Raw genomic sequence first — 49089 nt, 5'->3', positions numbered from 1 at the left:
TGGTGACGGCGCTGGGGCGCCGTCTCGACGGGCGTGGGTTCCGGCGGGTGTCTTGTGACGGCGCTGGGGCGCCTTCTCGACGGGCGTGGGTTCCGGCGGGTGTCTTGTGACGGTCGTCGAGGAGCGAGCGTCAGCGAGCGTCACGAGACGCCCGCAGCTGCTCCGCCGCCTCGTCCGCGGAGGGTTGTCGGGGTCAGCTGAAGCGCGCCTGGTAGGCCCCGGCGGCGACCTCGCAGAGGTTGCGGCCGGGGCCGTAGCGGTCGTTGAGGACGTAGTAGGAGGAGAGCATGAACCACGTCGCGCGGCCGCCGGTGAGCACCCGGAAGCGCAGCGTGCCGTTGTTGGGCAGGGGGACGGGGTCGAAGCTGGTGGACCCCTCGGCCGGCAGCTCCTGCTCGGAGGTCACGACCTGGTAGCGGGGGTCGCCCGCGCCGGTGACGCGCTCGACGTACAGCGACGCCCCGCCCGGGGTCTGCGGTGCCAGGGTGAGCGTGGGGGTCTGCGTGGGGTCGGCGGCGCAGGTGAGGGTCAGCGTGCCGACGCCGGGCACGGTGGTGGTGCGCACCTCGCGGCCGGGCGCCTGGGCGTCGCCGTGCCAGGTGAGGTCGATGCGCTGGTCGGCGGCCAGCACGGTGGTGAACCGCGCCCGGATCCGGCAGTAGCGGTAGCGGGCCGGCTCCCGCAGGTTCTCCCAGTACCAGGTGAGCTCGAAGACGGTCACCGGCTTGGGGCTGCTCAGCGTGGCGGCGGCGACGTCGGGACGTCGGCCGGAGCGCTGGCTGATGATCCCGTTGAGGTAGCCCTTCGAGAACGTCTCCGGGGGTGAGGACTGGTTGAGCCCCTCGTGCGCCGCGTACCCCGTGCCCCCGGTGCCGTCGTCCTCGGCGTGCGCCCACCGGTAGATGCGGGCGTTCTTGACCTGCACCGAGGTGGCCCCGCGCTCCTCGAAGCGCTGGGTCCACATCTGCGTCTCGTAGCGCCGCTCGTCGGTCACCAGCCGCACCAGCGTGGCGTTGGCCCGGCACACGGTCTCGAGCTGACCGATGCCGGGGACCGTCGCGGTGCGCAGCGTGACCGGCCGGTCGGCCGCCCCGCGGTAGGTCAGGGTGAGGTCCTGGACGTAGGGGTCGGCGGCGCGGGCCGCGGCCGGGGGCCGGTCGGCGGCGGTCGCGGTCGCGACGGGTCCGGTGACCGGGGCCAGCAGGGCGGCGGTCGCACCGACCACCAGCAGGCAGGCCGGCACACGCCGGCGCACCGCCGTCCCGAGTCCCCCCACGCGTGCCACGGATCAGGCCGGGAACCGGCCGAGGGCGACCTCGCAGAGGTTCTGCGCCGGGTTGGAGTCGTTGGTCTTGATGTAGCTCGACACCAGGTACGGCGTCTGCGTGCCGTCGTGCTTGACGAAGATCCGCAGCAGGCCGTTGCGCGGCAGCACGATCGGGCCGAGCCGCAGGTTGTCGGGGTCGGTGCGCTGGTCGCGGATCTCGACGTGGTCCTCGACCCGGCCCTCGCCCTCGATCGTCTCGATGTAGGCGGTGGAGTCCTCGTCGTCGGGCAGGAAGGACAGGCTGCGACGCCCGAGCCGACCGGTCTCGCAGCGCACCTGCAGGCGCCCGGTGCCGGGCAGCTCGAACTCGACGTCGTCGCGGCCCACGGCGTCGGACTCGGTGTGCCACTCCACCCCGACGTGCCGCCCGAGGGTGGTGACGAAGACGGCGTCGAACTTGCAGTAGCGGTAGCGCGCCGGGTAGTCGAAGCCGTTCCAGTACCAGTTGAGGTTGAAGGTGGTGATCGGCGGCAGCGCGGCGTCGCCGACGCGCTCGTTGCGCGCCGGACGCTGGCTGATGACGCCGTGGGCGTAGCCCTTGCCGAAGTTCTCCACCCCGTGCTTGCCGCGGCGCTGGTTGAGGCCCTCCGACCCGCTGCGCCCGGTGCCGGAGCCGCTGCGGTCGTACCAGTGCTGGTAGCGGTAGATCCGTACTGTCTTCACCGCGACCGCCCGGCCGTAGGACTTGTCCTCGTACTTGGCCATCCACAGCTGGGTCTCGGCCGTGGGGTCGGTAGGGGTCAGGGTCACCCGGGTCTCCTTGACCCGGCAGGTCAGGGACAGCGTGCCGATGCCCGGGATCGGCACCTCACGGGTGGTCGCCTTCGGCCCCGGAGCGCCCTTCCACTCCAGCTTCACCCGGCGCACGACCGAGCCCGACTCGGCCGCGGGGGCCCGCAGGGCCGGTGCCGGACCCGCGGTGCGCAGCGCGGCGGCCTGGGCCGCGACGGCGCGCGGCGCCGGCGCGGGACGGTCCGGGCCCGCGGCGACCGCGGGACCCGCGGGCGCGCTCAGCGCGGCGGCCCCGAGCGCGCAGGCCAGGAGCAGCACGGCCGTCCGCCCCGAGGTGCCGCCGACGCGCGACCTCATCGAGCGGGTGCCTGCGGGGTGGCGGTGGCGCCGGGCGTGGGCAGCTGGTCCATCGGCACCTCCTCGGCGTCGGCGTCGGCCTCGGTCACCACGACCTCGCCGTCGACCACGGCCAGCGGCGGGGTGCGGCCGTTGGTGATCCAGTCGACCTGGCGCTGCAGGTCGGCCCGCGGCAGCGCGATCAGGCTGGCCTCGGTGGCCAGCCGCTCGGCGCGCTCGAGGTAGAAGGTCAGGAAGGCCCGCACCTCGGGGCGCTCGAGGCCCAGCGAGGTGGTGGTCACCAGCAGGTTGCGCGAGAGCGGGTACTCACCCGAGAGGATCGTGGGCGCGCTGGGATAGATGCAGTTGCGCTGGCCGTCGCCGTCGTCGCCGATCTCGATCTCGAAGGGCCGCAGCTGGTTCTCGTACACCTGGGAGTAGCTGAACTGGAACAGCCCCACGTTGCCGACGGTGCCGTCGAGCCGCTCCTGGGCCGCCACCGCCTTCTGATAGGCCTCGTTGACCGGCACGTAGCGGGCGCCCGCGGCGTTGCGACGGATGATCCACACCCGACGCTCCTCGAAGGCGCGGTCCACCAGCCGCTGGTCCTCGGCCTGGTCGGCGGCGCTGCGGCCGTCGTCGAAGCCCTTCTGGCGACGCTTCAGCGCGGCGTCGAGCTGCTCCTGCTTGCCGACGACGACCTGCCGCAGCGCGAGCAGGCTGCGGCGCAGGGCGTTGCGGCGCTCGGTGAGCGCCTCGATGTTGCGCACCAGCACCTTGTCGCCCTCACTGCCGACGACGAAGAGCCGGGTGTCGTTCTCGACCCGGCCCACGACGTAGTCGGAGCGGAAGTTGGTGCTGCTGGGCTCGGGGGAGCCGAGCACGAAGCGGTCGAAGTACTGGAACACGCTGTCCTCGACCGGCGGGCCGCCCGCGTCGAGCGGGACGTCGTCGTAGCCGTCGCCGAGCTGTGACCAGGTGGTGACCTCGCTACCCGCCGCGTAGATCTCGCGGGCCTGCTCCGTGGTCAGGCAGTCGCCCCCCACGTCGGTCTCGTTCTTGATCGCGACCACGATGCCGTCCGAGGCCACCTGGTACTGGTAGACCTGCAGGCCGAGCGCCTCGCACTGCGCGTACTCCTCGGCGGTGATCGGCCGGGAGGAGTCGACCAGGTCGACGTCGCCCAGGCAGAGCCGCTCGAAGGCGCGGTTGTCGCCGCTGAGGTCCTTGCTGACCTGGTACTGGCTGGTCGGGGTGAAGGCCCGCACGGCGCGCGTCGTGAGCGGTCCGTCCTCGCCGTCGATCTCGACCAGGCCGGGGGTGGGCACCCGGACCGGCTCGGTGACCAGCGGGTCGACACGCCCCGACGGGGCGGCGGTGGGCGAGGGGGCCGGCGCGGCGGCCGGGGCGGTGGACTCCTCGCCGCAGGCGGCCAGCACCCCGAGACCGAGGACCAGGCCGAGCACGGCGGGCCCGGGACGCCGTCGGCGGACGGCGGGGCGGGGGTGGCGGGTCATGGCGCGGCCTCCACGGGCGTGTCGTCCAGGCTGTTCACGTCGAGGTCGGCGTCGAGTCCGCTCGTGCCGAGGTCGTCGTCCTGGGAGGGGTACTCGTAACGGTCGGAGGCGCTGAAGTCCAGGGCCTCGAAGTCGGTGAGGTCCAGCTGCTGGAGCTCGTAGCCCTGGAGCAGCTTCGGGGTGTCCTGCGGCAGCCGCTGGAAGAACAGGGTCGGCACCGCGGCGCGGTCCACCACGATCGCGCCGTAGGTGCGCAGCGCGGTGAGCAGGCACCCCGCCAGGCGGGACTGCTCGGCGGTGAAGGGCAGCGCCTTGCCGGTGCGGCGGTCGACGGGGTCGACGGGGGTGTAGGCCGCCTTGAGACGGATCCGCGCCCCCATCGGCAGCGACTTGGGCAGTCCGTTGCCGTTGGTGGCCGAGGCCGGCTGCACGAAGTTGCCGGCCGCCGGGCCGGGCACCGCGATCGCCAGGGCGTGGTTGATCTCGCACCGCTCGAGCTCGCCGGGCCGGATCAGGCCCGCGAAGAGCGGCAGGCCGGAGCTGCGGGCCGAGACGAGGTAGGGCTGGCTGAAGCCGGGGCCGTCGAGGTCCCAGTCGCGGCGGTACTGGTAGGAGATCGAGCCGTCCTCCTCGCGACGGGCACGCCACAGGTCGTAGGCGACGTTGCGCTCGGTGTCGAAGACGGTCATCCAGCCGTCGTAGCGCGGGTCGGGGTCGACGTCGGCCGGCACGGCGACCACGAGCTCGCCCGAGCCGTCGCCGCACTGCGCCTGGCGGCACACCAGCGCCGTCGGGACGCCGCCGGAGACGACGGGCACCGTCCAGGCCTCGGTGTTGATGTAGAACTGGTCGGTGATCAGGGTGCGCACCACCCGCCCGTCGCGGTCGACGCCGGACCGCAGCTGCGCGGCGCGCAGCATGTAGTCCGAGCCGATGTGCACCGGGGCGTCGGTGACCGGTTGGTTCCACGGCGAGAGCACGCTGAAGACGTCCTCGCGGGCGGCCACGGCCACCCCGGTGGTCCCGGTGTCGCCCTCGGTGGCGGGCGTCGTGGTGGCCTCGCTCGGGGGGGCGGTGGCCGCGGGGGCGGCGGCGGGCTCGTCCTGGCCGCAGCCGGCCAGCGCGAGGGCGCCGAGCATCAGGCCGGCGCTGGCCAGGGCCAGCCGGCGTCGGTGGGTGGGCGTCGGCATGCTCATGCCTTCCGTCGGGTCGGGGTGATCACGTGCTCGAGGTGATCGGCGAAGCGGGACAGGGTGTGCTCGAGGTCGGCCGCGCCCGCGTCGGCCGCGGCGGTGCTGCCGGGGCCGGTGCCGGGGGTCGCGGCCTCGGGGTGGGCGCGGGTACGGGCCGCGGTGAGGATGGCGTGCGCCTCGCGGCGGGACTGCAGTCGGATCAGCTCGGCGTCGAGCTCGGCCTGGGCGGTGATCATCTCCGCGCGGCGGGCCGCCTCGGCGGCCACGGCGTCGAGGTGGCGGCTGTGGGCCTCCTCGGCGGCGGCGATGCGGGCCATGACGCTGCGCGCCAGCGCCGCCACCTCACCGGGCGGGTCGAGCGGTGGCACCGCCGGGGCGGCGGCGGTGGTGGCAGGAGCGGTGTCGGGGAGGCGGACCGCTGGCGTCCCGGGATCGCCAGCGGTCCCACCCGGGATCGACGCCGGGGAGGGCGTGCTCGTCGCCTCGACCGGCTCCGGGCGGGCCAGGGAGCGCAGGTCGGCGACGTCGTGGATGACCGGGCCCGACGGCGCGGCCGGCTCGGTGGGCGACCCGGTGGGCGAGTCGGTGGTGCCGGGCGCGACGGAGCCGAGTTCGGCGGGGTCCCAGCCCGGGCCCTCGTCGTCGACCGGCGCCGGGTCGGCGTCCTCGTCGACCGGGGCGGCGGGCGTCGCGGCGACGGTCGACGGGTCGGTCGGCTGGTCGGTCGGCTGGTCGGTCGGCGGGTTGGCCGGGTCGGGGGCGAGGTCGGCCACCGAGGCCACCTCGAGGATCGCCGGCACCGGGGTCGACGTCGCGGGTCCGTCCCCGTCCGCCGCCGCGACCTCGGTCGGGCCGTCGGCGGGGACGTCGTCGTCCTCTGGGGCCCCGGGGGTCGTCGTCGCGGTCCCGGCCTCACCGAGGGCGAGGTCGCGCAGGGTGTCGGCGTCGGCGATGTCGGCGATCACCCGGGTGGGGGGTAGCGGTGTCGGCTCGACGACGGCGGGCGTCGCGGGACCGTCGGGGGCCTCGCCGTCGCTCCGCTCCTCGGCGGCGTCCTCGGCGGTGTCCTCGGCGGTGTCCTCAGCGGTGTCGTCGGTGGGGCTCGGGGCGGCGGGCGGCGCGGGCGGCAGGTGCTCCTCCGGCACGAGCGCAGGGGGCAGCACGACCAGGCCGGGCGCGGCGACGGCGGCCGAGGCGGCGTCGCTGAGCACGGTGACCGCCGAGTCGGCGGCCTCGTCCGCGGCCGCCGGGTCCTCCGCGGGTGCGGCCTCCTGCTCGGCCCGCTGCCGGGCGGCCACGAGGTCCGACAGGCTCGGGGCCGTCGGCACCGCGGCGCGCGGCTCGGGGGGAGCCGCGACCGCGTCGGTCCTCGGCTCCTCCCCGGGGGTGGGGGGCAGGGTCACGGCGTGGTCCCCGCCGGGCCCTGGCCGCAGAGGCCGTCGACACCGCCGCAGTCGGTGGGCTCCTGCGGGGTCGGGACGCTGGGCTGCTCCAGGGACGGGTCGTCGGTGGCGTTGTCGGCGATCGCGGCGTCGGGGGTGTAGGTGTAGTCGGCCGGCACGGTCACCAGGCGGTAGCGCTCGTTGGCGTACACGGTGGTGAGCACCGAGTCGGTGCCCGCCGCGGCGTCGGCGTACATCGTGGCGAGCAGGTCGTCGGCCGGGTCGATCGAGAGCAGCAGGTAGGACACCCGCCCGCCGGGGGCGTCGGCCACCTGGCGCCAGGGACCGTCGGAGGCGTCGATCCGGTCCACGAAGAGGTCGGGCGAACCGGTGAGCAGCATGACGGCGTAGGTGGCGGCGTTGTCGGTGAGGATCGTGTTGCGGGCGGTGATGTTCTCGGTGATGTAGTCGGCCATCTGCTGCTCGGCGTCGATGCCGACGGCCGCGCCGGAGCGGGTGAGGTTGTCGTCCTGGGGCTCCCAGGTGCGCACGGCGTCGTGGAAGACCCGCTCCAGGCCCTGGTTCGGCACCGTGGCCATGGCCTGGTAGGTCCACGGGATCGAGATCACCAGCGCGATGCCGAGCGCGGCGGCCACGCCGGTGGCACCGGTGTCGGCCGAGCGCGCCAGCCACAGGCCGCCGATGGTGGCCAGCAGCAGGATGGTGAGGGAGTTGGCCATCGCCATCGGGCTGTCGGTGACCCCGAGCAGGACCGCGGCGCCGGGGGCGAGCACGCTCACCGTCAGCATCAGGCCCAGCCACAGCGCGAACGGGTTGCGGCGGGTGACGCCGACCACGAGCAGCGCCGGGAGCACGAGGATGGCGATCGGGGCGCCGTAGAGCAGCAGCTCGCCGGTGGCACGCGCGATGTCGAGCAGCGACCAGCCGTCCAGGGTGCCCGACCCCGGCGCGTCGCTGCTGCTGGTGATCCAGTTGAACGGGTCGCCCACCAGCACGAGGTTGAGCACGGTCCACAGGCTCACGGCGTAGACGGTGGGGGAGGCGAAGCCCACCGAGGTGCCCTCGGTCTCGGTGCCGTCGGCGCCGAGACGGGTGAGGATCGCAGCGATCATCACGGTGCTGATCAGGAAGTACAGCAGGCTGCCGTAGCCGGTGAGCGAGGCCGTGGCGAAGGAGAGCCCGGCGATCATCACGAACCGGATGTCGGCGGTGACGTACCAGGCGAACAGCGCCCCGAGGGCGGCCACGACCAGCACGAGCCACACGAAGTTGCGCGCCCCGATGGCGGCGTACATGACCACGAGCGGGTTCAGGCCGATCCCGGCGAGCACGAGGAAGCGCACCGGGGTGGCGACCTGGGCGCGGCGCAGCATCGTGTTGAGGAACATCATCGTCAGTCCGGCGCACAGCGCCGAGACCAGCGGGACCACGATCAGCGAGGTGACACCGGCCTTGACGACGGCGAACGGGGCGAGCAGCACGACCGTCAGCGGCGGGTAGTCGAAGCCCACGGCCGAGAGCTTGGCGGGGTCGTTGTGCCAGATCATCAGGGCCCGGTTGAGCCGGTCGAGGGTCTCGAAGCCCACGACGTGCAGGCGCACCACGAGCACGTAGCCGATCACGGCGTAGAAGACGGTGAAGGCCCCGAACACGGCCGCGCTCTCCCAGCGGCGGCGCTCGATGTCGACCGGACGGCGTCCGACCGCCTGCACCACGCCGGCCAACCGCTCGCGGTTGGTGACGATGCGGCGTTCGGCAGCGGCGGCGGCGGTCTCGGGCGCCGGCGCGGCGGCGGTCCCGGTGGTGGGGCCGGCGGTCGGGCCGGTGGTGGTGTCGGTCATCGTCAGTGGTCCTCGTCGAGACCGTGCTCGGTCTTCTCCCAGTAGAAGGGGTTGGTGAACAGCTGGATGAAGCCCTTCCAGGCCGCCCAGCTCATCAGGCCCCAGTACAGGGGCGAGAGCATCGCGGTGCGGGTGAGGCCGAACTCGCCGCGCTGCAGGCTGCCGGCGATGTTGAGGTAGATGAAGACGAAGTTGCCCACGAACAGCAGCAGGCTCGAGGCGTAGAAGACGATGCTCGGGAACATCGACTCGATGAACGACCACTGGGTGAGCACGTAGAGCGTGGTGAGGGCCCAGAAGATCGGGTTGAGCAGCAGGATCGCGGCCGAGCCCATCGTGAGGTTGAAGGCGAAGAAGCCCTTGAACCCGGTCTGGCGGTAGAGCCGCACCGGGTGGCGCATGTGCACCAGCCAGGTCTGGTAGTACCCCTTGTTCCAGCGCGAGCGCTGCCGGATCCAGTTGCCGACGTTGGAGTTGGCCTCCTCCAGCGTGGTGGAGTCGATCATCGCGGTGCGGTAGCCCTCGCGGTGCAGCCGGATGCCGAGGTCGGCGTCCTCGGTGACGTTGAAGGGGTCCCAGGCACCGAGCTCGCGCAGCACGTCGGTCTTGAAGTGGTTGGAGGTGCCGCCCAGCGGGATCGGGGACGACGAGGCGCCCATGGCCGGCAGGACGAGCTCGAAGTGCATCGAGTACTCGTTGGCGAACCAGGCGGTGAGCAGGTTCTGGTCCTGGTTGAAGTGGTTGAGCTTGCCCTGCATGCACACGACGTTCTCGGGCACGTGGTGGAAGGCGATCAGGGCCTTCTTCAGCTGGTCGGGGTCGGGCCGGTCCTCGGCGTCGAAGATGACGCAGAACTGACCGGTCGAGAGCTGCAGGCCGTAGTTGCAGGCCTTGGGCTTGGTCTTGGGCTGGCTGTCGGGCACGACCACGAGGTGGAAGTGCGGGGGCAGCTCGAGGGAGCGGATCTTCTCGATCGTCTCGAGGTCGTCCTCCTCGCACAGCAGCTTCACGTCGAGCCGGGTGCGGGGATAGTCCAGGGCGTTGATGTCGCGCACCAGGCGCGGCACGATGCCGGCCTCCTTGTACAGCGGCACGAGGATCGTGTAGATCGGCAGGAACCGCTCGTCGAGCGCGGCGATCTCCTCGTCGGTGACGTCGGTCTCCAGGTGGGTGCCGAGCGCCCGCAGCGTGAGCCGGAACTTGTACACCGAGACCGCGAGGTAGAACACGCTGCACACCGTCACGAGCGCGATGGCGGTGGGCCGGGGCCAGATCACCGCGCAGCCCACGGTGATGACCGCCAGCATGATGAAGAAGACCCGCTGGGCCGCCGAGACGACGACGTGCGCCGAGGCGTCGGGCAGGTTCTCCATGAGGAACTGGGTGGAGACCTCGGCGTAGTGGTGGCTGTGGACCTTCTGGATCAGCTGGTCCAGGTCGGTGCGGTTGGCCAGCAGCGGGGTGAAGGGCGCCCCGAGCGCGGCCTCGACCGCGGCGGTGTCCTCGGCGTCCAGGGGCCGGGCCACGGCGAGCAGCACGCGGCCGTCGGTCTCGGCCACCGGCAGGATCTGCCGGGTGCGGGCCAGCGGCTCGGGGAGCCGGCGGGCGACGGTCAGCTCGGGCTCGAAGTCGGTGAGGCCCACGCGCTGGAGCTGGTGGATCTCCGACAGCGCGGCCACCAGCACGTCCTCGGTGATGGAGCCGTGGGAGACCAGGATGTCGCCGATGGGGTCGCCGGTGCGGGCGTACTCGAGCATGGCGCGCTGCAGCTGCTCGCCGTCGACCAGCCCGCTGCGGGTGAGCAGCTGGGTCATCTGGGTGCGGGCGCGGCGGGCCTCGGCGGTCTCGATCTCGGTGTCGGCGCTGGGGTAGGCGGCGTCGATCGCGGCCACGATCTCGCTGGCGGTGTGGCGCACCAGCAGCACCGGGGCGCCCAGGCGCTCGGCGACGACGTGCTCGGTGATCTGGTCCTTGTCCTCCACCGCGGCCACCAGCACGGCGCCCTCGTGGCGGCCGTAGGCGATGACGCGGAAGGTGCGGCAGATGCCCTCGGGGATGGCCAGGCGCAGGTCGGCGTCGGGGTGGCCCGGCGCGACGGCGTCGGTGAGGCGCGGCAGCGTGGTGGTGAGCGTGGTGGTCATCGTGCACCCGACCCGAAGCCGTGGGCGCTGCCGGAGGCGGCGGGGGTGCCGGGCGCGGCGGCCGGCGCGCCGCCGCGGTTCGCCCGCGGGCGCATCGCGAGGTAGGCGAGGTAGGCGGCGGCGAGCAGCAGCAGCGGGGCGATGAGGAAGGACAGGAACAGCACCACGAACATCCCGAGCGTGAGCAGGGCGCCGCCGATGGCTGCGCCCGACGACTTGCCGGCTCGTCGGGGGGAGGTCACGTGGACCGTCATGGGTCGCTCCTTGGTGCAGCGCTGGGGCTGCGCAGGGGCCTGCGCAGCGTGGTTCCGAAATCCCGAGGGCTCCAGCATCACGCAGTCACCTGCCCCGTATCCGTGCCGCGGGAGCCCACCTTCACCGAAATGTCGCTCAAGGAACACGCAAGGGGGCCCGATCCGGCCCTGATGCGGTGGGCCGCTGTGGGTCGGGTCACGTCCGGGCCGTCCGGGGGCGTGACCGATGCCCTAGGTTGGGAGCCGTGCGCGAGACCGTGTTCACCTATGCCGCCCCCGCCCTGAAGTTCGGCCCCGGTGCCTCCACCGAGATCGGCCACGACCTCGCGGCGCGCGGCGCGCGGCGCGTCCTGCTGATCACCGACGCCGGCGTGGCCGCCACCGGCATCCCCGAGCGGATCGCCGAGAGCATCCGCGCGCGCGGCGTCGAGGTCGTCGTCTTCGACCGCGCCCGGGTCGAGCCCACCGACGCCTCGATGGAGGAGGCGATCTCCTTCGCCCGCGACCTCGGGGCGCTGGACGCCGTCGTCGCCGTCGGCGGCGGCTCGGCGATCGACACCGCCAAGGCGGTCAACCTGCTCACCACCAACCCCGGCGAGCTCATGGACTACCTCAACGCACCGGTGGGCCGCGCCCAGGCGCCGGTCCACCCGCTGCTGCCCCTGGTCGCGGTGCCCACCACCACCGGCACCGGCAGCGAGAGCACCACCATCTGCGTGCTCGACGTGCTCGCGCTGAAGGTGAAGACGGGCATCAGCCACCCCGCCCTGCGCCCGACCCTGGCGGTCGTCGACCCCACCCTGACCCTCACCCAGCCGGCGTCGGTCACCGCGGCGGCCGGCATGGACATCCTGTGCCACGCCCTGGAGAGCTACACCGCCCGCTGGTACGGCGACTTCGACGCCAAGCAGCCCGAGCAGCGGGTGCCCTACTGCGGGTCCAACCCGATCGCCGACCTGTGGTCCGAGCGCTCGCTGTCGCTGCTGTCCACCGCCTTCCGCCGCGCCGTGCAGCACGGTGACGACGTCGAGGCGCGCGAGCAGATGGCGCTCGCGGCGACCTTCGCCGGCCTCGGGTTCGGCAACGCCGGGGTGCACATCCCCCACGCCAACGCCTACCCGATCGCGGGGCGGGTGCGCGACTACCGTCCCGACGGCTACCCCCAGGACGAGGCGATCGTGCCCCACGGCATGGCGGTCTCGCTCACCGCGCCGGAGGCGTTCCGGTTCACCTTCGACGCCGCCCCGGAGCGCCACCTCACCGCCGCCCGCCTGCTCGATCCGAACGCCACCGGCGACGGCCCCGACGTGCTGCCGCGCGTGCTCACCGCCCTCATGCGCGACATCGGCATCCCCAACGGCCTGGGCGAGGTCGGCTACGGCGAGAGCGACGTCGACGACCTCGTCTCGGGTGCGGTGCAGCAGCAGCGGCTGCTCGCCACGGCCCCCAAGACCGTGACCGAGGAGGACCTCGCCGCGGTGTTCCGCGACTCCCTCGAGCACTGGTGAGCCCGACGGCCTGACCGGGGTGCTCCCGCCCGAGGGCGCCTCACTACGCTGAGGGGATGAACCCGCGTCACCGTCGACTGGTCATCCCGGTCGCGCTCGTCGCGCTGCTGGTCATCGTCGTCCTCTCCGCCCTGCGATGAGCGACGGCGCCGTCGCGGGTGCCTCCGCCGCCCCCGGTGTGCCCGACGGGGCCGCGTGGGCCGAGCTGGCGGCGCTGCTCGGCGACGTCGACGCGCTCGTGCGGGCGGTGGCCTCGGGACGACGCCGCGACGGCGCGCCGCCCTGGCGGCGCGTGGAGCTGCGGCCGGTGGACCTCAAGTCCGGTCCTCACCTGCAGGTCGTCGCCTACGACGCGACCCAGGCGCACACCGCCAACCACGCCGCCGGTCCGCCCGCGGCCGCCCGGGTGGCCGAGCTGCTGGCCCTGCCCTTCGGGCACTGGCACGTCGAGACGACCCGGGCCACCGTGCAGGCGCGGGTGACCAAGCGCGGCGAGCTGCTGGTGCACCGGAAGGCCCGGCCGACGGGTCCGGAGCCGGCGCCCGACCGCGGGCACGACCAGGCCAAGCAGCGGCTGGTCCCGCTCGACGACCCGCTGTGGCGGGCCCTGGGCCTGGCCGACGCCCAGGGGCGCATCAAGCCGTCGCGGCAGGCCAAGGTGCGCCAGGTGGAGGAGTTCTGCCGGCTCCTCGACGCCACGGTGAGCGAGGCGGTCGAGCAGGGTCGGCTGCGGCGCCCATCCGCCGCGGCGCCGTGGCGGATGGTCGACCTCGGCTGCGGCAACGCCTACCTCACCTTCGCCGCCCACCGGCTGCTCGTGCGCCGCGGGCTGGCCGTGAGCACCGTCGGCGTCGACGTCAAGGACCAGGCCGGCGAGCACCACGCCGAGGTCGCCGCCCGGCTGGCCGGCGCGCTGGGGGAGGACCTCGGCGCCTCGGTGGGGTTCGTGCGCGGCGGCATCGCCGACGCCGAGGTCAGCCCCGCTCCGGAGATCGTGCTGGCCCTGCACGCCTGCGACACCGCCACCGACGACGCCCTGGCCCGCGCCGTGGCCTGGGAGGCGCCGGTGGTGCTGGCCGCCCCCTGCTGCCACCACGACGTCGCCGCCCAGCTGCGCACCGCCACCCCGCCGCCCGGGCACGGCCTGCTCACCCGCCACGGCATCCTGCGCGAGCGCGTGGCCGACACCCTCACCGACGCCCTGCGCGCCGGAGCGCTGGCGCAGGTGGGCTACCGCGTGGACGTCGTGGAGTTCGTCGCCAGCGCCCACACCCCGCGCAACACGATGTTGCGCGCCACCCGGCGCGCCGGCGGGACCGGTGAGGCCGGTGCCGCCGCGGCCGCCGAGTACGCCGCACTGGTGACGGCCTGGGGCGTGCGCCCCCGCCTCGGCGACCTGCTCGCGGCGGCGGGCCACCACCTGCCCGGGGCCCCCGCCGGTCCGACCGGCCCGACCGGCCCGTGAGCCCGATGGCGCGGGCGGGTACGGTCCTGGGCGTCCTGGCCCTGGTGACGCCGTTCGCCGTCGGCGGCGTCGGGGCCGTGCAGGGCGTGGCGCGCCCCGCCGCGCGGGAGGTCACGACCTTCACCGATCCCGACATCACCGAGTCCAGCGGCCTGGTGCGCCTCCCCGGCCCGGACGGGCTGCTCGTCACCACCAACGACTCCGGCGACTCCGGTCGGGTCTTCGTGGTGGATCCCCGCACGGGCGACACCGTGGGCACCACCACCTACGACCTCGAGCCGCGCGACGTCGAGGCGCTCGCCCCCGGCGGCCCCGACCACCCGCGCGAGGTGTGGGTGGGCGACGTCGGCGACAACCTCGCGGTGCGCGACGACGTCGCGGTGTGGCGGGTGCCGGTGGGGCGCGGCGACCGCACGGCGAGCCCGACGCGGTACCCGCTGACGCTGCCCGGCGGACCGGCCGACGTCGAGAGCCTGGCCACCGACCCCGCCACCGGACGCCTCGTGCTGGTGACCAAGGGCTTCTTCGGCGGCCGGGTGCTGCTCGCCCCGGCGCGGCTGCGGGCCGATCGCCCCAACCGCGTGCGCGAGATCGGCACCGCCCTGCCGATCGCCACCGACGCCGCGTTCACCGACGACGGCCGGTTCCTGGTGGTGCGCGGCTACGGCCGGGCGGTGGTGTACTCCTGGCCCGACCTCGAGGGGGTGGGCGGACTGCGCCTGCCCGCCCAGGACCAGGGCGAGGCGGTGGCCACCACCCCCGGGGGCACGCTGCTGCTCTCCAGCGAGGGCGTGCGGGCGCCGGTGCTCGAGGTCGTGCTGCCCGCCCGCCTCCGGACGGCGATGCAGCCGCCCGCCGCCCCCGACCCGTCGGCCGCCCCCGGCGACGCGGCGCCGGCCGGCCCCGGGCGCGGCTCCGACGCCGGCCGCGGGACGGGCCTGGTCGCCGGTGGCGCCGCGCTGCTGGTGGCCGGGGCCGCGACGATCGCCCTCGTGCGGCGTCGGCGCGGGCGGTGAGACCGGTTCAGCCCTGGGTTCAGCCCTGGGCCAGCTCGCCGATCACGTGGTCGAGGCAGCGGGTCAGCGCCAGCACGTCCTCGGGGTCCACCGCCGGGTACATGCCGATCCGCAGCTGGTTCTGCCCCAGCTTGCGGTAGGGCTCGGTGTCCACGACGCCGTGGGCGCGCAGGGTCGCGGCCACCACGTCGGCGTCGATGCCGGGGTCGAGGTTGATGGTGCCGATCACCAGGGAGCGGTGGGCGGGGTCGGTGACGTAGGGCGTGGCCAGCGGCGCGGCCTCGGCCCAGTCGTAGAGCGCGGTGGCGGAGGCGGTCGTGCGCGCCACCATGCCCGGGAGGCGGCCGTGGGCGTTCATCCAGGCCAGCTGCTGCTCCATCAGGAAGAAGGTCGCCAGCGCCGGGGTGTTGTAGGTCTGGTCCTTGAGCGAGTTGTCGATCGCGGTGACGAGGTCGAAGAACGCCGGGACGTGCCGCCCGCTCGCCCCGATCCGCCGCGCCCGCTCGATCGCGGCCGGCGACATCAGGGCGAACCAGAGGCCGCCGTCGGAGGCGAAGCCCTTCTGCGGGGCGAAGTAGTACACGTCGCACTCGGCGACGTCCACGGGCAGGCCGGCGGCCGCGGAAGTGGCGTCGATCAGCACCAGGGCGTCGTCGTCGGCACCGTCCGGGCGGCGCACCGGGGCCATGACGCCGGTGGAGGTCTCGTTGTGCGCCCAGGCGTAGGTGTCCAGGCCGGGGCGTCCGACCGGGAGCGCCAGCCCGCCCGGCGCGGTGCGGAGCACCTCGGGGTCGGCCAGCCAGGGGGCGGCGGTGGCGGCGGTGGCGAACTTGGAGGTGAACTCGCCGTAGACCAGGTGCTGGCTGCGGTGCTCGATCAGGCCGTAGGTGGCGACGTCCCAGAACGCCGTCGCGCCGCCGTTGCCGAGCACGACCTCGTAGCCCTCGGGCAGGTCGAAGAACTCGCGCAGACCCGCGCGCACCCGCGCCACCAGCTCGCGCACCGGCGCCTGGCGGTGGGAGGTGCCCATGAGCGCGGTGCCGGTGGCGGCGAGCGCGTCGAGGGCGCCCGGGGCGAGCTTGGAGGGCCCGGCGCCGAACCGCCCGTCGCGCGGCAGCAGGTCGGCGGGGATCTGGATCCGGTTCACGCGGGGAGCACCTCTCGCGGGTGTCGTAGGGTCGGCTGGGCCATTCTCTCAGTGGGGGGCCAGCGGATTTCATCAGGAGGGTGCGATGGTGACGATCCCGGGCGAGCCGCGCCCCGACACGACCGGGCTGCGGATCGAGGCCGTCGGCTACACCCACCCCGACGCCGCCCGGCTGATCGCCGAGGTGCAGCAGGAGTACGTCCGCCGCTACGGCAGCCACGACGCCAGCCCGGTGGACCCCGGGGAGTTCGACCCGCCGCGCGGACTGTTCGTCGTGGCCTACCGCGGCGCCGAGCCGGTCGGCACCGGCGCGTGGCGCGAGCGGCGGCTGGCGGTGCTCGGTGTGGCCGAGGCGCCCGGGGCGTGTGTCGAGGTCAAGCGGATGTACGTCGCGCCGGGCGCCCGCGGCCTCGGCGTTGCCCGCCGGGTCCTGGCGCACCTGGAGGCCACGGCCGCGGCCGCCGGCGCGTCGGTGATCGTGCTCGAGACCGGCACCGCCCAGCCCGAGGCGATCGCGCTCTACACCTCCAGCGGCTACGTGCCCGTGCCCGGGTTCGGCCACTACCGCGACTCCCCGCTGAGCCGCTGCTTCGGCAAGCGGCTGGGCTGACCGGTTCCAGGGGCGGCACCCACCCCTCAGTCGGGCCATGCCGCCCGACGATCGGGCAGGCTCGCGGCGTCCGCCGGACGGCGTCGTCGTGCAGCGCCTAGCGTCGGTGGGGTGTCTCGGAGCGGGTGGTCGTCGCGGGAGGGCCGGGCCGTGCCCCTGGTCCTGGTGCTCCTGGTCGGCGTGCTGATGCTCCCACCCCCGCGAGCGGACGCCGCTCCCGTCCTGGAGGACTTCCCCGCCTACCAACCGGCCACCCGGTGCTCACCCCACCCGCGGCCCGGCACCCTGGTGCTGGCCCGGTTCCTGGTGCGCCGCTACGGCTCGGCGGTGGTGTCCCTGGGACGACGGTGCGACCCCGCCCGCTCCGAGCACGGGGAGCTCGTGACGCCGGTGACCTCCGAGCACCAGGAGGGCCGGGCGATCGACTGGGCGGCCGACGCGCGGACCCGCGCCGGTCGTCGCTCCGCGCAGCGGCTGCTCGACGACCTCTTCGACACCGACGCCCGCGGTGAGCCCGCCGCGACCGCGCGGCGGATGGGGGTCATGTACGTCATCTGGGACGACCGGATCTACTCCGCGTGGCGCGGCTACGCGCCCGAGCCGTACCTCAGCGGCTCCTGCCACCGTCGTCGCACCTGCTCGGCCACGCTGCGCCACCGCGACCACGTGCACCTCTCCCTCACCCGCGCCGGCGCGCGCGGGGACACCTCCTGGTTCCGCGGCCGGCTCTGACCCTGCGCGCGGGAAGGTCCGGGAACGGCTCCGGCCGGCCCCGCGAGCGGGACCGGCCGGAGACCGAGGAACGAGGGGAGAGCGTCAGCTGGCGGCCCAGTCGGGGTTCCAGCCCTCGACGGCGTCGGCCGGACGCGAGGACGGGCCGGTGTAGATGGCCGAGGGGCGGATCAGGCGACCGGTGCGCTTCTGCTCCAGGATGTGCGCCGACCAGCCGCCCGTGCGGGCGCAGGTGAACATCGAGGTGAACATGTTCGCCGGCACCTCGGCGAAGTCGAGCACGATGGCGGCCCAGAACTCCACGTTGGTCTCGAGCACGCGGTCGGGGCGGCGGGCGCGGAGCTCGGCCAGGGCGGCCTTCTCCAGGGCCTCGGCGACCGCGTCGCGGGCGGCGCCGAGCGCGCGCGCGGTGCGACGCCGCACGCGGGCGCGGGGGTCCTCGGCGCGGTACACGCGGTGGCCGAAGCCCATCAGGCGCTCGCCGGAGTCGAGCAGGCCCTTGACGTAGGCCTCGGCGTCGCCGGTGCGCTCGACGTCCTCGATCATGCCGAGCACGCGCGAGGGGGCGCCGCCGTGCAGCGGGCCGCTCATGGCACCGATCGCGCCCGAGAACGCCGCGGCGACGTCGGCGCCGGTGGAGGTGATCACGCGGGCGGTGAAGGTGGAGGCGTTCATGCCGTGCTCGGCGGCGCTGCTCCAGTAGGCGTCGATGGCCTTGACGTGCTTGGGGTCGGCCTCGCCCTTCCAGCGCAGCAGGAACTTCTCGGCCAGGGTGGCGCCGCTGTCGACGATGCGCTGCGGCACGACCGGCTTGTGCAGGCCGCGCGCGGACTGGGCGGCGTAGGAGAGCACCATGACGGCGACGCGGCCGAGGTCCTCGCGGGCCTGCTCGTCGCTGATGTCGTAGGTCTGGCCGAAGCCGAAGGCCGGCGCGAGCATCGCGACCGCGGCCTGGACGTCGACGCGGACGTCGCCGGTGTGCACCGGCAGGTTGTACGGCTCGGCCGGGGCCAGGCCGGGGGTGTAGGACCCGTCGATCAGCAGACCCCAGACGTTCTCGAACGGGACGCGGCCGACGATGTCCTCGATGTCGACACCGCGATAGCGCAGCGCGGAGCCTTCCTTGTCGGGCTCGGCGATCTCGGTCTCGAACGCGACGACGCCTTCCAGGCCGTGGTGTACCTCGGTCATGAGCCGGTGCTCCTTCGCATGCGGTGGTGGGCGGGCATGGGTGGCCCACCGGCTGATTCTGCACCACCCGCTCGGGCACGCTGCGGCGTCCTACCCTGTGGAGGTGAGCGGGCAGTCGGGAGTGGACCTCAGCGGGTGGCGCGAGAACTACACGCGCGGGGGCCTGGAGGAGTCCGACCTCACCGCCGACCCCCTCGCCCTGTTCTCCCGCTGGTTCGACGACGCCGCGGCCGCCGGGCTGTACGAACCGAACGCCATGGTGCTCGCCACCGCCGACGCCGGCGGTGTGCCGTCGGCCCGGATCGTGCTGCTCAAGGGCTTCGGCGAGGACGGGTGGCGGTTCTTCACCAACCACGACTCCCGCAAGGGCGGCGACCTGGCCGCGAACCCGCGCTGCTCGCTGCTGTTCCCCTGGCACCCGCTGGAGCGCCAGGTGCGCATCGAGGGCGTCGCCACCCCGCTGCCGCGCGAGGAGGCGGCGGCCTACTTCGCCGTGCGCCCCCGCGGCTCGCAGCTGGGTGCGTGGGCCTCGCGCCAGTCCTCGGTCGTCCCCGACCGCGCCGCGCTGCAGGCCTCCTACGACGACGCCGCCGCCCGGTTCGAGGGCGCCGACGTGCCGCTGCCCGACTTCTGGGGCGGCTACGTCGTGCGCGCGGAGTCGGTGGAGTTCTGGCAGGGCCGCCCCTCCCGCCTCCACGACCGGCTCCTCTACCGCCGCACCGGCGCCGGCTGGACCACCTCCCGCCTCGCCCCCTGACCCGCGGGGGTCCCCGGGGTTGCAACGCACGACAGCAGCCCCCGGATCAACGGGGGGTGCCGTGGCGGCCGGCGCCGGCGGTGAACGCGGTGGCGCCGGCGAGGGTCTCGCCGGAGGCCAGGACGGCGTAGCCGTGGGCGAGCTCGCCGCGCAGGGCGGCGTCCAGGGGCAGGTCCCACTGCTCGATCGCCGAGAGGCGGTCGTGGCGCAGGCAGTTCTGGGGGAGGGCGGCGAGGGAGGTGGCGAGCTCGAGGGCGGCGTCCAGCGCCGCGCCGGGCTCGACGACCCGGTTGACCAGCCCGATCCGCTCGGCCTCGACGCCGTCGATGCCGCGGCCGGTGAGGATGAGGTCCATCGCGCGGCTGTGGCCGATGAGGCGGGGCAGGCGCACCGTGCCGAGGTCGATGAGCGGCACCCCGAAGCGGCGGCAGTAGACGCCGAACGTCGCGTCCCGGGCGGCGACCCGCAGGTCCGCCCACAGCGCGAGCTCCAGCCCGCCGGCCACCGCCGGGCCCTCGATCGCGGCGATCACCGGCGTCACCGTGGTGCGCCGGGTGGGGCCCATCGGGCCACGCGCGCCCGGGGAGAGGTCGCGGGTGTCGCCGGCGGCGAGGGCCTGCAGGTCCGCGCCGGCGCAGAACACCCCACCCGCCCCGGTGAGCACGATGACGGCGACGTCGGGGTCGGTGTCGGCGGCCGCGACGGCGTCGTCGAGCAGGGCGGCGGTGGCGTCGTCGACGGCGTTGCGCACCTCCGGTCGGTCCAGGGTGATGACCGCCACCGGACCGTGGCGGACGACGTCGACGGCGGGGCGCGGGGCGGTCTGCTCGGACATGGTCGGAGCCTAGGGCGGAGCCCGGGACCGGCGTGGTGGGCACGCGCGAGAAAGGCGTTGTGGGAGCGCGAGGAGCGACCTAATCTTGCTCGTACACGAGGAAGGAGGTGGTCCGAAACAATGATTTCTGGGACACGTGAGGTGGCTGCCCGCTAGCAGCCCAGCACCCTGGCCGGGGTCCTGAACCCCGGTTGCGCTGCTGGCGAATCCTCAGCAGTCACCCGACCCGCAGTCGATCCGGAGCGTCCCTCCGGTGCGGCACCCGATCCCCGGTCACCGGGGTCGGCGCCACGACTGCGGGTCGTCTGCGTTTTCCTCCCTCCCGATCCGGAATATAGTTGATGAAGTCAACTGTTAGGAGGGGTATGTCCACCACGTCCCATCGCCCGCAGCACGTCCGCTCCCGTCACACCCCCGCGCACCGGGCCGGCGGGGAGACGCCACCGCCGCACGAGCACCTCGGGGAGCACGCTGACCACGGGCAGCCGCCCGTGATGACGCACCGCCAGATCCTGGAGGCCCTCAGCGGCCTGCTGCTCGCGATGTTCGTGGCGATGCTGTCGAGCACCGTGGTGAGCAACGCCCTGCCCCGCATCGTCACCGACCTGCAGGGCACCCAGTCCGGCTACACCTGGGTCGTGGTGGCGACGCTGCTCGCGATGACCGCCAGCACCCCGCTGTGGGGCAAGCTCGCCGACCTGTGGGACAAGAAGCTGCTGGTGCAGTCGGCCCTGGTGATCTACACCGTGGGCTCGCTGATCGCCGCCCTCGCGCCCTCGATGGGGGTGCTGATCGGGGGCCGCGTGGTGCAGGGCCTCGGCGTCGGAGGCCTGACGGCGCTCGTCCAGGTCGTGATCGCGGCGATGGTGCCCCCGCGTGAGCGGGGCCGGTACTCCGGCTACATCGGCGCGGTGTTCGCCACCGCGACGGTGAGCGGCCCGCTGCTGGGCGGCGTCGTCGTGGACAGCCCGCTGGGCTGGCGCGGCTGCTTCTTCATCGGCCTGCCCTTCGCGCTCGCCGCGTTCGTGGTGCTGCAGCGCACCCTGCGGATCCCCGTCGTGCGCCGCGAGACCCGCATCGACTACCTCGGTGCCACTCTGCTGGTGGGCGGGGTGAGCCTGCTGCTCATCTGGGTGTCGCTGGCCGGCTCGGAGTTCGCGTGGATCAGCGCCACCAGCGCCTGGCTCATCGGCGCCGGCGTGGTTGTGCTCGCCGCCGCGATCCTGGTGGAGGCCAAGGTCGCCAGCGACCCGATCATCCCGCTGCGGCTGTTCCGCGACCGCACCACGGCGCTCGCGACCGGCGCCGCCGCGCTGGTCGGTGTCGCGATGTTCGGCGCGACGGTCTACCTCAGCCAGTACTTCCAGCTGGCCCGCGGCATGAGCCCCACCCACGCCGGTCTGATGTCGATCGCGATGGTCGGCGGCCTGCTCGTCTCCAGCCTCGTCTCGGGTCGCATCATCACCGCGACCGGCCGCTGGAAGCGGTGGCTCGTGGGCGGTCTGGTGCTGGTGGTCGTGGGCTTCGTCCTGCTCGGCACGATCGACGCCGACACCCCGCTGGTGCGCGTGGCCGCCTCGATGGTCGTGGTGGGCCTGGGGCTGGGCGCGGCCATGCAGAACCTGGTGCTCGCGGTGCAGAACGCCGCCCCCGTGGCCGACCTCGGCGCGGCCAGCTCGGCCGTGGCGTTCTTCCGCTCCCTCGGCGGCTCGATCGGCGTCAGCGTGCTCGGCGCGGTGCTCAGCCACCAGGTGAAGGACGACGTCACCACCGGCGGCGCGCAGCTGGTGGCCCAGGGCGTCACCCCGCCGCCGGCCTCCGACGGCGCCACCGGCTCGATCCCGGACCTCGCGGCCCTGCCGACGCCGTGGCGCGACCTGTACGAGCACGCCTTCGGCTCGGCCACCGGGCACGTGTTCCTCCTCGCGGTGCCCTTTGCCATCCTTGCCCTCGTGGCCGTGCTGTTCATCCGGGAGACCCCGCTGCGCACCACGCTCGGCGACGCCGCCCGGGGCGAGCGGGTCCCGCCGGAGGCCGCCGCGGCCGACGCCGTCGGTGTGCCCGCGTCGGCGGAGCGCTGATGACCCCGGACCGGGCCGACTCGCTGGTCGCGCTGGAGCACCAGATCGGCGTGCTGATCCGCCGGGTGCGCCGCGTGATCGCCGTGCGGGCCGGCGCGGTCCACCCCGACCTGCAGTCGGCGTCCTACCTGATGCTCGTCACCCTCAAGGAGCAGGGCCCCCTGCGCGCGTCCGCGCTCGCCGAGCTCTACGACATCGACAAGGGCGCGATCAGCCGGCAGGTCACCCATCTCCTCGAGCTCGGCCTGATCACCAAGACGCCCGACCCGCAGGACGCCCGGGCCAGCCTGCTCGCCGTCACCGAGGACGCCGTGGTGCGCATGGAGGACGTCGCCGCCCACCGCCGCCGGTGGCTGGACGAGCAGCTCGTGGAGTGGACCGCGGCCGATCTCGCCGGCTTCGTGGCCGACCTGACCCGCTACAACGGCACGCTCAACCGCGGGTCCGGCGCCCCCGACTGATCGGTCGACGGCGCCGGACCCCGGAGCGTCTCAGTCGCGGCGCCACCAGGCGGCGGCGTCGGGGGCGAGCAGACCCTCGCTGACGGCGGCCCCGGAGCTGACGACCACCGCCTCCCCGGCGGGAACCGCCACCGCAGCGTCGCCGCAGTTCACGACGCAGGTCCAGGCGCCGCGACGCAGGGTCAGCACGTCACCGTCCACGGCGACGTCCACCTCGCGCACCTCGCCGACCTCGGCGCCGAGGCGACGCCGGGCCGCCAGCGCCGCGCGGTACAGCGCGAGGGTGGAGGCGGCGTCGTCCTCCTGGGCGGCGGCGGTGAGCGCGGCCCACTCCGCGGGCTGGGGCAGCCACGGCTGGCCGTCCTCGCGGGGGGAGCCCGGTCCGAACCCGAACGGCGGAGCCTGCCCCGACCACGGCATCGGCACCCGGCAGCCGTCGCGGCCCGGCTCGCCGGTGCGGAACCATGACGGGTCCTGCCGGAACTCCGGGGCGACGTCGACCTGCTCCAGGCCCAGCTCCTCGCCCTGGTAGAGGTAGGCCGAGCCGGGCAGGAACAGCATCGCGAGCGTCGCCGCCCGGGCGCGGGCGAGCCCGCTCGCGCCGCCGCCGTAGCGGCTGGGGTGGCGCACGACGTCGTGGTTGCTCAGCACCCAGGTCGGGCTCGCGCCCACCGGGGCGAGGGCGGCCAGGGTGCCGGTGACGACGTCGGCGAACGCCGTGGCCGACCACGGGGCGAGCAGCCAGGCGAAGTTGAAGGCCTGGCTCAGCTCGTCGGGACGCACGTAGCGGGCCATCGACTCCGGGGTGCGGGTCCAGGCCTCGGCCACCGCCATCCGGTCGCCGGGGTAGTCGGCCAGCACGCGGTGCCAGCGCTGGTACACCGCGTGCACCTCCGGCTGGTCCCACATCGGCTCGTCCACCGCGACCCGCTCGACCATCGACGCCGGGGCGTCGGGGTCACCGGCGTCGGGGTCCGGCTTGACCTGGTCGCGCAGCGAGGCCTCCTTGAACAGCCCGTGCGCGACGTCGATGCGGAAGCCGTCCACGCCGCGATCGAGCCAGAACCGCAGCACGCCCTCGAACAGGTCGCCGACCTCGGGGTTGCGCCAGTCCAGGTCGGGCTGGGTGGAGTCGAAGAGGTGGAGGTACCACTGCCCGTCCTCGACCCGCGTCCAGGCCGGGCCGCCGAACACCGAGTCCCAGTTGTTGGGGGGCTCGGAGCCGTCCGCGCCGCGGCCCTCCCGGAAGAGGTAGCGCGCCCGCTCGGGGCTGCCGGGGCCGGCGGCGAGCGCCTCCTGGAACCAGGCGTGGTCGCTGGAGGTGTGGTTGGGCACGACGTCCACGATCAGCTTCAGCCCCAGCTCGTGGGCACGGGCCACCAGCGCGTCGGCGTCGGCGAGGGAGCCGAACAGCGGATCGACGTCGCAGTAGTCGGCCACGTCGTAGCCGTGGTCGTGCTGGGGGGAGCGGTAGAACGGCGTCAGCCACACGGCGTCGACACCCAGCGCCGCCAGGTGCGGCAGCCGCGAGGTGATGCCGGGTAGGTCGCCCACCCCGTCGCCGTCGGCGTCGGCGAAGGAGCGCACGTAGACCTGGTAGACGACGGCGTCGCGCCACCAGGTGGGCGCGGCGGTGGGGGTGGAACTCACGGGGGTCCTCCTGTGATGCGGGTCGGGTGGGGCCGGCCTGCCGGGGGTGTGGGTGGGCCGGAAGCGGTGGGGTCAGGCGAAGGCGGCGGGGTCGATCGCGACCCAGACGTGCTCGGCGTGCCCGACGAGGTCCTCGCCGTCCCACAGCGAGGCGGCGGTCCAGGTGCGGCGGCCCTCGGTGCGCCGGTGCTCGCCGACGACGACGTGGCGCACGCCCGCGCGGGGAGCGCGGAGCACGACGGCGGTCATCTCGCCCAGGACCATCGGCCGGTCCTCGAGGTCGCTGCTCCAGCCACCGGGACAGTCGAGCGCGGCCCAGGTGACGGCCGTCGGCAGGGTGAGGTCGTCCTCGGCCAGGGCCGGGTGGGGCACCCAGGTGGCGGCGACCCGCCCCTCGGCCACCGGGCCCGGGAAGATCCGCAGTCCCTCGCCGTCCTGCCGGGCCGGGCCGCAGGCGAAGCAGCCGGGGAACGGGTGGTGCGCCAGCCCGGCGTAGCGCTGCTCGGCGAGCGCCGCGGCGGCGACGTCGACCGGGGCGGGCGGTGCGGCAGCGAGGGCCCCGGCCCGCGCGGTGGCCACCGGCGCGTCGGCGTCGTCGTCGAGCAGCACGAGCGCGCCAGGGTCGTCGGCGAGGGGGGTGACGGGCAGGGGGCGGTCCAGCGGCGGCGGTCGGTGCAGGCGCACGGTGACCGGCGCGACGTCGGGGCCACCGGGGTCGTCGGGGCCGTCGAGCAGCCGTGCGGCGAGGGCGCCCGCCGTCCATCCGCCGTTGCCCGAGCGCGGCGGCCCGCAGCGGGCGGCGGGCACGGTGAGGTGCGGCATCGGAGCAGCGGCGGTCGGCACCCCCCGAACCTATCGGTCAGGGGTGGGCGCCCGCTCCTCGACGACCGTGCGCCGTGCCCGTCGAGGAGGCGCCCCGGCGCGATCAGCCGGCGCGCTGCTCGCGCAGGCGGTGGTAGCGGTCGAGGGCCTCGGTGCGCTCGGCGGCGTGGTCGACGATCGGCGCGGGATAGCCGCCGGCCCGGCGTTCGGCCGCCGTCGGCTCGTGGGGCTTGCGGGCCGCGGCGAGCTCGGGCACCCACCGGCGCACGTACTCGCCGGCGGGGTCGAAGCGGGTGCCCTGGGCGGTGGGGTTGAAGACCCGGAAGTACGGCGCGGCGTCGGTGCCGCAGCCGGCGGTCCACTGCCAGCCGTGCTGGTTGGAGGCGAGGTCGCCGTCCACGAGCCAGCGCATGAAGTGCCGGGCGCCGTGCTGCCACTCCACGTGGAGGTCCTTGACCAGGAAGCTCGCCGCGATCATCCGCACCCGGTTGTGCATCCAGCCGGTGGCGCGCAGCTGGCGCATGCCGGCGTCGACGACGGGGAAGCCGGTGCGGCCCTCGCACCAGGCCTCGAAGCCGGGCCCCGGGTCGTCGTACTCCATGTGCGCGAACTCGGCCTTGTAGTAGTCCCGCGCGGTGTCGGGACGGCGGTGCAGCACGTCGGCGTAGAACTCTCGCCACGCGATCTCCTGGCGGAACGTCTGCGCTCCCTCGGAGCCACGCTGGATCAGCGGCTCGAGATCGGCCAGCAGCGTGCGGGGGTGCAGCTCGCCGTACTTCAGGTGGTGGCTCAGGCGGCTGGTGCCGTCGACGCCGGGACGGTCGCGCTGCTCGTCGTAGTCGGCCACCCGCTCGAGGAACTCCTCCCAGCGGGCCCGGGCGGCCGCCTCGCCGGCCGGGGGCAGCGCGAGCCCGTCGGGCAGCGGGGCGTCGGGCAGCTCCTCGGCGTCGTCGAGGGCGAGCCAGTCCACGCCGCCGGTCCTGTCCGGGGCCGCCACCGGCCCGCGCCAGCCGTGCTCGCGCCAGGCCCGCGAGAACGGCGTGAACACCTGGTACGGCCCGCCGCTGCCGGTGCGCACCCGCCCCGGGGCGACGGCGTAGGGCGAGCCGGTGCGCACCAGCTCGATGCCGGCGTCGGCCAGCGCCTTCTCGACCTCCTCGTCGCGGCGCGCGCCGTAGGGGCCGTAGTCGGCGGCGACGTGCACGCGGGTGGCGCCCACCGCGCGGGCCGCCGCGACCACCACCTCGCGCGGGTCGCCGTGGCGCACCTGCACCGGCACGTCGTCGCGCAGGGACCGCAGGCTGGCCACGAGGTAGGCGCGCCGGCTCGGCCCGGCGGGGCCCCACAGGGCGGGGTCGACCACGAACAGCGGCAGCACGGCGCCGTCGTCGACGGCGTGGCGCAGCGCGGGGTTGTCGTGCAGGCGCAGGTCGCGGCGGAACCACATCACCGAGGTCATTCCGCCGAGGCTGTCAGGTGGGGGGGCCGCCCGCACCACCCGGGAGGCGGGCGCGACGGTGACGTCCGTGACTTGTGGGGCCTCACGCCCGATGCGCCACAATGGGCGCGTGAGCGACCTCATCGACACCACCGAGATGTATCTGCGGACCATCTACGAGCTGGTCGAGGAGGGCATCGTGCCGCTGCGGGCCCGCATCGCCGAGCGCCTGCACCAGAGCGGCCCGACGGTCTCCCAGACCGTGGCCCGCATGGAGCGCGACGGCCTGCTCACCGTCGAGGGCGACCGGCACCTCGAGCTCACCGAGGAGGGACGCCGCCTCGCCACCCGCGTGATGCGCAAGCACCGGCTCGCCGAGCGACTGCTCACCGACGTCATCGGCCTGGACTGGGAGCTGGTGCACGAGGAGGCCTGCCGCTGGGAGCACGTGATCTCCGAGACCGTCGAGCGCCGGCTCATCGAGCTGCTCGGCCACCCGACCGAGTCGCCCTACGGCAACCCGATCCCCGGCCTGGACGAGCTCGGCCAGCCTGCGGCCTCGCAGGACTTCATGGAGGGCGTGGTGTCCCTCTCCGCGGCCGCCGGCGAGGCCGAGTCGCGGGTGCTCGTGCGCCGCATCTCGGAGGAGATGCAGAAGGACGAGGCGCTGATGAGCGCCATGCGTCGCGCCGGCGCGCTGCCCGACAAGTCGATCACCGTCGTCGCCACCGGTCACGGCGTGCTCGTGGGCTCGGGCGGGGAGACCGCGGAGATCGAGCACGACTCCGCCGAGCACATCTTCGTCACGCGCCTCTGAGGGGCGCCGTTTCCCGTCGTCACCAGCGAAATGCACCGGATCCGCGTCGGAACCGGTGCTTTTCGCTGGTGACGACGGGAGACCTCAGCCCCGCGCGGCGCGGGCGTCGGCGAGGGCGGTGAGGAACTCGCTGGTGCCGGCCTCGAGCCGCACCGTGGCCAGGGGGTCGCCCCGGGTGACGCCGCGGTTGAGGATCACGACCGGGGTGCCGGCCTTGGCGGCGCGCCGCACGAACCGCAGCCCGCTCATCACCGTCAGGCTCGAGCCGGCCACCAGCAGGGCGCCGTCGCGGTCGGGGAGGCGGTCCACCGCCTCGGTGCACCGCGCCACCCGGGGGCGCGGCACGTTCTCGCCGAAGAACACGACGTCGGGCTTGAGCACCCCGCCGCAGACCTCGCAGTCCGGCACGACGAAGCGCGCCACGACGGCGTCGTCGTCGAGGTCGACGTCGCCGTCGGGGCGGGTCTCCAGGGCCTCGCCGCCGGCGAGGAAGTCGGGGTTGAGGGCGGTCATCCGCTCCTGCAGCAGCGCGCGGGAGGAGCGGGTGCGGCAGTCCAGGCACACGACGTCGGCGATCCGGCCGTGCAGCGCCACGACGCGCGGGGCGCCGGCGGCCTCGTGCAGGCCGTCGACGTTCTGGGTGACGAGCAGGTCGGCACCCAGTCGCGCGGCGGCGCGGTGGCCGTCGTTCGGCACCGCGTGGCCCATCCGGCCCCACCCGAGGTGGGAGCGAGCCCAGTAGCGGCGCTGGGCCCCGGGTCCGGACACGAACTCCTGGAAGGTCATCGGCGCGCGCACCGGGGCCTGCGGGCCGCGGTAGTCTGGGATGCCGGAGTCGGTGGACACCCCCGCGCCGGTGAGCAGTACCAGGGGCCGCGCGGCGAGCAGGTCCAGCGCCTCGCGCCAGGCGGCGCCGTCGGGCGGGTCGGGCGGGCGGGGTGCGGTGTCGGGCAGGCGCAGCGACGGCGTCGTGACGGCGGCGTGCGGTGCGGGTCGGCTCGGCATGCGGGCTCAGGTTCCGGGCTCGGGGTCTCGCGGGGTGCCGATCAGCGGCCGTAGCGCACCTGCGCGCGGGCGCGGGCCTTGGCGGCCTCCACCTCGCGGTCGCGGGCCGGGGCGGCGGTGACCAGGGAGTCGACCAGACGTCGGGTGGCCGCGGTGATCTCGGCGACCGCGGCGTCGAAGGCCTCCGCGTTGGCGCGGGAGGGGGCGGTGGTGCCGGCGATCTTGCGCACGTACTGCAGCGCCGCGGCCGCCACCTCGTCGTCGGTGGCCGGCGGCTCGAAGTTGTGCAGGGGGCGGATGTTGCGGCACATGCCGACCAATCTACGCAGCGTCCCCTCCCCGCGGGCAGGCCCGCGGGGAGGGGACGGTCGTGCGACCACCGGCCGTGGACGCCTACTGCTCCACGGGGTCGGGCAGGTCCAGGAACTCCGCGTCGTCGCCGGTCACCAGCACCACCCGCCCGTCAGGCAGCGGCACGGTGCGCACGTCGGCGACGTCGGGCCCGATCTCGGCGGCCACCATCGTGTCGGCCATCTCCCCCTGGCCCAGGGACAGGATCGAGACGTAGCCGGTGCGGCCGCGCTCCACCACGGTGAGCAGCTGGCGCCGCTGCGGCAGCCAGGTCACCTGGCGCGGATCCTGTCCGGCCCGGGTGGTCGAGCCGCGGCCGTAGGACACCACGTCGATGCGCCGCGGGTCGGTGAGGTTGGTGACGTCGAACAGCCCGGCCTGCCCGCCCCAGACCCGCCGGCCGTCGTCGGTGGTCTGGGGTCCCTCGCCCAGGCCCACCACGCGCTGCTCGCCGAGCGGGTGGAGGTAGGAGGAGAAGCCCGGGATCTTGAGCGTGCCCAGCAGGGTGGGCCGCTTGCCGGTGAGGTCGACGGCGTAGAGCGGGTCGATCTGGCGGTAGGTGACGAGCAGCGCGAGCCCGTCGAACCAGCGCACCGACCGGATCTCCTCGCCCGTGCCGAGGCCGCCGAGGCGGCTGGTCTCGACGAGCGCGCGTCCCTGCGGTGCGAGGGTCACGATCGCGTTCTCGTCGCGGGTCTCGACCGAGGGGCCGAGCGCGAGGCGGAGCACGCCGTCGGACTCGTCCATCGACCACCGGTCGCGCAGCGTGCCCTCCACCGAGCCGGCGCCGAGGTAGCGGGCCCCGGTGCCCTCCAGGTCGAAGCCGTAGAGGTAGGTGGTGCCGGGGTCGGAACCGCCGGGGGAGTACACGACGTCGCACGCGAAGCAGGGGTCGGACCAGCCGGTGGGGGAGGCGGCGAGGTAGAGGTGGTCGGGGGAGGCGTAGCTGAGCGGCGTGCGCCCGGCCACGCCGAACGACCCGCCCGAGCGCGGGTCGTCGGCGGCCTCGAAGCCCACCACCGTGGTGGTGCCGAGGGTGAGGTCGGCGCGGGGGAGGGCGACGTCGCGGCAGTCGACCGCCGGCTCCGGCTCACCGCCGTCGATCGTCACGGTGGGCAGCCAGTCCGTGACCGTGGTGTCCCGCACGACCTGCCGGGCGTCCTCGGTGCTCGAGCCGCGGCGGAAGTCGAGATCGGGCAGCCCGGAGTCGAGCACCAGGCGCACGACGCCGTCGTGCAGGCGGGCGGCCTGCAGGCCGGCGTCGTACACGGAGGTGCGCACGATCCGGGGTGCCGAGGGGCGGGCCACGTCGATGGTGAGCACGCGGGTGCGCTGGGCGTCGGAGGCACTCGCGAAGGCCGTGACCGTGCTGCCGCTGAGCAGGATCTCCCCGCCCGGCATCGGCCCGAGGTCGAGCGTCGCGCGCCGCACCACCCGGTCGCCGCTGACGTCGTCGACGGTGAGCACGTCCTCGCGCAGCCGCAGCAGCAGCCTGCCGTCGGTCTTCACCGCATCGGGCTCGTCGACGCCCGCCTCCTGCACGTTGGTGCCGGTGGGCTCGCTCACCGCGGTGCTGGTCTTCGGGGCGTCCATCGCCGCCCGGGTGCCCGTGTCCAGGCTGGCGAGCTCGGAGGTGAAACGGTCCAGGACGAGGCCGTCGCGCAGGTCGTACCCGTACTGGGGGTACTCGCGCGTCCGCCAGCCGCCGGGGCCCACCAGCGGCAGGGCGCGCTCGACGTAGGACTCGCGCAGTGCCTCGCACGACGCCGGGGCGCGCAGGGCGCCGGTGAAGGCCACCGGGGTGAGCGCGCCGGGGCCGGGCGCGGGTGCCGCGGCGCCCGGACCGCCGCCGGAGGCGTCGTCCCCGGGGCGGGCGACCATCAGCCCCGCCACGAACGACGCCGCCACGAGCCCCAGCACGCCGGCGCGGCGCAGCGGGGCCGCGGTGCGGCGGCGGGCGAGCAGGTCGGTGGGGTCGGCGGTCGTGCCGGCCAGCGCGCGGCCGCGGGCCCGGATGGCGTCGGTGGGGGCGGGGCCGACCGGCAGGTCGTCCCAGTGCTGCTCGAGCTCGGTCATCGTCGTCCTCGGTTCCCGTGCGGTGCGGAGTCGTCGGCGTGGGCGGGGTGGGCGGGAGCCGCGGGGTCGGCGGCGGCGGCCGTGCGCCCGGGGGCCAGGTCGCGCAGGTGGTCGGAGGCGGCCAGCTGCGCCAGGCCGCGGGAGAGCCGGCTCTTCACGGTGCCGGGCGCCACGCCGAGGGCGGCGGCGGCCTCGGCCTCGCTGAGGCCGGCGAAGTAGCGCAGCACCACCGCCTCGCGCTGGCTGCGGTTCAGGCCGGCGAGCGCCCGGTGCACGGCGTCGACGCGGGCCCGGTCCTCGGCGCCGTCGGAGGCGGGGGCGGTCTCGGGCAGCCGGTCGGTGGGGTGCTCGCCCCACCAGTGACGACGCCGCGAGTCGCGCAGGCAGTTCACCAGCATCCGGTAGACGTAGGCCTGGCGGTCGCGGGCCGCCGCGACGCGCTCCCACGCGGCGTAGCAGCGGGCCAGGGTCGTCTGGGCCAGGTCCTCGGCCTCGGCCGGGCGGGCGCCGAGGAACACCGCGGAGCGGACCAGGCCGGGCCAGGCCTGCTCGACGAAGAGGCGGAACTCCTCCTCGCCGGTCTCGGGCCGGTCGGGTGGGCTGTCGGGTGGGGGCGGGGGCGGTGCCACGAGCGCTGCCTCTCGTCGGGGGCGGGTTCCCCGGAACGACGGGGTGGGCGGCCCCCAGGTTCCCCCGGACGTCCACGGATGTCAGCCCGAATTGCATCCTGCTTCCTGGATCGAATCTCGGTGGCGTGCCGAGGAAGATCCTCGGACGGGCGATCCGCCGCCCCGCGGCCCGCCATCCGACATCGGGGCGTTCCGCATCGTCGATGCTGCGCACGCCGCGCGCTCGAAGGCCCTAGCCTTGACCGCATGTCCTCGTCCGCAGCGCCGCGTGATCTCGACCTCCTCCTGCTGGGCGCCACCGGGTTCACCGGCGGCCTGGTGGCCGAGTACCTCGCCGAGCACGGCCCCGCCGGCCTGCGCTGGGCGCTGGCGGGCCGCAACGAGGCCAAGCTGGCCGCCGTGCGCGACCGGCTCGCCGCCCGCTTCCCGGCCTGCGCCGACCTCGAGCTGGTGGTCGTCGACGCCGGCGACGTCGCCGCCCTGCGCGACGTCGTCGTCCGCGCGAAGGTCGTGGCCACCACGGTCGGCCCCTACCTCGTGCTCGGCGGCCCGGTGGCCCAGGCGTGCGCGGAGACCGGCACCGACTACGTCGACATCACCGGCGAGCCCGAGTTCGTCGACCGTACCTACCTGGCCCACCACGCCACCGCCGTGGCCAGCGGGGCACGCCTGGTGCACGCCTGCGGCTTCGACTCCGTGCCGCACGACCTCGGCGCCTTCTTCACCGTCACCGAGCTCGCTCCCACCGGCCCCGTGCGGCTGCGCGGCGTCGTGCGCTCCAACGCCACTTTCTCCGGGGGCACCTTCCACTCCGCGATGGGGGCCTTCTCCCGCGCCAAGCAGATGGCTGCCACCGCCAAGCAGCGCCGCGCCGCCGAGGGCCGCCCCGAGGGGCGCCGCGTCAAGCCCGAGAACGGCAGGCCGACCCGCGACCGCACGCTGGGCTACTGGCTGCTCCCGCTGCCCACCATCGACCCCCAGATCGTCGTGCGCAGCGCGGCCGCGCTGCCGGTCTACGGCCCCGACTTCCGCTACGCCCACTTCGCCGGCACCAAGACCCTGCGCTACGCCGCCGGCGGCGCCCTCGGCGTCACCGGTCTCGCGCTGGCCTCCCAGGTCCCACCGCTGCGCGCCCAGCTGCTCAAGCGGGTGCCCCAGGGCGAGGGGCCGAGCGAGAAGCGCCGGGCGGCGTCGTGGTTCACCGTCGACTTCGTCGCCGAGTCCGGCGGCCGCACGCTGCACACCCGCGTGTCCGGCGGCGACCCGGGTTACACCGAGACCGCCAAGATGATCGCGGAGGCCGCGCTGAGCCTGGCCTTCGACGACAACCCGCCCACCGCCGGCTGTGTCACCACCGCCCAGGCGATGGGCCCCGCCCTGCTGGCCCGGCTGCGGGCGGCCGGGATGCGCTTCGAGGTCGTGGGGTGATCCGATGATGACCGAGTCCAGCCCCCTGCACCCGATCGGCGCGGGCCCCGACGCCGCCCCCGCCGGGGTCGGCGGCACGGTGGGGGCCGCCCGCGCCCCCCGGGCCCTCGTGATCGAGGACGCCCCCGAGTTCCGCCGCAGTGCCCGGATCCTGCTCGAGCGCGAGGGGTTCGAGGTGCTCGAGGCCGAGGACGGCGAGAGCGGCCTCGCCGCCGCCCGCCAGCAGCGCCCCGACCTCGTGCTCATCGACGTCCTGCTGCCCGGCATGGACGGCTTCGACGTGTGCCGCGAGCTGCGCACCTTCACCGACGCCTACGCGATCATGGTCACCGGCTGCGACGACGAGGTCGACAAGGTCGTGGGCCTGCGCGTCGGCGCCGACGACTACGTCACCAAGCCCTACTCCGCCCCCGAGCTCGTGGCCCGCATCGCCGCGGTGCGACGCCGCCCGCGGGTCGCCCCGGCCCCCGAGGCCGTGCACGGCGACCTCGTCGTCGACGACGTCGCCCGCGAGGTGCGCGCCCACGGCGTGCCGGTGGCGCTCACCCGCACCGAGTACGACCTCGTGGCCGTGCTGGTGGCCGAGCCGCGCCGGGTGGTCACCCGCGCCCAGCTGCGCGAGATCGTCTGGGGCGACCGCGTGGGCGACCTCCACGTCGTCGACGTGCACGTCGGCAACATGCGCCGCAAGGTGCGCGCCGCCCTCGGCGGCACCGAGCCGTTCGTCACCGTCCGCGGCGTCGGCTACCGGTTCGAGCCCCCCGCCGGCTGAGCCGGGAGCGGGCAGTGTGCTCGGCTGACCGAGCAGACTGCTCGACACGCCGAGGCGCGCGCGGCGTGTCGTGACGTGTGCTCGGCTGACCGAGCAAACTGCCCCGCGACACGCACCTCAGTGGGGGGTGGGGAGGCGTCGCTGCACGACCTCGTCGAGCACCCCGAGCGGCATCGATCCGGAGTCGAGCACGGCGGTGTGGAAGGCCCTCACGTCGAAGGCGTCGCCCTGGCGGGCCTGCGCCTCGGCGCGCATCCGCAGCAGCTCCAACCGGCCCACCATGTAGCTGGTGGCCTGGCCGGGGTTGCCGAGGTAGCGGTCGATCTCCGGCTGCACCATGCCGAGGGTGAGCGGGGTGTTCGCGAGCATGTAGTCCACGGCCTGCTGCCGGCTCCAGCCCAGGGCGTGCATCCCGGTGTCGACGACGAGCCGGCACGCGCGCATCGAGTCGGCGGCGAGCATGCCCATCCGGTCCACGGGCCCGGAGTACAGCCCCATCTCGTCGGCCAGCCGCTCGGTGTAGAGGCCCCAGCCCTCGGCGTAGGCCTGGTGGTGCAGGTGCTTGCGGAACTCCGGCACCCCGTCGAGCTCGCCGGCGATCGCCAGCTGCAGGTGGTGGCCGGGCACCCCCTCGTGGAAGGCCATCGACTCCAGCTCGAAGGTGCCCCACGACGTCGGGTCGTCGACGTTGACGAAGAACGTGCCGCCGCGCGAGCCGTCGGCGGCCGGCGGGAAGTAGTAGGCCTTGGCGCCGGTGGTCGTGGAGCCGACGGCGCACGGGGCCTGCGGCAGGGTCTCGAACCACGCCGGCAGGGCCTCCCAGGCGCGGGCGAGCGCGACCTCGGAGGCGCTGACGAGGTCCTCGGCGCGGGTGAAGTGCAGCGCGGGATCGGTGCGCAGGGCCTCGAAGATCGTGGCGAGGTCGCTGCTGCCGACGACCTCCGGACCCAGGGCCCGGTACTCCTCGGCCAGCTGGTCCACCTGCTGCAGCCCGATGTCGTGGATCTGCTGCGCCGAGAGCGTGGTGGTGGTGGTGGAGTAGCGCAGCAGGGCGGCGTAGGCCCGTTCGCCGTCGGGCACCCAGCACAGCCCGGCGCGGTCGTCGGGACGGGCGCCGTCGGGGTCGGCGGCCGCGCGTGCGATCGCCTCGCGGTAGCGCGCCATCCCCGGCCGCACGGCGTCGGCGACGGCGCCCGCCACCCGCTCCCACCAGTCGGCGGCCACGCCCTCGGGCGGGCTCGGCACGGCGGTGAGCACGGGGTCGGCGTCCAGCGGCGCGGCGAGGGCGGCGTCGAGCTGGGCCAGCGCCGCGTCGACGGCGAAGCGCATCGGGGTGCGGCCGGCGGCGCGCCCCTCGTCGAGCCGGTCGGCGAGCTCGCCGAAGTAGCGGCCGATGCCGTGCAGCTTCTCCACCATCGCCTCCGCGACGGCAGGCGTCGGCAGGCCGCACATCCCGAGCACGACCGGGATGCCCACCTGCGGCCCGAACACCGGGTCGACGTCGATGTCCAGCAGCCGGGTCTGCAGCCGGTCGGCCTCGGCGGTGGCCGTGGCCTCCAGCACCAGACGGGTCAGTCGTTGCTGGTCGTCGAGGTCGCCGGGCTCGATCGCCCAGGCGTCGGAGGCGAAGGTCCTCAGCGCCTCGATGCGCCGGTCCTCGGCCGCCCGGGTGGCGTCCTCGAAGAACCCGGCGTAGGTGTAGTCGCCGAGCAGGTGGCCCTCGGTGGGCTCGGTCTCGAGGTGGTAGCGCCAGAAGGCGGTGGCCAGTTGCTCCAGGTCGGCGGCGTGGTCCTCGCTCATGCCCCCACCCTAGGCAGCCCGCACCCCTCCTCGGAGGGGGCGGGGCCGGCCGCCGTCATGGCGGGTAGAAGTCCGGGGGTGCCAGCACGACGATCCACCAGATCCACGCCGCCTGGCCGACCACGCCCGCGACCACCCAGCCCGCCGTCAGCAGGGTGTGACGACGTCGCCAGGCCGGCAGCCCCCGGGCGGCGCCGAGGAGCAGCACGGCCAGCGGCACGAGCGGGGTCAGGTAGCGCACGGTGCTGGTGGTGCCGTCCACGACGAGCAGGAGGTACCCGGTGTAGGCCGCGCACCACACCCGCAGCCGCACGTCCACGGCCGGCGCCGCGCCCGGCACCAGCAGCACCAGGGAGAGCGTCAGGGCCACCGCCAGCGCGATCGTCGGCACGACGGTGATGCTGCTGGGGTACTCGACCGCCCAGCGCAGGGTGCGCAGCCACGGCTCCAGGGGCTGCACCTCCCCGCCGGTGCGCCAGGCCGCCATGGTGTCGGCGTAGGCCTCGCGTCGTCCCGTGCCCCACCACGCCACCAGGGGCCACAGGACGCCGGCGAGCCCGCTGAGCCCCACCACGCCGAGCAGGGCCAGGCCCTCGCGCCGCCGGATCGGGCGACGGCCGCGCTCGCGCCAGCGCCACCCCACCGCCACCAGGACCACCGCGGTCACGGGCAGGGCCATCGGTCGGGTCAGGCCGAGCAGCACGGCGAGCAGGCCGGCGGCCCACCACCGCTCCCGCACGAGCAGGAGCAGCACGCCGGCGAGCACGAGCATGCCGGGACCCTCGGTGTAGGCCATCTGCAGCGACGGCGAGGCCGGCCACGCCGCCCAGACCGTGATCGCGGCCAGCGCGACGGGCTCGGCGGTGGGGGCGGGCAGGGTGTCGAGCAGGAGTCGCACGAGCACCACGGCCGCCGCCGTGGCCGCGGCCAGGGCCAGCCAGGGTGCCACCGTGGCGAAGGAGGTGCCCGTGAGCGCGGCGACCGCGCGGGCCAGCAGGGGGAACACGGGGGAGAAGGCCCAGGGGTTCTGCGCGACCCGACCCTCGGCGTCCAGCGGCAGCGTGTCCGGATACCCGTCGGTGGCGATGCGCTGGTACCACTGCGCGTCCCACGAGAGCCGCAGGTCGATGTCGTCGGGGGCCGGTGCGGTCACGCCGGGGAACCACGCCTGGTCCTGGGCGGCCCGCGCGAGCAGCAGTGCCGAGACGGCCCGCACGGCGAGGAAGAGCAGCACCGTGCGCCCCCACCACGGCAGCGCCCCCCAGCGGGCCGTCAGGCGCGTGACCACCGCGGGGGGACGGCGTCCGCGCGGGCCGCGATCGCGGCGGACCGGGGGCTCGGCGGTGCGGGGCGCGGCGTCCATCGTCGTCCAGTCTGGCGCACGCCGGGGCGGTGGCGGCGACGCGTCCCGACCCCCACGGAGGGCGCGATCGCTACCACGCACCCGGCATGATCGGGAGCAGGACACGCCGCGACCCAGAAGTTTCACTCTGCAACGTCTTCCCCACCCGTCACAATTGCCCCTATTCTCGCCACGTCGCGCCCGACCTTCACCGGTGGGGAAGCCGGTGGCGGGCGCAGAGAAAGCTGGTGTACCCGTGACGAGCTCCCCCGGAGGACTCTCCGACCCCAAGTTCCTGACCATCGCCGAGGTCGCCGCCGTGATGCGGGTCTCCAAGATGACCGTCTACCGCCTCGTGCACGGGGGCGAGCTGCCCGCGGTTCGCGTCGGCCGCTCGTTCCGGGTCACCGAGGACGCCGTCGACGACTACCTGCGCAAGTCCTTCTACGACGCCGGCTGACCCGCGCGCCGCCGTCCAGCGCCGGAGGTCGATTCCGCGCCGCTCGGGTCGGGCGGATAGGCTCTGCTGGTCGCCGGGACCTCCCGGTGTCCCGTCGTACACAGAAGTTGGATGGACTCGTGGGTTCTGTCATCAAGAAGCGCCGTAAGCGCATGGCGAAGAAGAAGCACCGCAAGCTGCTGAAGAAGACGCGGGTGCAGCGCCGCAAGCTCGGCAAGTAACGCCCGGTCATGGCCGGCGACCGCGTCGTGCTCGTCACCGGGGTCTCTCGTGACCTCGGCCGACGGTGCGCGCGTGCTCTCGCCGACCTCCCGGACGTGCGACGCGTCATCGGCGTCGACGTCGTCCCCCCGCGGGGCGACGTCGGCGACATGTCGTTCGTGCGCGCCGACATCCGCAACCCGGTCATCGCCAAGGTCATCGCCAAGGAGGACGTCGACACCGTCGTCCACATGAGCGTGATCGCGACGCCGGGCAGTGCGGGCGGGCGCAACACGATGAAGGAGCTCAACGTCATCGGGACGATGCAGCTCCTCGCGGCCTGCCAGAAGTCCCCGAAGGTCACGCGCCTGGTGGTCAAGTCCACGACCACCGTCTACGGCGCGAGCAACCGCGACCCCGCGATGTTCACCGAGGACATGGAGCCCCGGCGCGCCCCGCGGGCCGGCTACGCCAAGGACGTCGCGGAGGTCGAGGGCTACGTCCGCGGCTTCGCGCGTCGGCGCCCCGACTGCGACGTCGCGCTGCTGCGCTGCGCCAACGTCATCGGCCCCCACGTCGTCAGCCCGATCACGTCCTACTTCCGGCTCCCGGTCATCCCGACCGTGCTCGGCTTCGACGCGCGGCTGCAGTTCCTGCACGAGGACGACCTCGTGCGGGTGCTCGAGCACGCCGTCACCACCCGCACGGCCGGCACCTTCAACCTCGCCGGCGACGGCGTCCTGATGCTCTCCCAGGCGCTGCGGCGCCTGCAGCGCCCCGCCGTGCCGATGCCCGGCGTCGGGGTCGGCGCGCTGGGGTCGCTGCTGCGCTCGGCGCGGATGGCCGACTTCTCCCCCGAGCAGCAGGCCTTCCTCACCTACGGCCGCGGCGTCGACACCACCCTGATGCGCGAGGTGCTCGGCTTCGAGCCGCGCTTCACCACCGCCGAGGCCTTCGCCGACTTCGCCTCCGGCCTGCCGCCCACCGGCGGCCGGGCCGAGCGCCTGGTCGGCCAGGTCGCCGAGCGGCTGCCCACCACCGCCACCCTCGAGGCGCCGCGGACCCCGGTCGCCGCCGTCGAGGAGCCGCCGCTGCGCTCGGTCACCGCCCTGCCCGTCGGCCACGGCCGGCGCCGTCCCGCACGGGGAGGTGGCTCGCGTGGGTGACGCCGAGATCATCCCCATCGGCACCCGCGGCCGTCCCGGTCGCGGGTCGGGCCGCAAGCCGTCCTCGGCCTCGCGCTCGCTCGCCCCGGGCGCCAAGCGCCCCTCCGCGCGCCCCGACACCGAGGCCGCCCCGGCTCCGGACGCCGCCGCCGAGGCGCCGACGACGGTCCCCCCGACCCCGAGCGAGGACGCCGGCGTCGCGGCGTCGTCGCCCCCGGTCGAGCCGCCCGCCGACTCCCCGGCGGCCGCCCTCGCGGCCCCGGCCGAGCCGCCGCCCGCCCGCACCGAGGAGCGCCACCCGCTGGCGGGCATCCCGGTGCAGGACTGGCTCGCGGCGTTCCAGCAGGGCGCGATGGAGGTCTTCGGCGAGCAGTGGGAGCCGCGGCTGGCCCACTTCCTGGCCTTCCTGCGCCGCCGCCTCACCGGCGAGTACGTCGTCGACGAGTACGGCTTCGACCCCGAGCTCACCCAGAAGCTCCTGCTGGCCACGCTGCGGCCCATCGCCCGGACGTGGTTCCGCATCGAGGTGCGCGGGGTCGAGAACATCCCCACCACCGGCGGGGCGCTCGTGGTCTCCAACCACTCCGGCACCATCCCGGTCGACGGCCTGATGACGATGGTGATGATCCACGACACCACCGGCCGCCACCTGCGCGCGCTGGGGGCCGACCTGGTCTTCAAGATGCCGGTCGTCTCGTCGCTGGCCCGTCGCGGCGGCGCCACCCTGGCCTGCCAGGAGGACGCCGAGAGGATGCTGCGCGACGGCGAGCTCGTGGGCGTGTGGCCCGAGGGGTTCAAGGGCATCGGCAAGCCCTACGCCGAGCGGTACAAGCTGCAGCGCTTCGGTCGCGGCGGCTTCGTGTCGGCGGCCCTGCGCACCGGGGTGCCGATCATCCCGCTCTCGGTCGTCGGCGCGGAGGAGATCTATCCGCTGGTCGGCAACATCCCGGCGCTCGCCCGCCTGCTCGGGGTGCCCTACATCCCCATCACGCCGCTGTTCCCGTGGCTGGGTCCGCTCGGCCTGGTCCCGCTGCCCTCGAAGTGGCTGCTGGAGTTCGGTGAGCCGGTGCGCACCGACGAGTACGAGGACGGGGCGGCCGACGACCCGATGCTGGTCTTCGACGTCACCGACCAGGTGCGCGAGAGCATCCAGCAGACGCTGTACCGGCTGCTCATGCAGCGCGAGTCCGTCTTCCGCTGAGGCCCACCGACGCCGGCGGGCGCCGGACGTCGCGGCGGGGTCAGTCGATCAGGCCGGTGTCGCCGAGTCCGCGGCCGCCGCGGTCGCGCAGGTCCTCGATCGACTCGGTGACCCCCTCGATGATCTCCTCCACCGGGTCGGTGACGGAGTCGACCAGGCCCTTGACGCCGTCGCGGACCGTGGAGGGCGTGTCGTCGTTCGGGGCCTGCGGCGGGTCGGGGAGGTCCAGCGACGGCGTCTGCGGGTCGTTGTCGACCGGCGGCACGACGTCCGCGGGCGGGATCGCGTCGGGGGTGCCCGCGAGGTGCGGCGCGGTCGGACCCACGCTGGGCTCGGGGGCGCTCGCCGGGGGCACGCTGGCGCCGTCGAGGGCGTCGGTGGCGCCCTGGAGGCTGGTGAAGGCCGGGGACGTGATGATCGGCAGGCTGCTGCACGCCGGGCACACCGAGGCCGCGGTGGCATCGATCTCGGAGACGGTCGTGGCCGCGGTGATCAGCGCCGGCCGGGCCTCGGCGGGCACCAGCGACTGCAGCCGCTCGAGCTCGGCGACGCTGTCGGCGGCGAAGTCGCGCAACTGCTGGATCGAGTCCGCGCGGCCGTCGGCCGCGAAGTCGTCGAGCAGCAGGTCCGAGGCCTGGTCGAACTGCGCGGTGAAGTCGTCGAGCGTGCGGGCGATGTCGGCGCCGTCGCCGCCCTCGCGGGCCAGCGCCGAGACCTCGGCGAGCCGGTCGCCGGCGTTCTCGAGCAGCAGCGTGCCGCGGACGTCGTCGGAGCGCAGGCCGGTCTCGATGTTCTCGATCGCCCGCTTGAGCGGGTAGAGCGCGTCGCCGGGCAGCGCGGACTGGGCCGCGACCGCCATCGAGGAGGCCGCGCTGACCAGGGCGAACCCGCCCACGGCCACGGCCAGACGACGCTCGCGGCGCCGGTCGGGCACGCGCGCCACGGCGGGTGCCGGCGCTGCCGCGGCGGGCAGGGTCTCGGCGGCGGCCGCCATCAGGCGGGCGCGCAGGTCGCGGACGAACTCCGGTCGCGCCTCGTGCGGCTCGGCCGCCCGGCGCAGGGCCCCGACGGTGACGAGGAGGTCGGCGTCGCGGCTCGCCCGGAGACCGTCGGTCGAGCCGTGCTCGACCAGGCGGTGGAACTCCTCAGCGCGGCGTCGCGCCGTCATGGCGGGCTTCATCCGATCCGTCCTCGTCCGTGGTGTCGGGGGGTCGAACGGGACAACGAGGAGGAGGGGGTGCAGGTTACGGTGGTGTGCGACCGGTCTCGCAGCGCGGGCCCGGCAGCCGTGCGGGACGGGGTCGGGGGCGTCGTCAGGGCGGCCATCAGTCGCGCATCCCCTCGGGCATCAGCTTGGCGAGGTTGCGCACCCCGCGCAGCTGCAGCTGCTTCACCGCGCCGTCGCTGCGGCCGAGCACGGCGGCGGTCTCGGCGATCGACATCCCCTGCAGGAACCGCATCACGAGGCAGTCGCGCTGCTCGTCGGGGAGCTTGGTGAGCGCCTCGAGCAGCAGCTCGTTGGTGAGCCCGGCCAGCACCACGGTCTCGGGGCCGTCGGTGGCGTCGTCGTGGGCGCCCATGTCCTCGGTGGTGAGCTCGAGGCGGGTGCGGCCGGCCTTGAAGTGGTCGGCGGCGAGGTTGCGCGCGATCGTCATCAGCCAGGCGCCGAAGTCGCGGCCCTGCCAACGGAAGCTGGTCATGTTGCGCAGCGCGCGGAAGAACGTCTCCGAGGTGAGGTCCTCGGCCAGCTGCACCGAGCGGGTGCGGTAGAAGAGGAACCGGTAGACCGAGCCCTGGTAGTGGTCGTAGAGGGCGCCGAAGGCGTCGGCGTCGCCGCCGCGGGCCAGCTCCACGAGGGCGATCAGGCGGGTGCGCTCCTCCTCGCACTCCTCCGAGGAGGTCGCGAGGCCGGCGTCGCCGTAGTCCGGGCCGCCGCGGTCGCCGGTCCCGGCGCCGGCGGTCTCGAGCCGGTGGCTCCAGTGGTCGGGCATCGCGGTCATGGCGAGCATCCCGCCGCCCGCGACCACCGGCGTCGTGGGCGCCAGAGCCGTCAGGGCGCGCGCGACCGCGACCCGCAGGGCGTCCCAGCCCGTCGGGTGCTCGGAGCCGAAGGGCCCCTGCTCGTGCCGCGTCATCCGACCGCGCCTCCCCTGGGCCCGGCGGGCCCTGGCGGCATCCTACGGTTCCCCCGGGGGTACCGGGAAGGAAACGACGAAGTCGGTCTCCGGTGTGCGCGTCCGGCCGCCCCGGACCGGTCAGGGACGACGTCGGCCCCGCACCGCCAGCGCGGCGGCCACCGCGCCCCCGGCCGCACCGGCCAGGGTGCTGGCCACCAGCCCGGCGCGGGCCGCCTTGCGCCCGGTGCGGTAGTCGCGGATCCGCCAGCCCTGGGCGCGGGCGTGCGCGCGCAGCCGGGCGTCGGGGTTGATCGCGCACGGGTCGCCGACCAGGCCCAGCATCGGGAGGTCGTTGACGGAGTCGGAGTAGGCCGAGCACCGCGCCAGGTCGAGGCCCTCGCGCGCCGCGAGCGCCCGGATCGCCTCGGCCTTGGCCGGCCCGTGCAGCAGGTCGCCCACCAGCCGCCCGGTGTAGACGCCGTCCTCGACCTCGCTCACGGTGCCCATCGCGCCGGTGAGCCCGAGGCGTCGCGCGATGATCCGGGCGATCTCGATGGGGGCCGCGGTCACGAGCCAGACCCGGTGCCCCTGGTCGAGGTGCAGCTGGGCGAGCGCCCGGGTGCCGGGCCAGATCCGGTGCGCCATCGCCTCGTCGAAGATCTCCTCGCCGAGCTCCTCGAGCTCGGTGACGGTGTGTCCGGCGATGAAGCCCAGGGCGGAGTTGCGGGTCTCGGCGATGTGGTCGGGATCCTCCACGCCCGCGATGCGGAAGTAGGCCTGCATCCACATCGCCGTGAGCAGGTCCTTGGTGGTGAAGAAGTCGCGGCGGTGCAGCCCGCGGGCGAGGTGGAAGATCGAGGCGCCCTGCATGACGGTGTTGTCGACGTCGAAGAACGCCGCGACCGCCGGGTCGGCGGGCCCGGTCAGCGCGGTCTCGACCTCCGCCGCCGCGGCCGCGGCCTCCCCGGCCAGCACCGAGCGGCGCTGGAGGTCGGGGGCACGACGCGGCTTGTCCGGGGACGGCATGGCGCCACAGTAGTGCCGTGGGGGTGCGGAGGTCGGCGTCGTGGCCCGCGGCGCCCGCCGGTCACGAGCCCGGTCACGAGGCCGGTCACTAGGCTGGTCCGGTGAGTCCGTCTGCGTCGCCGCGCGTCCGCGTCTACTCCCGCACCGGCTGCCACCTGTGCGAGGTCGCGCTCGAGGTGGTGGCGGCGGTGTGCGCTGCGACGGGCGAGACCTTCGAGGTGGTCGACATCGACGCCGACCCCGAGCTGCGCGAGCGCTTCACCGACGAGGTGCCGGTCACGTTCGTCGACGGCCGCCAGCACGACTTCTGGCGGGTCGACCCCGACCGCCTGCGCGCCGCGCTGGGGCGCTGACGCCGCCGCGTCCCGCCCCGAACGGCCCCGAACGGCCCCGAACGGCATCGCCCGGGGCCGCCCGGCCGCGAGATCCCGCCCGGCGGGGTGAGCAGGACCCGCCTCGCGCAGCCCCCGCCACGGTGTGGTACACGCGGCGTCGCTGCCGTTTTGTTCCCACGTTCACAAACTCCTAGAGTGAAGGGGTCGGCCTGGCCGGGATCCTCACTGCGGTCCGTCTGAGTCGCCGGCTGGAGAGAAGACCTGTGAGCGCACGGATGTCGAGCCGGACCGGGAGCCGGACGTCAGCCCGGTCCTCGAACCGGGACGCGGAGCCGAGCCGCGAGATCCCCGAGGCCACCGTCGCCCGTCTGCCGGTCTACCTGCGCGCGCTCACGGGCCTGGTCGACGCCGGCATCCGCACCTGCTCCAGCGAGGACCTCGCCACCGCGGCCGGTGTCAACAGCGCCAAGCTGCGCAAGGACCTCTCCTACCTCGGCTCCTACGGCACCCGCGGGGTCGGCTACGACGTCGACTACCTGCGCTACCAGATCGCCCGCGAGATCGGCGTCACCCACGACTGGTCGGTCGTCATCGTCGGGATCGGCAACCTCGGGCACGCCCTGGCCAACTACTCCGGCTTCCGCAGCCGCGGGTTCCGCGTCGTCGCCCTGCTCGACGCCGACCCCAGCCGGACCGGCGAGACCGTCGCCGGCATCGAGGTGCGCGCCTTCGACGAGCTCGAGCAGATCGTGGCCACCGACGACGTCGCCATCGGCGTGATCGCCACGCCCGCGGGCGCTGCCCAGGATGTGGCCGACCGCATGGTCGCCTGCGGGATCACCTCGATCCTGAACTTCGCACCGGGGGTCATCTCGGTGCCCGACGGCGTCGACGTGCGCAAGGTCGACCTGTCGATCGAGCTGCAGATCCTCGCCTACCACGAGCAGCGGAAGGCGAACGCAGGATGAGCGTGCTGGTGGTGGGGCTGTCCCACAACACGGCCCCCGTGGCGCTGCTCGAGCGGGCCTCCCTCGACCGCGACGGCGTGCACAAGCTCGTGCACGACACCCTCGCCGGGGTGCACGTCAGCGAGGCGGCGGTCATCGCCACGTGCAACCGCGTGGAGATCTACGCCGAGGTCGACCGCTTCCACGGCAGCGTCGAGGCCCTCTCGCGGCTGCTGCTCGAGCGCACCGGCGGCGCCACCGACGCCCTGCTGCCCCACCTCTACGTCCACTACGACGACGGCGCCGTCGCCCACCTGTTCAAGGTCGTGGCGGGCCTGGACTCCATGGCGATCGGCGAGGGCCAGATCCTGGGCCAGACCCGCGACGCCCTGCGGCTCGGGCAGGAGGTCGGGTCGGTCGGCCCGGCGCTGAACACCCTGTTCCAGCAGGCGCTGCGCGTGGGCAAGCGGGCCCGCGCCGAGACCGACATCGACCGCGTCGCCCCGAGCCTGGTCAGCGCCGGCCTGGAGCGCTCCACCGAGGCGCTCGGCGCGGTGTCCGGCGCGCGCGTCACCGTCGTCGGCGCCGGCGCGATGGCCGGTCTGGCCGTGGCCACCGTGAGCCGCATGGGGGCGGGCGAGATCGTGATCGTCAACCGCTCGCCCGAGCGCGCGCAGCGGCTGGCGGCCGAGTACGGCGGCCGGGTGCTGCCGATGACCGACCTCGAGGCCGCGATCGCCGGCGCCGACATCCTGCTCACCTGCAGCGGCGCCACCGGCGCGCTGGTCTCCGCCGACCTCGTCGCCCGCGCCCGTGCGCAGGCCACCGGACCGCTCGCGATCGTCGACGTCGCCCTGCCGCACGACGTCGAGCCCGGCGTCGGCGAGCTGCCCGGCGTCACCCTCGTGGGGCTGGCCGACCTCGCCGGCACGATCGGGGAGTCCGAGGCCGGCGCCGAGATCGAGCTGGTGCGGGGGATCGTCGCCGAGGAGGTCACCGCCTTCCTGGCCGCCCGCCGCTCGGCCAGCGTCGCCCCCACCGTCGTCGCGCGGCGCTCGATGGCGACCTCCGTGGTCGACGCCGAGCTCGCCCGCCTCGAGGGCCGGCTGCCCGATCTCGACGACGCCGCGCGCGCCGAGATCCGCCAGGCCGTGCGCCGGGTGGCCGACAAGCTGCTCCACGAGCCCACGGTCCGGGTCAAGGAGCTCGCCAACGAGCAGGGGGCGATCTCCTACGAGCGTGCGCTCGCCGAGCTCTTCGCGCTCGATCCCGACGCCGTCTCCGCCGTCACCCGCCCCGGCGGCGCCACCGGGGGAGGGGTCTCGTGAGCGAGCGCCCCCTGCGCATCGGCACCCGCGCCAGCGCCCTGGCCACCACCCAGTCCGGCCACGTCGCCGACGCCGTGCGGGCCCGGCTGGGCCGCGAGGTCGAGCTGGTCGAGATCACCACCGACGGCGACCGCTCCCAGGCCGCCGGCACCTCGCTGGTCGGCTCGGCCACCGGCGTGTTCGTCGGGGCCCTGCGCGAGGCGCTGCACGACGGTCGGGTCGACATCGCCGTGCACTCCCTCAAGGACCTGCCCACCGCCCCCGCCCCGGGCCTGGTCGTGGCCGCGATCCCGCCGCGCGAGGACCCGCGCGACGTCGTGGTCGCCCGCGACGGCCTGACCCTCGGCGAGCTGCCCGTCGGCTCGCGCGTGGGCACCGGCTCCCCGCGCCGGGTGTCGCAGCTGCACGCGCTCGGCCTGGGCCTGGAGCTGGTGCCGGTGCGCGGCAACGTCGACACCCGCATCGCGAAGGTGCGCGACGGCGAGCTCGACGCCGTCGTCCTGGCGCGGGCGGGCCTGGCCCGACTGGGTCGCGCCGAGGAGGCCACCGAGGTGCTCGACCCGCTGCAGGTGCTGCCCGCCCCCGGGCAGGGCGCCCTGGCGATCGAGTGCCGCGCCGACGACGACCTCGCCACGGCCCTGGCCGTGCTGGACGACCCCGCCACCCGCGCCGCGGTGGAGGCGGAACGAGCCGTGCTCGCCACCCTCGAGGGGGGCTGCTCCGCACCGATCGGGGCGCTCGCCGAGGTCGTGGAGGGCGAGGACGGCGATGAGCTGTGGGTGCGCGCGATCGCGCTCTCCCGTGACGGGGCGCTGTCGGTGCGGATGTCCGCCTCCGGCGCCCCCGCCGACGCCGCCGGCGTCGGCATCCGTCTGGCGGGCGAGATGCTCGCCGACGGCGCAGGACAGTTGGAAACCGAGGAATAGGGTGCAGAACCGATGACGCGTGCAACGACCGCCGACGCCAGCCTGACCGCCGCCGAGCGGGTGGCCAGGGCGTGGGTCTCGTTCGTGGGCAGCGGCCCCGGCGACCCCGACCTGCTCACCGTGCGGGCCGTGGAGCTGCTGCGCCGCGCCGACGTGGTGATCACCGAGTCGCCCGAGCACACCGAGCTCGTGCGGGCGCTGGTGCCCGGCGAGGCCGGCCCCGAGCTGGTCGACGGCGGCTTCGGTGAGGACGGCCAGCCGCTCACCCACGCCGCCCGGGCCAAGGTCGTGGTCAAGCAGGCCAAGCGCGGACTCCACGTCGTGCGCCTGCTCACCGGCGACCCCTTCCTCTACGCCTCCGGGCCCGAGGAGGCCCAGGCCTGCGCCAAGGGCGGGATCGGCTTCGAGATCGTGCCGGGCGTCTCCTCGGTGGCCGCGGTGCCGGCCTACGCCGGGATCCCGCTCACCACCAAGGACCACCGCGAGATCACCGTGATCACCTGCGGCGACGCCGCCGCCTCGCGCATCGACTGGGCGCGCCACGCCGGTGACGACACCCTGGTGCTGCTCTCGGCGGTCGGGCAGATCGGCGACATCGCCGCCGCGCTGATGGCGGCCGGTCGGCCCGCCGACACCCCCGTCGCGATGACCCGCGTGGGCACCAGCACCGAGCAGCAGAGCGTGGCCTCCACCCTGGAGCACATCGTCGCCGACGCCCGGGCCGCACGGATGTCGCCGCCGGCGATCACCGTCATCGGCCACGTCGTCGACCTGCGCACCACGCTGTCGTGGTTCGAGACCAAGCCGCTGTTCGGCTGGAAGGTGCTCGTGCCGCGCACCAAGGACCAGGCGGCGTCGCTGTCGCTGGGCCTGCGCGGCCACGGCGCCGTGCCGGTGGAGGTGCCCACGATCTCGGTCGAGCCCCCGCGCAACCCCCAGCAGATGGACAAGGCCGTGCGCGGCTTGGTCGAGGGTCGCTACGAGTGGATCGCCTTCACCTCGGTCAACGCCGTCAAGGCGGTGCGGGAGAAGTTCGAGGAGTACGGCCTGGACGCCCGCGCCTTCTCCGGGCTCAAGATCGCCGCGGTGGGCGAGAAGACCGCCGCTGCGATCGCCGACTGGGGCCTGCGCGCCGACCTCGTGCCGAGCGGGGAGCAGTCCGCCGCCGGTCTGCTGGCCGACTGGCCGGAGTACGACGAGCTGCTCGACCCCATCAACCGGGTGTTCCTGCCGCGCGCCGACATCGCCACCGAGACCCTGGTGGCCGGCCTCATCGAGCTGGGCTGGGAGTGCGACGACGTCACCGCCTACCGCACCGTGCGGGCCGCCCCGCCGCCGGCGCCGGTGCGGGACGCGATCAAGACCGGCAAGTTCGACGCCGTCGTGTTCACCTCCTCCTCCACCGTGCGCAACCTGGTCGGCATCGCCGGCAAGCCGCACCCCTCCACCGTGATCGCGGTGATCGGTCCGGCCACCGCCAAGACCGCCGAGGAGCACGGCCTGCGGGTCGACGTCATGGCCCCCAAGCCCGACGTCGAGGTGCTCGTCGACGCCCTGGCCGACTTCGGTGCCGCGCGCCGGTCCGCGCTGGTCGAGGCCGGTGAGCCCGTGACCAAGCCGTCGGACCGCAAGCCCAGCAGCCGTCGGCGGGCCTCGTCGCGATGACCGGACCGGGGCCGGTCGGGGCGGGTCCGCGCATCCGGCCCCGCCGGCTGCGCGCCACCCCGGCCCTGCGTCGGCTGGTCTCGGAGACGTCCTTCGAGGCCCGGCAGCTGGTGCTGCCGGTCTTCGTCGCCGAGGGGCTCACCACCCCCCGACCGATCTCCTCGATGCCGGGCGTCGTGCAGCACACTCGCGACTCGCTGCGCGCGGCCGCCGTGGAGGCCGCGGAGCTGGGTCTGGGCGGGCTGATGATCTTCGGGGTGCCGGCCAGCAAGGACGCGGTCGGCTCCGGTGCCGTGGACCCCGAGGGGATCCTCAACGTCGCGATCGCCGACGTCGTCGCCGAGGTCGGCGACGCGCTGCCGGTGATGGCCGACCTGTGCCTGGACGAGTTCACCGACCACGGCCACTGCGGCGTGCTCACCGACGCCGGCGAGGTCGACAACGACGCCACCCTGGCCATCTACGCCGAGATGGCCCTGGCCCAGGCCCGCGCCGGGGTCCGGCTCGTCGGTCCCAGCGGCATGATGGACGGCCAGGTGCGGGTCATCCGCGACGCCCTCGACGCCGCCGGCCACCACGACGTCGCCGTGCTCGCCTACGCCGCGAAGTACGCCTCGGCGTTCTACGGACCGTTCCGCGAGGCGGTCGACTCCTCGCTGCAGGGCGATCGCCGCACCTACCAGCAGGATCCCGCCAACGCCCGCGAGGGTGTGCGCGAGGCCCTGCTCGACGTCGCCGAGGGGGCGGACCTGGTGATGGTCAAGCCCGCCCTGGCCTACCTCGACGTGCTGCGCCAGGTGCGCGACGCCGTGCCGGTGCCCGTGGCGGCCTACAACATCTCGGGCGAGTACGCGATGGTCGAGGCCGCCGCCGCCAACGGCTGGATCGACCGTGAGGCCGCGCTGATGGAGACCCTGCTCGCCATCCGTCGGGCCGGTGCCGACGTGATCCTCACCTACTGGGCCGCCGAGGCCGCCCGCCTCCTGGCCCGCTGATCCACGTCGCAACACGCGACAAGTGCAGCGCCGGGCTAGCGAGGG

44 protein-coding genes are annotated in these 49089 nt (G+C 74.7%); 21 read left to right on the top strand and 23 right to left on the bottom strand.

The annotated features are described in order from the left end of the window. Positions 1-193 precede the first annotated feature (193 nt). From ACERUJ_RS13845 to ACERUJ_RS13810, 8 genes are read right to left on the bottom strand one after another with little or no spacing between them, the layout of a single operon-like run. Positions 194-1276, bottom strand: a complete 1083-nt coding sequence (locus ACERUJ_RS13845) for a hypothetical protein (protein WP_370249230.1) — start codon at positions 1274-1276, stop codon at positions 194-196. Positions 1277-1288: 12 nt separating this feature from the next. Continuing rightward, positions 1289-2416: a hypothetical protein gene (locus ACERUJ_RS13840; protein WP_370249228.1), complete on the bottom strand. Its 1128-nt coding sequence runs from the start codon at positions 2414-2416 to the stop codon at positions 1289-1291. Continuing rightward, entirely contained in the window at positions 2413-3912 is a 1500-nt protein-coding gene (locus tag ACERUJ_RS13835) for a substrate-binding domain-containing protein (RefSeq protein ID WP_370249227.1), read from the bottom strand. The genes ACERUJ_RS13840 and ACERUJ_RS13835 overlap by 4 nt, the downstream gene beginning before the upstream one ends. Further along, a complete protein-coding gene (locus tag ACERUJ_RS13830; RefSeq protein WP_370249225.1) occupies positions 3909-5102 on the bottom strand; it encodes a hypothetical protein in 1194 nt (397 codons plus the stop codon). Before ACERUJ_RS13830 ends, ACERUJ_RS13835 begins: the two co-directional genes overlap by 4 nt. A gap of 2 nt (positions 5103-5104) precedes the next feature. Next, positions 5105-6508, bottom strand: coding sequence for a hypothetical protein (locus ACERUJ_RS13825; protein ID WP_370249224.1), 1404 nt, complete (start codon positions 6506-6508; stop codon positions 5105-5107). Next, positions 6505-8349 (bottom strand): hypothetical protein, encoded by a 1845-nt coding sequence (locus ACERUJ_RS13820; protein ID WP_370249222.1) that lies wholly within the window; start codon positions 8347-8349, stop codon positions 6505-6507. Before ACERUJ_RS13820 ends, ACERUJ_RS13825 begins: the two co-directional genes overlap by 4 nt. Before the next feature lie 2 nt (positions 8350-8351). Beyond that, complete coding sequence (locus ACERUJ_RS13815) at positions 8352-10490, bottom strand: glycosyltransferase (protein ID WP_370249221.1); 2139 nt, start codon at positions 10488-10490, stop codon at positions 8352-8354. After that, positions 10487-10744 carry a hypothetical protein gene (locus ACERUJ_RS13810; protein WP_370249220.1) on the bottom strand — a complete coding sequence of 86 codons (258 nt, stop codon included), beginning with the start codon at positions 10742-10744 and terminating at the stop codon, positions 10487-10489. The genes ACERUJ_RS13815 and ACERUJ_RS13810 overlap by 4 nt, the downstream gene beginning before the upstream one ends. Positions 10745-10989: 245 nt before the next feature. Between ACERUJ_RS13810 and ACERUJ_RS13805 the strand changes: the two genes are divergently transcribed. The 3 genes from ACERUJ_RS13805 to ACERUJ_RS13795 all read left to right on the top strand — a co-directional run bounded on the left by ACERUJ_RS13805 (position 10990) and on the right by ACERUJ_RS13795 (position 14733). Continuing rightward, complete coding sequence (locus tag ACERUJ_RS13805; protein ID WP_370249218.1) at positions 10990-12252, top strand: hydroxyacid-oxoacid transhydrogenase; 1263 nt, start codon at positions 10990-10992, stop codon at positions 12250-12252. Positions 12253-12388: 136 nt separating this feature from the next. Continuing rightward, on the top strand, positions 12389-13717 hold the full coding sequence (locus ACERUJ_RS13800) for an SAM-dependent methyltransferase (RefSeq protein WP_370249217.1): 1329 nt from the start codon (positions 12389-12391) through the stop codon (positions 13715-13717). 5 nt (positions 13718-13722) lie between these two features. Continuing rightward, positions 13723-14733 carry a hypothetical protein gene (locus ACERUJ_RS13795; protein WP_372715310.1) on the top strand — a complete coding sequence of 337 codons (1011 nt, stop codon included), beginning with the start codon at positions 13723-13725 and terminating at the stop codon, positions 14731-14733. Positions 14734-14752: 19 nt separating this feature from the next. Here the strand turns inward: ACERUJ_RS13795 and serC are convergent, their stop codons facing one another. Further along, on the bottom strand, positions 14753-15880 hold the full coding sequence (serC, locus tag ACERUJ_RS13790; protein ID WP_370249215.1) for a phosphoserine transaminase: 1128 nt from the start codon (positions 15878-15880) through the stop codon (positions 14753-14755). A gap of 85 nt (positions 15881-15965) precedes the next feature. Here serC and ACERUJ_RS13785 point away from each other — a divergent pair, with 85 nt between their 5' ends. Both ACERUJ_RS13785 and ACERUJ_RS13780 read left to right on the top strand, forming a co-directional pair. Continuing rightward, the gene (locus tag ACERUJ_RS13785) at positions 15966-16490 is read left to right on the top strand and encodes a GNAT family N-acetyltransferase (RefSeq protein ID WP_370249214.1); all 525 of its coding nucleotides are present in this window, start codon (positions 15966-15968) and stop codon (positions 16488-16490) included. A gap of 150 nt (positions 16491-16640) precedes the next feature. Then, positions 16641-17222, top strand: coding sequence for a hypothetical protein (locus tag ACERUJ_RS13780; RefSeq protein WP_370249213.1), 582 nt, complete (start codon positions 16641-16643; stop codon positions 17220-17222). An 84-nt stretch (positions 17223-17306) separates the two neighbouring features. Here the strand turns inward: ACERUJ_RS13780 and ACERUJ_RS13775 are convergent, their stop codons facing one another. Beyond that, positions 17307-18413 (bottom strand): citrate synthase 2, encoded by a 1107-nt coding sequence (locus ACERUJ_RS13775; RefSeq protein ID WP_370249212.1) that lies wholly within the window; start codon positions 18411-18413, stop codon positions 17307-17309. Between the two features lie 103 nt (positions 18414-18516). Here ACERUJ_RS13775 and pdxH point away from each other — a divergent pair, with 103 nt between their 5' ends. After that, entirely contained in the window at positions 18517-19170 is a 654-nt protein-coding gene (pdxH, locus tag ACERUJ_RS13770) for a pyridoxamine 5'-phosphate oxidase (RefSeq protein WP_370249210.1), read from the top strand. Between the two features lie 46 nt (positions 19171-19216). On the opposite strand, the gene ACERUJ_RS13765 is transcribed toward pdxH, so the two are convergent. Continuing rightward, the gene (locus ACERUJ_RS13765) at positions 19217-20005 is read right to left on the bottom strand and encodes a crotonase/enoyl-CoA hydratase family protein (protein WP_370249209.1); all 789 of its coding nucleotides are present in this window, start codon (positions 20003-20005) and stop codon (positions 19217-19219) included. A gap of 494 nt (positions 20006-20499) precedes the next feature. Between ACERUJ_RS13765 and ACERUJ_RS13760 the strand changes: the two genes are divergently transcribed. Beyond that, on the top strand, positions 20500-22086 hold the full coding sequence (locus tag ACERUJ_RS13760; RefSeq protein WP_370249208.1) for an MDR family MFS transporter: 1587 nt from the start codon (positions 20500-20502) through the stop codon (positions 22084-22086). Then, positions 22086-22547: a MarR family winged helix-turn-helix transcriptional regulator gene (locus ACERUJ_RS13755; protein WP_370249207.1), complete on the top strand. Its 462-nt coding sequence runs from the start codon at positions 22086-22088 to the stop codon at positions 22545-22547. Before ACERUJ_RS13760 ends, ACERUJ_RS13755 begins: the two co-directional genes overlap by 1 nt. Before the next feature lie 30 nt (positions 22548-22577). Here ACERUJ_RS13755 and ACERUJ_RS13750 read toward each other — a convergent pair whose 3' ends face one another. The 3 genes from ACERUJ_RS13750 to ACERUJ_RS13740 form a co-directional block, all read right to left on the bottom strand. Next, a complete protein-coding gene (locus ACERUJ_RS13750; RefSeq protein ID WP_370249206.1) occupies positions 22578-24197 on the bottom strand; it encodes a glycoside hydrolase family 13 protein in 1620 nt (539 codons plus the stop codon). A gap of 72 nt (positions 24198-24269) precedes the next feature. Continuing rightward, the gene (locus ACERUJ_RS13745; protein WP_370249205.1) at positions 24270-25040 is read right to left on the bottom strand and encodes a hypothetical protein; all 771 of its coding nucleotides are present in this window, start codon (positions 25038-25040) and stop codon (positions 24270-24272) included. An 82-nt stretch (positions 25041-25122) separates the two neighbouring features. Further along, positions 25123-26478 (bottom strand): deoxyribodipyrimidine photo-lyase, encoded by a 1356-nt coding sequence (locus ACERUJ_RS13740; protein ID WP_370249204.1) that lies wholly within the window; start codon positions 26476-26478, stop codon positions 25123-25125. Positions 26479-26587: 109 nt separating this feature from the next. Between ACERUJ_RS13740 and ACERUJ_RS13735 the strand changes: the two genes are divergently transcribed. Beyond that, the gene (locus ACERUJ_RS13735; RefSeq protein WP_370249203.1) at positions 26588-27274 is read left to right on the top strand and encodes a metal-dependent transcriptional regulator; all 687 of its coding nucleotides are present in this window, start codon (positions 26588-26590) and stop codon (positions 27272-27274) included. A gap of 84 nt (positions 27275-27358) precedes the next feature. On the opposite strand, the gene ACERUJ_RS13730 is transcribed toward ACERUJ_RS13735, so the two are convergent. From ACERUJ_RS13730 to ACERUJ_RS13715, 4 genes are all read right to left on the bottom strand, one after another. Further along, positions 27359-28279: a Sir2 family NAD-dependent protein deacetylase gene (locus ACERUJ_RS13730; RefSeq protein ID WP_370249202.1), complete on the bottom strand. Its 921-nt coding sequence runs from the start codon at positions 28277-28279 to the stop codon at positions 27359-27361. A 41-nt stretch (positions 28280-28320) separates the two neighbouring features. Then, a complete protein-coding gene (locus tag ACERUJ_RS13725) occupies positions 28321-28590 on the bottom strand; it encodes a DUF2277 domain-containing protein (protein WP_370249201.1) in 270 nt (89 codons plus the stop codon). Between the two features lie 82 nt (positions 28591-28672). Then, complete coding sequence (locus ACERUJ_RS13720; RefSeq protein ID WP_370249199.1) at positions 28673-30706, bottom strand: beta-propeller domain-containing protein; 2034 nt, start codon at positions 30704-30706, stop codon at positions 28673-28675. After that, positions 30703-31335 (bottom strand): SigE family RNA polymerase sigma factor, encoded by a 633-nt coding sequence (locus ACERUJ_RS13715; protein WP_370249198.1) that lies wholly within the window; start codon positions 31333-31335, stop codon positions 30703-30705. Before ACERUJ_RS13715 ends, ACERUJ_RS13720 begins: the two co-directional genes overlap by 4 nt. Positions 31336-31581: 246 nt before the next feature. Here ACERUJ_RS13715 and ACERUJ_RS13710 point away from each other — a divergent pair, with 246 nt between their 5' ends. Together ACERUJ_RS13710 and ACERUJ_RS13705 are read left to right on the top strand one after the other, a co-directional pair. Next, on the top strand, positions 31582-32763 hold the full coding sequence (locus ACERUJ_RS13710; protein WP_370249197.1) for a trans-acting enoyl reductase family protein: 1182 nt from the start codon (positions 31582-31584) through the stop codon (positions 32761-32763). A 7-nt stretch (positions 32764-32770) separates the two neighbouring features. Then, entirely contained in the window at positions 32771-33535 is a 765-nt protein-coding gene (locus tag ACERUJ_RS13705) for a response regulator transcription factor (RefSeq protein ID WP_370249196.1), read from the top strand. Positions 33536-33652: 117 nt separating this feature from the next. On the opposite strand, the gene ACERUJ_RS13700 is transcribed toward ACERUJ_RS13705, so the two are convergent. Further along, positions 33653-35335 carry a DUF885 family protein gene (locus tag ACERUJ_RS13700; protein WP_370249195.1) on the bottom strand — a complete coding sequence of 561 codons (1683 nt, stop codon included), beginning with the start codon at positions 35333-35335 and terminating at the stop codon, positions 33653-33655. A gap of 55 nt (positions 35336-35390) precedes the next feature. After that, complete coding sequence (locus ACERUJ_RS13695; protein ID WP_370249194.1) at positions 35391-36698, bottom strand: hypothetical protein; 1308 nt, start codon at positions 36696-36698, stop codon at positions 35391-35393. A 235-nt stretch (positions 36699-36933) separates the two neighbouring features. Here ACERUJ_RS13695 and ACERUJ_RS13690 point away from each other — a divergent pair, with 235 nt between their 5' ends. From ACERUJ_RS13690 to ACERUJ_RS13675, 4 genes are all read left to right on the top strand, one after another. Continuing rightward, entirely contained in the window at positions 36934-37137 is a 204-nt protein-coding gene (locus tag ACERUJ_RS13690; RefSeq protein ID WP_370249193.1) for a helix-turn-helix domain-containing protein, read from the top strand. Between the two features lie 119 nt (positions 37138-37256). Then, positions 37257-37358 carry a 30S ribosomal protein bS22 gene (locus ACERUJ_RS13685; protein WP_008356322.1) on the top strand — a complete coding sequence of 34 codons (102 nt, stop codon included), beginning with the start codon at positions 37257-37259 and terminating at the stop codon, positions 37356-37358. A 9-nt stretch (positions 37359-37367) separates the two neighbouring features. Beyond that, positions 37368-38504, top strand: coding sequence for an NAD-dependent epimerase/dehydratase family protein (locus ACERUJ_RS13680; RefSeq protein WP_370249192.1), 1137 nt, complete (start codon positions 37368-37370; stop codon positions 38502-38504). Beyond that, complete coding sequence (locus ACERUJ_RS13675) at positions 38497-39705, top strand: lysophospholipid acyltransferase family protein (RefSeq protein WP_370249191.1); 1209 nt, start codon at positions 38497-38499, stop codon at positions 39703-39705. The genes ACERUJ_RS13680 and ACERUJ_RS13675 overlap by 8 nt, the downstream gene beginning before the upstream one ends. A 40-nt stretch (positions 39706-39745) precedes the next feature. Here the strand turns inward: ACERUJ_RS13675 and ACERUJ_RS13670 are convergent, their stop codons facing one another. The 3 genes from ACERUJ_RS13670 to ACERUJ_RS13660 all read right to left on the bottom strand — a co-directional run bounded on the left by ACERUJ_RS13670 (position 39746) and on the right by ACERUJ_RS13660 (position 42848). Further along, on the bottom strand, positions 39746-40885 hold the full coding sequence (locus tag ACERUJ_RS13670) for a DUF5667 domain-containing protein (RefSeq protein ID WP_370249190.1): 1140 nt from the start codon (positions 40883-40885) through the stop codon (positions 39746-39748). Positions 40886-41030: 145 nt separating this feature from the next. Continuing rightward, on the bottom strand, positions 41031-41840 hold the full coding sequence (locus ACERUJ_RS13665; protein ID WP_370249189.1) for a sigma-70 family RNA polymerase sigma factor: 810 nt from the start codon (positions 41838-41840) through the stop codon (positions 41031-41033). Positions 41841-41960: 120 nt separating this feature from the next. Continuing rightward, positions 41961-42848, bottom strand: a complete 888-nt coding sequence (locus tag ACERUJ_RS13660) for an HAD family hydrolase (RefSeq protein ID WP_370249187.1) — start codon at positions 42846-42848, stop codon at positions 41961-41963. A 101-nt stretch (positions 42849-42949) separates the two neighbouring features. Between ACERUJ_RS13660 and ACERUJ_RS13655 the strand changes: the two genes are divergently transcribed. From ACERUJ_RS13655 to hemB, 6 genes are all read left to right on the top strand, one after another. Continuing rightward, the gene (locus ACERUJ_RS13655; RefSeq protein WP_370249186.1) at positions 42950-43201 is read left to right on the top strand and encodes a glutaredoxin family protein; all 252 of its coding nucleotides are present in this window, start codon (positions 42950-42952) and stop codon (positions 43199-43201) included. A 257-nt stretch (positions 43202-43458) separates the two neighbouring features. Continuing rightward, positions 43459-44151, top strand: coding sequence for a redox-sensing transcriptional repressor Rex (locus tag ACERUJ_RS13650; RefSeq protein WP_370249185.1), 693 nt, complete (start codon positions 43459-43461; stop codon positions 44149-44151). Continuing rightward, positions 44148-45458 carry a glutamyl-tRNA reductase gene (locus ACERUJ_RS13645; RefSeq protein WP_370249183.1) on the top strand — a complete coding sequence of 437 codons (1311 nt, stop codon included), beginning with the start codon at positions 44148-44150 and terminating at the stop codon, positions 45456-45458. The genes ACERUJ_RS13650 and ACERUJ_RS13645 overlap by 4 nt, the downstream gene beginning before the upstream one ends. After that, the gene (hemC, locus tag ACERUJ_RS13640; protein WP_370249182.1) at positions 45455-46384 is read left to right on the top strand and encodes a hydroxymethylbilane synthase; all 930 of its coding nucleotides are present in this window, start codon (positions 45455-45457) and stop codon (positions 46382-46384) included. Before ACERUJ_RS13645 ends, hemC begins: the two co-directional genes overlap by 4 nt. A 12-nt stretch (positions 46385-46396) precedes the next feature. Further along, positions 46397-48049 carry a uroporphyrinogen-III C-methyltransferase gene (cobA, locus tag ACERUJ_RS13635; RefSeq protein ID WP_370249180.1) on the top strand — a complete coding sequence of 551 codons (1653 nt, stop codon included), beginning with the start codon at positions 46397-46399 and terminating at the stop codon, positions 48047-48049. Next, positions 48046-49044 (top strand): porphobilinogen synthase, encoded by a 999-nt coding sequence (gene hemB, locus ACERUJ_RS13630; RefSeq protein WP_370249179.1) that lies wholly within the window; start codon positions 48046-48048, stop codon positions 49042-49044. Before cobA ends, hemB begins: the two co-directional genes overlap by 4 nt. Positions 49045-49089 lie beyond the last annotated feature (45 nt).

The sequence above is a fragment of the Nocardioides sp. genome (genome assembly GCF_964228225.1).
GTDB lineage: Bacteria > Actinomycetota > Actinomycetes > Propionibacteriales > Nocardioidaceae > Nocardioides.
This window is presented reverse-complemented; position numbering and strand designations above follow the sequence as displayed.

Coding starts and splice junctions, on each gene's coding strand:
- ACERUJ_RS13680 (WP_370249192.1), top strand. CDS start 37,368: ATGGCCGGCGACCGCGTCGTGCTCGTCACCGGGGTCTCTCGTGACCTC.
- ACERUJ_RS13815 (WP_370249221.1), bottom strand. CDS start 10,490: ATGACCACCACGCTCACCACCACGCTGCCGCGCCTCACCGACGCCGTC.
- ACERUJ_RS13695 (WP_370249194.1), bottom strand. CDS start 36,698: ATGGACGCCGCGCCCCGCACCGCCGAGCCCCCGGTCCGCCGCGATCGC.
- ACERUJ_RS13835 (WP_370249227.1), bottom strand. CDS start 3,912: ATGACCCGCCACCCCCGCCCCGCCGTCCGCCGACGGCGTCCCGGGCCC.
- ACERUJ_RS13710 (WP_370249197.1), top strand. CDS start 31,582: ATGTCCTCGTCCGCAGCGCCGCGTGATCTCGACCTCCTCCTGCTGGGC.
- ACERUJ_RS13820 (WP_370249222.1), bottom strand. CDS start 8,349: ATGACCGACACCACCACCGGCCCGACCGCCGGCCCCACCACCGGGACC.
- ACERUJ_RS13660 (WP_370249187.1), bottom strand. CDS start 42,848: ATGCCGTCCCCGGACAAGCCGCGTCGTGCCCCCGACCTCCAGCGCCGC.
- ACERUJ_RS13795 (WP_372715310.1), top strand. CDS start 13,723: ATGGCGCGGGCGGGTACGGTCCTGGGCGTCCTGGCCCTGGTGACGCCG.
- hemB (WP_370249179.1), top strand. CDS start 48,046: ATGACCGGACCGGGGCCGGTCGGGGCGGGTCCGCGCATCCGGCCCCGC.
- ACERUJ_RS13800 (WP_370249217.1), top strand. CDS start 12,389: ATGAGCGACGGCGCCGTCGCGGGTGCCTCCGCCGCCCCCGGTGTGCCC.
- ACERUJ_RS13705 (WP_370249196.1), top strand. CDS start 32,771: ATGACCGAGTCCAGCCCCCTGCACCCGATCGGCGCGGGCCCCGACGCC.
- ACERUJ_RS13670 (WP_370249190.1), bottom strand. CDS start 40,885: ATGAAGCCCGCCATGACGGCGCGACGCCGCGCTGAGGAGTTCCACCGC.
- ACERUJ_RS13665 (WP_370249189.1), bottom strand. CDS start 41,840: ATGACGCGGCACGAGCAGGGGCCCTTCGGCTCCGAGCACCCGACGGGC.
- ACERUJ_RS13840 (WP_370249228.1), bottom strand. CDS start 2,416: ATGAGGTCGCGCGTCGGCGGCACCTCGGGGCGGACGGCCGTGCTGCTC.
- ACERUJ_RS13720 (WP_370249199.1), bottom strand. CDS start 30,706: ATGACCGAGCTCGAGCAGCACTGGGACGACCTGCCGGTCGGCCCCGCC.
- ACERUJ_RS13755 (WP_370249207.1), top strand. CDS start 22,086: ATGACCCCGGACCGGGCCGACTCGCTGGTCGCGCTGGAGCACCAGATC.
- ACERUJ_RS13810 (WP_370249220.1), bottom strand. CDS start 10,744: ATGACGGTCCACGTGACCTCCCCCCGACGAGCCGGCAAGTCGTCGGGC.
- cobA (WP_370249180.1), top strand. CDS start 46,397: ATGACGCGTGCAACGACCGCCGACGCCAGCCTGACCGCCGCCGAGCGG.
- ACERUJ_RS13700 (WP_370249195.1), bottom strand. CDS start 35,335: ATGAGCGAGGACCACGCCGCCGACCTGGAGCAACTGGCCACCGCCTTC.
- ACERUJ_RS13725 (WP_370249201.1), bottom strand. CDS start 28,590: ATGTGCCGCAACATCCGCCCCCTGCACAACTTCGAGCCGCCGGCCACC.
- ACERUJ_RS13830 (WP_370249225.1), bottom strand. CDS start 5,102: ATGCCGACGCCCACCCACCGACGCCGGCTGGCCCTGGCCAGCGCCGGC.
- ACERUJ_RS13785 (WP_370249214.1), top strand. CDS start 15,966: ATGGTGACGATCCCGGGCGAGCCGCGCCCCGACACGACCGGGCTGCGG.
- ACERUJ_RS13645 (WP_370249183.1), top strand. CDS start 44,148: ATGAGCGTGCTGGTGGTGGGGCTGTCCCACAACACGGCCCCCGTGGCG.
- ACERUJ_RS13730 (WP_370249202.1), bottom strand. CDS start 28,279: ATGCCGAGCCGACCCGCACCGCACGCCGCCGTCACGACGCCGTCGCTG.
- ACERUJ_RS13775 (WP_370249212.1), bottom strand. CDS start 18,413: ATGACCGAGGTACACCACGGCCTGGAAGGCGTCGTCGCGTTCGAGACC.
- ACERUJ_RS13650 (WP_370249185.1), top strand. CDS start 43,459: ATGTCGAGCCGGACCGGGAGCCGGACGTCAGCCCGGTCCTCGAACCGG.
- ACERUJ_RS13740 (WP_370249204.1), bottom strand. CDS start 26,478: ATGACCTCGGTGATGTGGTTCCGCCGCGACCTGCGCCTGCACGACAAC.
- ACERUJ_RS13765 (WP_370249209.1), bottom strand. CDS start 20,005: ATGTCCGAGCAGACCGCCCCGCGCCCCGCCGTCGACGTCGTCCGCCAC.
- ACERUJ_RS13760 (WP_370249208.1), top strand. CDS start 20,500: ATGACGCACCGCCAGATCCTGGAGGCCCTCAGCGGCCTGCTGCTCGCG.